Below are 48,648 nucleotides of genomic sequence, written 5' to 3'. Positions count from 1 at the left end.
CGGGATTACTACCAGAAAAAGTATCGTGAAGTACCGAAACATCAACACAAAAGAGCCCTCGTTTTAACGGCAAGAAAACTTGTGCGTTTGATCGATGCGCTGCTACGCAACGATCAAATCTACACGCCTGGAAGGAAGGTGAATCGATAGAGGAAAAGCCCCTCTATTGAATCCTTCATTATATTTCCAGTTTTTAACTATGAAACTGGGTTTTTTAAGTGCTGCCTTTTTTCGATAAATGAGGCATCTTAATTTCCAATTTCGTAGTTTGAGGAACTTGACATATTACCGCAGGACTTTTTATAAAATTTTCAGAATCTAAAATTTCTAAAAAATTAGTTTTAAAATATTGTAACTTAGGTGCACTTTCTTTACTACCTTTTCCGAATTATCTGTAGTAAACCATACATGAACAGTAGAAAATTTGTCATCATCTGTAGTTAGCTACAAGTTTTGTATGCATTTTTAATTGAGATATTTTTAAAATATAGAAAATTAGTTTACCAAACAAGGAAAATAATGTATCATTTATACTTGTATGATAGCATCTATATACCTACTTATACTGGGTCTTTATAACTAAAATAAAATAAAAACCTACTATGCGCTGTAGCGTACGAGGAGGAAGAGAGAGTGAGAAGTCTAAAAAGCAAGTTGCTGCTATTAAATTCCCTTTTGCTTGTTATAAGTCTTGTGGTTGTATCGTTTGCGAGCTATTGGAAATCATCGGCTATGTTAAGCAAACAACTAGAAAATGCAGCAGAAATCCAAGCTGCCAATTTAGCCGGGAAACTGGATCGCTTCTTTGAAGAAAAAAAGGCAGTTCTTGTATCATTAGCAAAATTAACTTCTGAAAATAATCAAACCGATTTGGCATTCATTCAAAAAGCAAATAAAAAGTTCCCTGATTTTGAAACACTGTTTTTTACATACGATCTGAGTTCCAGACATGTCATTAATCATAAAGGGGATATAACAGACGTTTCCGACCGCGCCCATTTTAGGGAAGCCGGAAAAGGAGAAGGAAAGATTGTTGTGTCAGAGCCTGTTGTTTCAAAGAGAACAGGAAACAACATTGTCACCATCATTGTCCCAATTATGAAGGGGGGGAAGCAAATCGGATATTTCGGAGGCACAATTTCTATTAAGAAGGTACAGGAATATGTTGCTAATGAAAAGTTTGGAAAGACAGGATATGCATTTTTAGTTAGTGCTAAAGGTACAACGGTTTGGCATCCTGATAAAAATAAAATTTTTAAAGATAATATTTCAGCGTCCCCTATTCCTGAAATGCAGAAAGTTTTTGCGGATATCAAAAGCGGAAAGCACGGCATTGTGAGCTATATGTTTAATGGGCAGGAAAAGTTTGGAGCGTATGCGGCCACGAAGGATAGATGGGGAGTGGTTATTGGAGCCCCGACGAAAGAACTGTATGCGCCGGTAAGACAGCTTGCATTTATCCTGCTTCAACTAGGATTTCTTGCAATTCTAGTTGGTATCGTCATTACTTATTTTATTGCGCGCAATGTAGTGAGCCCCATTTCGCAGCTGAATGAGGCCGTAAGGATCGTTGCGACAGGTGATTTAACCCGTCACGTGAATATTAGCGGCCGGGATGAAATTGCGCGCCTAGCGGACGATTTCAATCGGACGGTAGCCAACTTAAAAGAGTTAACACAAGGCGTTTCTGCTACATCGCAACGCGTGCTTTCATTTACGGAAGAATTGGCCGCCAGCGTCACGCAAACAACAAAAGCGGCAAATATGATCGGGGCTTCGATTCAGACGGTAGCTGCAGGAGCGCAAACACAAGTGAACAGTTCGCAGGAGACAGCAAAAGCAATGGAGGAGATGGCGTCCGGTATTCAGCAAATTGCCAGTATGACATCCATGGTTGCTTCCTCTTCGCTTGAGGCTGCAAAAGAAGCGGAACAGGGGAATAGCATGATTGAGAAAGCTGTACAACAAATGAACAAAATTAGCGCAGGAACGGTAAGAGTCTCTTCTTCCGTTCAGCGTCTGGAAGGACGCTCTCAGGAAATTGGTCAGATTCTGGATACCATTTCAACTCTTGCCTCACAAATTAATCTGCTGGCGCTAAACGCAGCTATTGAAGCGGCACGTGCCGGGGAACATGGAAAAGGATTTGCCGTAGTCGCTGACGAAGTTAGAAAGCTGGCGGAGCAATCGGATGAGTCGGCAAGACAAATTGCGGTATTGATTGAAGAAATTCAACAGGATATTGCCCATGCTGTCGGCGAGATGGGAGCTAGCGAGAAAAATGTTCAGGAAGGAATTGCGCTGATTGAAGAAGTGAAAAACGGCTTTCAGCATATTTACCAATCGTCTCAGGGGATGGCGGGGTATATCGAGGAGATTTCTGCGGCATCAGAGCAAATGTCTGCAAGTTCAGAAGAAATAAATGCTTCCATTCAGGAAATGGCCAATATCGCGCAAAACTCTGCTTCTCATTCGAGTAGTGTTGCATCCGCTACCGAAGAGCAAATCGCTTCTATGGAGAAAATTTCTGACTCGCTTAAGTCGCTTGAGAGTGTGGTGCGGGATCTTCGAGGAGCGATACATAAATTTAAACTATAAATAAACGTAGCTGTTGATGATTTCCTTCACATGGTAAATGATAGGGAGCATCAACAGCTATCAAAATAAATTTATTTTTATGTAAGAAAAGGATGTGCATCTTATGAAAAAACTGTACAGTATGATAGGAAAGGGATTGTTGGCTGCTACTTTGCTTGTTGGGGGCGGTTTTATTGCGCTTCCTCAGGCACAGGCATACAATGAGGAAAGTGTAATCATAGACGGGAAAAAAGTAAATAGCCAGCTGGTTAACGGCAATGTTTTTGTATCGGCGCAGGACGTTGCCAAAGCGCTTGGACGTAATGTTACGATTGATGAAAAAGACAAAACGGTTTCGATCGAATCCCGGCTTGATACGATTTTAAAAAGAGGGTATATTCGCGTAGGAACGACGGGAGATTATAAGCCTTTTACATATTTTAATCCTAAAACACAACAGTTTGAAGGATATGATATTGATGCCGCGAAAATGCTCGCTAAAGATTTAGGAGTTGAAGTACAGTTCGTAAAAACTTCTTGGCCGACGCTAATGGATGACTTGTTAGCGGATAAGTTCGACATCGCGGTTGGGGGCATCACCCGTAATGTTGAACGCCAAAAGAAAGCCCATTTATCTCAAGGCTATATTCAATTTGGAAAAGCGCCTTTGATTCGTAAGGAAGATAAGGAGAAGTTCAAGAGCATTGAGGATATTAACAAACCTGAAGTGAGAATCGGCGTTAATCCGGGGGGCACAAATGAAAAGTTTGTCAGAGCATACCTTCCGAAAGCAAATGTGACTGTTGTAGAAAATAATCTCGATATTCCTCATCTTGTTGCGGAAGGAAAATTTGATGTTATGATTACTGATAATATTGAAGCGATGCTGTATGCTAAACAAGATCCGCGTTTATACGCGGCGTTAAGTGATAAGCCGTTCACAATTGATGAGAAAGGTTTTATGATGCACCGCGGGGATACGGTTTTCAGCAATTGGATTGAGTTATGGATGGAAGAAATGGAGTTAAAAGGAGAATTTGAGAAACTAAAGAAAAAATGGATTGAGTAAATGGAAAGCCCGTTCACAAGAACGGGTTTTTACGATGTTAAAATCCGAGCCGCATTTTTAAATCTTTGACAAGAGAACGGCTAACAGGCAGTACGGTTTCATTCTTGTCCCCGACTTTTATCTGAACGGTGCCTTTAAACCAGGGAATAAATTCGACAATGCAGCTTAGGTTCACAAGATAGGTGCGATGAATGCGATAGAAGCGGTCTTCAGGCAGCTTTTTTTCTAGTTCCTGAAGGGAGAATGAGGTTATATAATCTTCATTTTTTGTAAAAATTCGGCAATTCCTGCCTTCCGCTGCCGCGTACACAATGTCATGAATATCGACAAACGCTACGCTTGTTGCTTTTTCTACGGGAATCCGAGAAAAAGAAGAGAACGATTTTGCCATGGGTTGAATCGTCTCAATAATTTGGCGAAGCGTATGTTCGATGGCAGGGAAAGAAGCAGGCTGGGCCTTTTTTTCCTGTATTCTTTTGCGTAGGCGGGTCATCGTTTTTTTCAGCCGTTCTTCATTAAACGGTTTCAAAATATAGTCCGCCGCTTCGGTCTCGAAGGCTTGCAGCGCATACGAGTCATAGGCAGTGGCGTATACGATATGTGGCCTGTGTTCTTCCCCCTCTATCATTTCCGGAATTTTAATGCCTTCGATATCATGAAGATAAATATCGAGAAATACAACATCAGGCTTCTGGCGCTGAATCAGTTCAATTGCTTCTTCACCGCTTGCCGCCTCCTCGATGACTTCAATGTCATCGTATTGTTCCAACAAATAACGTAGCTCGGAGCGGGCTGGCGCCTCATCATCCACAATGATTACCCGTATCATAAATTTAAGATACATTCCTTTCTTTCCAAGGGATTGTAATGGTACAAACAGTGCCGCCTCCAGGATTGGCTTCGATGGTCAGATCATAAGGATTGCCGTATAGAGATTGCAGGCGGCCGCGTACATTTTGCAGACCGATGCCGGAGAATGGTCGGGACTCGGTCGACGCGGCAAAGCCGACACCATCGTCGATAACCTGAATGACCAGCGCGTTGTTTTCTTTTCCGATGCGTATAAGGATGGTACCGCCTGCCTTTTTCGGCAGCAGGCCATGCTTAACGGCATTTTCCACAATCGGTTGTAAGATAAGACCCGGAATGCGTTGCTTCCAGGCTTCGGGTTGAATCTCGGTTACAATCTGGAGTTTGTCTCCGAAGCGGGCTTTTTCGATTTCCAAATAGGCTTCTACATGTTTTATCTCTTCTTCTACGGTAATTATCCGGTCGCCTTGGTGCAGATTGCGCCGGAAAAATTCCGCCAGGTTTACGATTAGACGGCGGGCAGTTTCCGGTTTTGTACGGATAAACGATGAGATTGTGTTTAAGGCATTGAATAGAAAATGCGGATTAATCTGGGCGTGCAAGGCGCGGATTTCCGCATCGGCCAGCAGCGCCGCCTGCTTTTCCAAATCGGCGATTTCAAGCTGAGTGGAGAATAATTGCGCAAGTCCGCGCGCCAATTCCCAGTCGACGACGGATACTTCGTGCTGTTTTTTAAAATATAGCTTGAGCGTGCCCACCACCGTGTCCTTTTTCCGAAGCGGAACAATAATCGCGGAATGGAGCGGACAATCGATGCTGCTGCAACCGATTTCTGTTTTGTTTTTGGCCCAAAGCAACTGCTGCGTATGGATCGCTTTCAGCGTTGCTTCGGTTTGCAAAGGGGTGCCGCGCTGGTGATGCTTATCTCCGGCGCCGATATGAGCGAGAATTTTTTCTCTATCGGTAATGGCGACTGCCGCAGCTTCTGTCATATTGTAAATCACGCGAGCCGTTTTTTCGGCGGACGTTTCATTGAGTCCCTGGCGTAGAATCGGCAGCGTAATGTCAGCGATTTGCAACGCCCGCTGTGCCTGCATAGAGCCGATTTTTTCTTCTTCCGCTTTTGCAGTTTGAACAATCATAACGAACAGCGCGATACCTGAGGCATTGACTAGCATCATTGGTAATGCAATAATTTCGACAAGGTGGAGCGCATCCGCGAACGGACGGGCAATCCCAAGAATTAAGAGCATTTGAATCCCTTCCGCGATAAAGCCGACGACCCAGGCCATCTTCCAATGTATGGAGCGGTGATGATAACGCATGTACACCAGCCCTGCCAGCGCCCCTTCGACGGTGGTGGAGACGGCGCAGGCCAAATCGGTAAAACCTCCGAGAAAGTAGCGGTGTAAGCCTGCGAGAAAACCGGCAGCGGTACCGACGATCGGCCCGCCCAGGAGCCCGGCCATAACCGGGCCGATCACGCGTGAATTTGCCAGCGCCCCTTCGATGGGAATTGCGGCATACGTTCCGTAAATACCAATGAGTGTACATATTATAGTTGTAATTATTTTGTCACGTGGTCCGTCCGTGCGCCGAAGCACCCGGCGGAAGAAACGAAACCGGGAGAGAAAAAACGCGAGTACAATAAGCGTCGCGGTGCGCTCGGCCAAATCGATAAGCAGTGGATGGATGGACGACATGGAGAAGCCTCCTTGCGTATCGGTTGTTATTTCAAAGTATATCATCCGCAGAAGTTCCGTCAATTCTGGGAAAAAGAGGATGCGAGGAGATGAACAAATGAACAACCTGACGATGAGCACTGATCTATATCAGATTAATATGATGTATGCTTATCATAAGAAAAACTTGGATGGCCGGCGGGCGGTGTTTGACGTATTTTTCCGCAAGCCGCCGGGTGGAAATGGGTATGCGATTTTCGCCGGTTTGGAACAGGTGCTTGACTATATTGAAAATATTCGGTTTACGGAAGAAGATATCGCGTATTTGCGAAGCGTCTATTCGTATGAGGATACGTTTTTAGAGAAGTTGAGAAACTTTCGCTTTACCGGAAACATCGCCGCTATGAAAGAAGGAACTGTAGTGTTTCCAGGAGAGCCGCTCTTACGGGTCGAGGCCCCGATTGGCGAAGCACAGTTAATCGAAACGACAATGTTAACAATTATTAACCATCAGACGCTTATCGCTACCAAAGCTGCCCGCATTGTTGAAGCGGCAAAAGGCGACACCGTACTGGAATTTGGCCTGCGTCGGGCGCAGGGTGCGGAGGCAGGGTATTATGGGGCGCGAGCTGCCTATATCGGCGGAGTGCACGCAACATCGAACATAATTGCTGGCCGGGATTTCGGCATCCCGGTACGCGGCACGCACGCGCACAGCTTTGTGCAGTTGTTTGAACACGAATTGGACGCGTTTACGGCTTACAGTGAAGCGTTTCCAGATGAGACAGTACTGTTGGTGGACACGTATGACACGCTGGAAATGGGGATTCCGCATGCTATCAAGATCGGCCTAGCTATGAGAGAAAAGGGCAAAAAATTGTTGGGGATTCGCCTAGATTCCGGAGATTTAGCTTATCTTTCAAAAGAGGCCCGCCGCATGCTGGATGAAGCGGGGCTTACAGATGTGGCGATCGTCGCCTCAAGTGATTTGGATGAACGGTTGATTCAAGACTTAAAAAGTCAGGAGGCCAAAATCAATATTTGGGGTGTAGGCACTAATCTTATTACTTCGTATGATTGTCCGGCGCTCGGTGGCGTCTATAAGCTGGCCGCGGTGGAAAAAAACGGAGAGTGGGAACCGAGACTGAAGATTTCCGAGAATCCCACGAAGATTACGAATCCGGGTTATAAAAAGGTAATTCGTTTTTATGATCGGGCGACGGACAAGCCGCTGGCTGACTTAATCGCGCTTGCGAAAGAAGAGATTCCGCAGGATGAAATTACAATTTTCCATCCTTTGTTCCCGCACAAACGAAAAACACTGCGCAATTATCGAACGGAGTCACTGTTATATCCGGTCATTGAGAGAGGGCGAAGGCTATATGATCCGCCCGCACTGGAAGAAATTCGTGCCTATGTTCGTAAGCAGCTAGCCCGGTTTTCGCCGGAAATCAGGCGGCTTGTCAATCCGCATGAATACCATGTAGATTTGAGCCAGAGACTGTGGGATTTAAAGCAAACGTTAATTCATCAGGAACGCGGATAAAATGTTGAAACTTTTTCCAACTTTTTTTCGTATGTAAAGGTGTAAGAACAATTTCGAGGAGGAATTGGAATGAAGAAGCGTAATATAGCAGTGACCGGGTTATTAAGTCTGACGATGCTTACAGGCGTGCCTGCCGTAAATGTGTTAGCAGCTGAACCGGTAACCACAATGCAAGCACAGACGGAGCAAATGACACGCGGTGAGTTCTTTGTAATGCTTGCGCGGGCGATTGATTTGCCGGAAGCAGAGGCGCAGTATTCATACAAGGATGTAGAGCGTGACAGCGAACTTGCTCGTATTGTAAGCAAGCTTCAGGCGAACGGTGTTTTGAGCGGATATGATGATGGTATGGTTTATCCGAAACAAGTATTAAAAGAGGGAGAGGCAATCGCGATGCTCAGTCGTGCGCTCGGCATTCCGGAGCAGGAGGTGCCAGGCGTAAAGTCGCCGCTGCCTTCTTCACACTGGGCGCATAACACGGCATCATGGCTCGCGGCGGTCAACTTTGATTATAAGTGGGACAATCTGGAACGCCCGTTGACGAAGCAGGTAGCAGAAGCGCTAATTCAGCAAATGCTTTCCACTTCAGACAGCACAAAGAAGTTGCTGGAAGAAAGTCAGAAAGCGCAGCGTGATGTTCGTTCATTCCGCATGGAAGGAACAGTGGCGTTTAGTATGGAAGGAAATGAGAAGACGCTTGCTTCCTTGCCTGAAGAAACACGTAAAGAGATGCTGCAAGGCGTATCGATGAATATAAAAAGCACGTTTGAAGTGCCGGATAAAATGTACATCCAAACGAGCATGAAAGCACCGGCAGCGCTTGAAAAGGAAGGCATGGACCACATGGCGTTCGAACAGTATATTCTCGGTAAGGATATGTATATGAAAATGCCGGATAATCTGTCCGGAGGCATGGAACATTCGTCCGGTTGGGTCAAGATGAAAAACGGCTTCCCCATAGATATGAAAGCAATGGTGGAGCAGATGTCTGGTATTCCGCCGCAACTGGAAAAGAAATTATTTTACCGCGATCTGGGAGAGGGAAAGATCGCGTTCCAGGGACGCATCGACAAATTGTCAGATTTGACTTCCATGATGAACGGAATGCAGGGAATGACCGATACGCTTAAGGAAGCGGAAGGCGTGATCGGATCGATTTACATGCAGGGCGTAATGGAACTCGATCCTGCGACCAAACTGGTCAAGCGTATACAAACCCAAACAGCTGTCACATACAAAGATAACATTGAAGATATGCCGTTCAAGCGAATGATCATGACGCAGGATATGAAATACAGTGATTATAACGATAATCTAAAAGTTCAACTTCCAGAAGAGGCTAAAAAGGCGAAAGAATTGCCAGCCGCTTTAGAAGGGATTTCGGCTTCCCAAGCAGATAAAAAATAAGAATGAGAAACGCTCTCTTCCAAGAGGGCGTTTTTAACATGATACGCGAGAAGTCCCCTTCCTCCACGCCCCTGGCGTAGGTAGAGGATGAATCGCGCTTCTTTTTCCTTTAAGCAAAAGAAGGATTTCAACACAAATGCTCGCCTGTTCTGCTGAGGAGGATCGTTCAGAAACTCCCACTTCAATCGACAGGAAGTGGGGGGAGTTCATATTGTATAAGAGTATATGTTGCTTTATAGTGATAAAGTAACATATGCTTTTTCTTATTTTATGCCTTGCGTGACAGAATGAGGATAGATATGGTATAGTAAATGCCGGATTTATACAAACACTATTCTTAAATTTAGATACTTTTATTATGGATAAAAAGTATGGAGTGGTTGCATGCTCTACCCATTATTATTGCCGGATCTGCATGTGGAATCCGTGTATGACATTGATTTGAATGAATTAAAAAAACGCGGCATCAAGGGAATTATTACAGATTTGGACAATACGCTGATTGAGTGGAATCGTCCTGATGCAACCCCCGAACTTGTGAAATGGATGAAAGAGCTAAAAGAGCAGGGATTTTCAGTTGTCATCGTATCGAACAACAAAAAAACCCGGGTATCTAAAGTAGCAGAGCCGCTCGGGGTTCCGTTTATTCATCAGGCGAAGAAGCCAACATCCGCCGCCTTCCGCAGGGCGACACGTGAGATGGGATTGTCCGTAAATGAGACTGTGGTCATCGGCGATCAGCTGTTTACTGATGTGTTGGGCGGAAAGCGGATGGGTTTTTACACGATTCTTGTCGTGCCGGTCGCACAGACCGACGGTTTTATGACTCGCTTTAATCGGAAGCTGGAAAAGATCGCCCTCAATTGGATGCGGAAACGTGGCAAAATTCCTTGGGAGGATTCAAATGGATAAGCAAGAGAAGATATATTGCGCTGGTTGTGGTGTAGCCATTCAGACGGAAGATAAAAACAAAGTGGGGTATGCCCCGCCACAGGCGCTGGAAAAAGAGACAGTAATCTGCCAGCGCTGCTTCCGGATTAAGCATTATAACGAAGCGTCCACCGTCACGCTGGGCGACGATGATTTCGTGCGTATTCTTAACAGCATTGGCGACACGGAATCGCTTGTGGTACAGGTAGTGGATATTTTTGATTTTAATGGCAGCTGGCTTAGGGGCCTGCCGCGTTTTGTGGGAGGCAATCCGATTCTTCTAGTTGGTAACAAGATTGACCTTCTTCCCAAAAATGTGAATCGCAACCGCCTTGTGAATTGGATGCGCAAATCGGCTGCTGATCTCGGTCTGAAACCGGTAGATGTCGTGCTAGTGAGCGCGCGCAAAGGTGAAGGAATTGACCGTCTAGTTGCGGCGATGAATGAACATCGTCAAGGGCGTGATATTTATGTTGTCGGTGTGACTAACGTTGGCAAATCTTCATTGATTAACTACCTGCTTAAGCAATTCGGCGAGTCGGAAATGGACATCACAACCTCCCAATTTCCGGGCACGACGCTCGATGTAATTGAAATCCCGCTTGACGAGCAATCGTCTTTGTACGATACGCCGGGAATTGTAAATCGGGAGCAGCTGGTACATAAAGTAGCGCCGCAAGAATTGAAACTGGTGATGCCGGACAAGCCAATTAAGCCGAAAGTGTACCAGCTAAACGCGGAGCAGTCGTTATTTATTGGCGGGCTCGCCCGTATCGATTTCGTCAAAGGTGAGCATCAACCGTTTGTGGTTTATGTATCTAACCATCTGAACATTCACCGAACAAAACTGTCCAACGCCGATGAATTGTATGAAAAGCATAAAGGCGAATTGCTGTCGCCGCCAGGAAAAGAAGCGGCCGGAGAAATGGTGTGGGAAAAATTCATGTTTAAAGTTCCGCCTGGTAAGTATGATGTCGTTGTTTCAGGTTTAGGATGGGTGGCTTTGCACGGTAAAGGTGCGAACGTTGTGGTGCATGTGCCGAAAGGCGTCGCGGCCAGCCTGCGTCCGTCTTTAATATAAGCGCTTTGATTACCCCTGTTCTTCAGGGGGTTTTTTGTACGTGAACCGTGAGATAAGATGAGAAATAGGAAAAGATAGTTAAGGAGAGAAGCAAACATATGGATAGCCAAACGATATTAACAGGGCTGTTCGGTCATCCGGTGGGGCATTCGTTGTCGCCGCTTATGCATAATCGCGCGTTTGAAGCGTGTGGCTTAAATTACCGGTACGCCGCGTTCGACATTGATCCAAGTCGGGTGCAGGAGGCCGTTCAGGCCGTTCGAGCGCTTGGCATGCGCGGTGTGAATGTAACCATTCCGTATAAGGTAACTGTTATGGATTACTTGGATGAAGTAGACGAAGAAGCGAAGATAATCGGTGCGGTCAATACGATTGTCAATGAAGGAGGCAAACTTGTCGGTTATAATACGGATGGACGGGGCTATGTCCGATCGCTTACAGAAGAGACGGGCATTGATTTAGCATCGCAATCTGCCGTGCTGCTGGGAGCAGGAGGAGCAGCGCGTGGCGTAGCCATAGCTCTGCTGAAGGCCGGGCTTCCCTCACTTGTAATTGCGAACCGTACGGTGGAGAAAGCTGAACAGCTCGCCGCTCATATGAAGCAGGCTGTGCCACAGGCGACCGTTTGTGCCCTGCCGCTGAATAAGGTTGCAGAGGCGCTTGCAACTAGCACGTTGCTCATCCAAACAACGTCAATCGGCATGCATCCAAAAACGGAAGCGAGCCCTCTCCCGGCGGAAACGCTGCACGGCGGGCTTACGGTTAGCGATTTGATTTATAATCCAATGGAAACGCGCTTGTTGCGTGATGCGAAAGCGAAGGGTGCGCGCGTTCATTGCGGGGTAGGGATGTTCATCTACCAGGGCGCTTTAAGCTTTGAATATTGGACGGGACGGCCGGCTCCCGTAAACGTGATGCGCGAAGTGGTTATGGATGCGTTGCGTGGACAGTAGGAGAAAAGGAGGAACGTTATGTTAACAGGAAAGCAAAAACGGTATTTGCGTTCGTTGGCTCATCATTTAGACCCGATTTTTCAGGTAGGGAAGGGCGGTGTCAATGAAAACTTAATCAAGCAGGTCGAAGATACGCTGGAAGTGCGCGAATTGCTGAAGATTTCCGTGCTGAACAATTGCGGTGAGGACAAGCATGAGGTGGCTGAGGAGATTGCTGCCGGTAGCGGCGCGGAAATTGTGCAGATTATCGGAAATACAATTGTATTATATAAAGAGTCAAAGGAACGAAAAACCATTGAACTTCCGAAATAAGCGGAAGAAAGTTGCCATTTACGGCGGAACCTTCGACCCGATTCATGCTGTTCATCTAATTGTAGCGGAACAGGCACGGGATGCGCTCGGATTGGATGAAGTATGGTTTATGCCAGCCCGCCTTCCGCCGCATAAGTTGGGGAACCCGATTACCGAAGACAAACACCGTGTAGCGATGGTCGAACTCGCCATTGCGGACAATCCGTACTTTTCACTAAGCACGGTGGAACTGGAGATGGAATGTTCACAGCCTTCATATACTTATCATACAGTACGTCTGCTGAAAGAACGACACCCGGACACAGAATTTTACTTTATCATTGGTGGAGATATGGCTAAACATTTGCCAAAATGGTACAAAATAGAAGAGCTCATTACGATGGTGAAATTTGTGGTGCTTGCTAGACCCGGCTATATAATGGACAACAAATATATGCAAGATGTTATTCAGGTGAGAATGCCGCAGCTGGATGTTTCATCAACTATGATCCGCCAAAAAGCGGCGGATGGAAAGTCAATCCGGTATCTTGTGCCGGAGGCGGTAAGATTGTATATAGAGGAGAAACGATTATATGAAGCGTGAACAATTGCTGGAAGCTGTGCGGGGACAAATGACAAAACATCGCTATGAACATACGCTGGGTGTCATGGAAACTGCGGTGCGTCTCGCTGAGAAGTATGGCGCGGATAAGACAAAGGCGGAGACGGCTGCTATTCTTCATGATTATTGCAAGTTTTGGTCAGAAGAAAACATGCGGAAAATTATCGAGACAACGCCGCATATTCCGAAAGATTTGCTGGAACATGATAAGGAATTATGGCACGCGCATGTCGGAGCGGAAGCGGTGCGTCGTGACCTTGGTATCGAAGATGAAGAAATACTAAACGCAATCCGTTATCATACTTCCGGCCGCGAGAATATGACGTTGCTCGAAAAAGTCGTTTGTCTGGCCGATTATATAGAACCGGGTCGTCAATTCCCCGGCGTGGAGGAATTGCGCCAAGTGGCGGAAGAGGACTTGGATCGGGCGCTTGCCAAAGCTTTGGGCGGCACCATCGCATTCCTCGTAAACCGTGAAAAAAGAATATATCCTCTCACCGTTCTGGCCCGCAACTCCTTAATAAAGTCGAAAAAGAACAATAAACAGGAGGAATAAAAGCGACTATGACAGAATTGGAAATCGCTCAATTAGCCGCCAAAGCCGCGGAGGACAAAAAGGCACACAATGTGGTTATTCTTGATTTGAAGGGACTGTCCATTATTGCTGATTATTTTGTTGTTTGTCACGGCAACTCAGAGACACAGGTGCAGGCGATTGTTGATCATATAAAAGATAGTGCCGAAAAAGCTGGAATTGTCGTGCGCGGCCGTGAAGGCTACGATGACGCGCGCTGGGTGCTTGTAGACTTAGGCGATGTTGTTGTCCATGTGTTCCATCGTGATGAGCGCGAATTTTATAATATTGAACGCTTATGGAAGGATGCTCCCGTTGTCGCTGTCCAGTAGTTATCGGCGATTGGCTGACGTATATGATCATTTGATGGCCGATGCGCCATACGATCAATGGATGGGGTTTGCGGTGGAAGCGTGGCGCCTGACGCGGACGAGACCGCGCCGCGTCGCGGAGCTTGGTTGTGGCACAGGCTCTTTGACCCGTTACCTGCTGGAGCGAGAGCTGGAAGTGTGGGGTGTCGATCTGTCAGCCGACATGCTTGCGGTAGCACGGGAGAAGGTGCAGCGTAGCCATCCGCGCGCTGCCGTTCACTGGCTTAGGCAGGATATCCGTGAACTTGCGCTGCCTGAGCTGGTGGACAGCGTGATTAGCTTTTGCGATACACTGAATTACATTCCGGATGCTGAAGGGATAAAACAGGTATTCGCAAGGGTTTTCGCTACGCTTACGCCCGGCGGCACATTTTTATTCGACGTGCATACTCCGTATAAAATCGCCGAAGTATTTGGGAATGAATCGTTCTCTTATCAGGACGAACATGTGGCGTATATTTGGCAGAGCATTTACTATGAAGATGAAGAAGCAGTGGAACACGATTTAACTTTGTTTGTACGGGAAAAAGACGATTTGTACCGCCGGTTTCATGAACGGCATCGCCAGAAGGCGTATTCGCTTGAAGCTTTGCGGCAGTGGCTTGCGGATACCGGATTTGATGTTCTGTCCATTACCGCGGATTTTACATCGCAGCCGGTAGCAACAGACAGCGAACGCGCATTTTTTATTGCCCGTAAGCCTCATTAGATAAAAAGTTGACACCTGATAGGAAGATTGCATATAATTTTAGACAAATTGTAAATGATGGCATGGATAAGGAGTAGTAGTTGCCTAAGGAGCGTACCAGAGAGTTAACGGTTGGTGCGAGTTAACCGCTTCCGGCAATGAACTCGCCTTGGAGCCGATAGCGGGATATAAAGGTACCGTTATCCGTCTCATCCACGTTACGGATGCTAAAGTGAGCGCAAGGCTTGCACATAGCTCTGCGTTAACTAGGGTGGTACCGCGGGAGTAAGCCTCTCGTCCCTGGATTATAGGGACGGGAGGCTTTTTATCATATCAGCCGAGAAGCCCCCCTACTTCTAAGCGTGAAGATGCTTTTGTTACCAGTGAAAGTGGGGAATGAATCGGCTTCGGACGAGGGCAGGCTTTTACCTTCTCACAAGTCCGACTGTTCTTTCCTCCCTCAATTTTGTAAAATATAAGCAACCAAGCCGAATGGTACGGACGTACAATCAGCATTGTGTGCAAAATATTCCCATCGAGTCAGTTGTGTTCCTGTTGCGGGTATCAGGATAAGGACGTAAAAGGCTTAAGCCTGCGTGAATGGGAGTGTTCAAGTGGATAAGAAAGTATATGTTATCTTAAAATCATAACGTACCAAAATACTTTCTTTCCGAATTGTAGGCAGAAAAAACTTGCGGGCAATGCCTGCGAGTTTGTCTTAATGAAGATCAGGAGGTCATTCGTTGATGAGGACGTACAATCCGCATGAAATCGAAAAAAAATGGCAGCAATACTGGAATGAAACAAACGCGCATCGCACGAACGAAGACGATGCCAAAGAAAAATTCTATTGTCTTGAACAGTTTCCATATCCGTCCGGGCGTCTTCATATGGGCCATATGCGCGTGTATTCCATTGGCGATGTGGTCGCACGCTATAAAAGAATGAGCGGCTACCGAGTTCTTCATCCGATGGGCTGGGATGCTTTTGGCATGCCGGCGGAGAATGCCGCGATTAAGCTGGGGGCCCAGCCGGCAAAATGGACATACGAAAATATCGATTTTATGAGAAACCAACAGAAACAGCTTGGGGTAAGCTATGACTGGGAGCGAGAAGTAACAACCTGCTCGCCGGAATACTATAAAATGACGCAGCAACTCTTTCTTTTGTTCTATGAAAGAGGTTTGGCTTACCGGAAAAAAGGATTGGTAAACTGGTGCCCGCACGATCAAACCGTGCTCGCTAACGAACAGGTGGAAGACGGTTGCTGCTGGCGCTGTGGCACGGAAGTCACAAAAATCGATCTTGAACAATGGTATTTCAAAATTACTGATTACGCCGATCGTTTGCTTGAAGATTTGGATCAGCTTGACGGCTGGCCCGAAAAGGTCAAAACGATGCAACGCAACTGGATTGGCCGAAGCACGGGGGCGGAAGTTACATTTGAAGTGCCGGAGTTGAACGAGAAGCTGACCGTATTCACAACGCGTCCGGATACGCTGTACGGCGTAACCTTCATGGTATTGGCGCCAGAGCATCCGATTGTACGCAAGCTTGTCAAAGGAAAAGAAAACGAAGCAGAAGTGCTAGAGTTCATTGAAAAAATTAAGAAAGAATCGGACATTACTCGTACATCGACCGATGCACCGAAAGAAGGAATGTTTACCGGGGCGTATGCTCGCCATCCGCTGACCGGTGAGGACATTCCGATCTGGATTGCGAACTATGTGTTGCTCGACTATGGCACAGGGGCTGTGATGGCAGTTCCGGCGCATGATACGCGCGACTTCGCGTTTGCCAAACAATACAACTTGCCGATTAGGCGTGTAATTGCACCAGAAGGCGAGGAAGTTGACACGAATGAGGAAATGGCAGAAGCGTACACGGAAGACGGCGTACTTGTGCAATCAGATTCATTTGACGGAATGCCGAACCGCAAGGCGCTTGCTGTCATCAGTGAGCATTTGAAGGAGAAGGGGGTAGGTGGCCCGGCGGTATCGTATCGCCTGCGCGACTGGCTCGTCTCTCGCCAGCGCTACTGGGGTGCGCCGATCCCGATTATCTACTGTGACGATTGCGGCATCGTTCCGGTACCGAAAGAAGATTTGCCCGTCATGCTGCCGGATCATGTCGTCATTGACGGAATGAGTAATCCTTTAGCTAAATCCGAAGAGTTCGTGCATACGACCTGCCCATCCTGCGGTGGGCCAGCGCGTAGGGAAACGGACACGATGGATACGTTTATCGATTCGTCATGGTACTATCTGCGCTATACAGACCCGAAAAACGACGACATTCCTTTCGATTCGAAAAAGGTGAATAAGTGGCTTCCTGTAGATGAGTACATTGGCGGTATTGAACACGCGATTTTGCACTTGCTCTACTCCCGCTTTTTCACCAAAGTATTGTATGATGCTGGCATGGTTAACTTTACCGAGCCGTTCAAGAGCTTACTTACACAGGGCATGGTGCTGAAAGACGGAGCAAAAATGTCCAAATCAAAAGGAAATGTTGTCAGTCCGGATGAAATCATTGCCAAGTACGGAGCGGATACTGGACGCTTGTTCATTTTATTCGCGGCGCCGCCGGATCGTGATCTTGAGTGGAGCGACAGCGGGGTAGAAGGAAGCTATCGCTTCTTAAATCGCGTATGGCGTATGGTGGATAGCCATGCAGAGCTTGTGGCAAGACACCCGCAGGTGAACTTGTCCGACAGCGCGGCCAAAGATTTGAACCGCACGTTACACGCGACCATTAAGAAAGTAAGTGAAGACATCGGTGAGCGTCGTCAGTTCAACACAGCAATCAGTGCCATCATGGAACTTGTAAACAAAATTTATGCGTATCCGGAAACTGCGGATCGTGGCATGCTAGCTCACGCCATTGAAACAACGGTTGTGCTGCTCGCGCCGTTCGCGCCGCACATTACGGAAGAAATGTGGCGTATGATCGGTCATGAAGATAGCGTGCACCAGCAGTCCTGGCCGAAGTATGACGCCGCCGCGCTCGTGCTTGATGAAGTGGAAATTGTCGTCCAAATCAACGGCAAAGTACGCGATAAAATGGTTATTCCAGCCAATTTGACGAAGCAGGAGATGGAGACTCTTGCTACCGAAAATGAAAAAATCAAAGAGCTGGTTGAAGGCAAGACGGTGCGTAAAGTTATCGCCGTTCCGGGCAAACTGGTAAATATCGTTGTAGGCTAGACGATACTATAGCAGCCCGGGGGTTAAAGGGCGAGAAGCTGGATTCTATTCCTGTTGAAGCTTTGAAAGATGTTCAATTAGTAGTAAATGAGAAAGCTGCTGCGGGTTTTAGCCTTAAAATTTCTGACAAATTAAAAGCAGGCGCTCAGGTCGTTAAGTAATCTTCCGAGTGCGCAAAAAACTCCTTCCTTGTTCAATGGAAGGAGTTTTTTTGGTTGGTGAACATTTCCTGAACTTCCCGTACATCTATGTTGAACTTATTGTGCGTTGCTTCAATTAAATGTTTAAACACATCCTGTGTTTCTTCATCAAGCACGTGCAAGCCGATGCCGGTTACTCCACCTGGCACGCAAACTTTGGCCTGAAGTGTCGGCAGCGAAAAACGTCCGTCTTCAAGCAGGCGGCCAAGCCCGATAATCATCTCGGTCATTAATCTTGTAGCCTGCTCCTCCGTAATGGATGCATGATCGACCGCGCTGTCAATAAAGCGTTGCATTAGAAAGCTAAAAAAAGCTGGGCCGCAGCTTACAATATCCGAGGAAATTCGTGTTTGCGATTCTTCAATCTCTATAGGCGTACTGATGGCAGAAAGAAGTGTGAGCAGCAAGGTACGATCAGTCTGGGTTAAACGGGCACCGAACGTAATGAGTGAAGCACCGCTGAGCGCTGTATTCGTAATACTGGGAATGACACGGGCCACTTTGCAAGGAATATATGCTTCTAATTGTTGCACACCGACGGAACTTGTGATAGATAGAACAAGTTTATCGGGCGTCAAATGTTCGCCAATTTCGTCGAGTACCGTCCGATATTCCAGGGGCTTGGTGCACAGAAATAGAATGTCTGCTTTTTGGGCCACATTTATGTTAGTGCTAGCCTTGATGTCCGGGTGTTTTGCCGTGAGCGCATGTAGTTTTTCCGGTGTCCGATTGGCAACAGAGATTTGGGCGGGCAGAACAGCACCAGATTCGATAAAGGCTTCAATGAGGATTGTTCCCATACTTCCCGTTCCGATAAAGCCGATATGCATCTAAATCCCCCCGGCGATTATAATTATTTAATAAGTATGAGGGGAAAGAAAGATTTAGTACACATATTTTTCTAATTATGCTAAGATAGAGATGTGGTAATTATTTACAAATATTTTGTACCATTTCTTCCGTCACAAGTTTGCGCGGCGGAAGATGGTAACGTTGCGCAAGTTGATTAATTTGTTGTGTGATGTTATTAATCTCTTCCACGCTGATTTTTTCTCCGTTCTTGCATTGCTCTACCGCTTTTTCAATCCACATTTCCCGCACCGCATCCAGTTTGCGGTAGAGCGTAATATACTCAGCTTGCCTTGCGGAGTGGGCTGAAATTGCGTGATGAACACCCATTGTTTGCAATCCTCCTTTTTTAAGTGGCGATTTTCTGAATGTTTATATAAAAAGTATAGGCAAAAAGTTAGAAAACTACAAGTAAGGGAGAGAGATGCGGTGAAAAGCTGGTTTGTAGAAAAGAAAAAATGGATCAGTATTAGTATATGTCTTTTTATTTTGGGCAGTAGTATTTATTTTTATAATTACACTCAGGAGGAAACAGAAGCAAAAACGCTTCCGTTTTCTGAGCAACAAGCGGTTACGGGCTCCTCCGTTTTCACTGCCGGGGAGAACGATCAAACGGGAGATCCCATAGAAAAAGAGGAAAGCGCGCGCTCTCCTGCGCCATCCGTTCAGGCGACTGTCGTCGTTGATGTGAAGGGCGCGGTAGCGAAGCCAGGGGTATATACGTTACCGGCTGAGGCACGTGTGTATCAGGCCATCGGGATGGCGGGCGGATTGCTTCCGGAAGCGGATGCAAAGCAAGTCAACGGAGCGCAGCGGCTTGTTGACGGCATGCTCTTATATATTCCGATAAAAGGAGAAGAGGCTCTAATCGGTACAACGGGTCTGGCATCAGCAGGAACAGCTTCTGCGCCGGGCGCACCCGGGCAGGAGGAGAAAATTAATATTAATACAGCTACATTAGAGCAACTACAAACCATTCCTGGTATTGGGCCTGGAAAAGCAGCAGCTATTATTCAATACAGGGAAGAAAATGGCCTGTTCAGAACGGTAGAGGATTTAACAAAGGTAGCAGGAATTGGTCCGAAAACATTGGAGAAAATGCGCGCCAAAATTTCTGTACAATAAAAATCTTCAAATTAAGTTGACAGGTAGGAATAGTAAGGCTATAATAAAACCAGAATCAGCTCAAGCGAGAAAATTTTATATAAGACATCTCTTATCAAGAGCGGCGGAGGGACTGGCCCGATGAAGCCCGGCAACCGGCACGTATGTGCAAGGTGCTAATTCCAGCAAAGCAGCATGCTTTGGAAGATGAGAGCGATGATACATACCTGCGTAGAATCCTCTTCTTCCAAAGAAGAGGATTTTTCTTTTGGTTGGCATCGCCGAAAACAAAGAATGATGACAGGGAGGAAAAAGAGAATGGCAGAAGAACGCAAATTCAATTTCGAGACGGTATGCTTGCACGGAGGACAGGAAGTGGACCCGACGACGCTTTCGCGCGCGGTGCCAATTTATCAAACAACTTCTTATGTATTTAAAGACACGGAGCATGCAGCCAATTTGTTCGCATTGAAAGAATTCGGTAACATTTATACGCGCATTATGAACCCGACGCAGGATACGTTTGAGAAGCGGATTGCGGAACTTGAAGGCGGTGTGGGTGCGCTTGCGGTCGCTTCCGGTCAGGCGGCAATTACGTTCTCTATTTTAAACATCGCGCATGCGGGGGATGAAATTATCGCTTCCAGCAATCTATATGGCGGAACATACAACCTGTTCGCGCATACGTTTCCGAAGTTCGGCATAACGGTGAAATTCTTTGATCCGGAAGATAAGGATGCTATTCGTGCCGCGATCACGCACAAGACAAAAGCGCTTTATGCGGAAACGATCGGAAATCCACGCGCAGATATAGTTGATTTGGAAACATTAGCGGGCATCGCGCATGAGAACGGAATTCCATTTATTGTAGATAACACGTTTGCCACTCCGTATCTTTGCCGTCCGATTGAATTTGGCGCTGACATTGTTGTTCATTCTGCTACAAAGTTTATCGGTGGTCATGGTACCTCAATTGGAGGCGTGATTGTCGACTCCGGTAACTTTGACTGGAACAATGGCAAGTTCCCAGGGTTAACTGAGCCAGATCCGAGCTATCACGGTGTAGTATACACGGAAGCAGTCGGCAATCTTGCCTACATTATCAAAGCGCGCGTACAATTGCTGCGCGACTTTGGGGCAGCGATATCTCCGTTCAACTCTTGGTTATTCCTGCAAGGGTTGGAGACGCTTCATTTACGCATGGAGCGTCATGTGGAAAATACAAAAAAAGTAGCGGAATATTTGCAAGAAAACGAACTTGTTTCCTGGGTGAATTATGCAGGGCTTGAGAGCAGTCCTTATTATGAGCGCGCAAAGAAGTATTTGCCAAAAGGACCGGGTTCCATTTTCACGTTCGGCATTAAAGGTGGGCTGGAAGAAGGCAAACGCTTTATTAACAGCCTGAAGCTTCTTTCCCACTTGGCGAATGTTGGCGATGCCAAAACGCTTGTTATCCACCCTGCAAGTACGACGCATCAGCAGCTAACGGAAGAACAACAGCGCAGTGCGGGTGTTACGCCGGATATGATTCGTCTCTCTATCGGTATTGAAGCGGTAGATGATATTATTGCCGACATTGAGCAGGCGCTTAAAGCCAGCCAACTGGTGAATGCATAATCGTAGTTTGACGGAAGCAGAATAGTAATAAGTTTTAGAAGGGGTGAGGAAGAAGACTTTCTCTCCCTTTTTTCTTTCCGGTATTCTTTTTCGCAGGTTAGAATAGTAAAGAGAAAGAAACAGAAGAGAGGGAAAGATATGAGCCCACGGAAGACATGGGATGAATATTTTATGGATTTAGCGTATATGGCCGCGACCCGGGCCACATGTCCGCGCCGTCACGTTGGGGCGGTACTAACCAAAAATAAAAAAGTGCTGGGAACGGCCTACAACGGAAGCCCAAGCGGCGTTGAGTCTTGTCTTGATGTTGGATGTATGTTGCATACCTACTATGAGGTAGACGAACAAGGGAACAGCGTTGAGAAGCAAAAATGCATTCGCACCATTCATGCAGAGCAGAATTTGCTTTTGTTTACCGACCAGGAGGAACGGCAGGGAGCCACCATCTATGTCACGGATCAGCCGTGCTGGATGTGCGCTAATTTAATCGCCAACAGCGGCATCATCGAGGTGGTCTATCATCGGATATATTTGAAAGACTATGAGAAGGTAGCACATCTTTTTGAACAGAAGCAAATTATGTTTCGTCAGTTGCTTGAGTATACGCCTCCGGCCGGGGTTCAGATAGAAATTGTAGATTAGAATATTTTTTTATAAAAAGTGTAAAAATGTGGTATGGATGATAACTAAGGGGGTAAAGATGTAGCAAGAGGATATTTTTTTGAACTATAAACGAGGTGATTTTAATGCAACCGAATGTCGCAACGATCCGTGGCGTATGTGATAATTTCCAAGCTCCTCAGGAAAGAACAGATGATGTGTATCGCATTGTGGAAGAAGCGAAATCCCGTTCCGAAATAACGGTAGAAGAAAAGAAAACGATGCAGGGCACATTGTTGCTCGGCTTTTATACGGAACACGGCGTCTTTCGTTTGGTTGTACAAGCAGGTCTGCCGATTAAAGGCCGTCTTTATATCAATGGTATTACGGAAGAGGAAATGATGAGCAATCCTCTTATTCGTCTGTTTTATGGTTCTATTTACCTGATGGGAGCGAGCGGCATGCTTCGTCTGTATGAGGAAGGAGTAAGCAGAGATATTCACTTCCGCGAGGGACGTATCTATGAAAGCAACGGATTGGGCGAGGAGAAAGAGTTGTCGAACATACTGGTGGATCAGTATATCGATCGGCAAATTTTAGAAGGTCGCATTAATTACCTGCTGGAGAAGTTGAATGATTGTATGATACATAACAAAGAACCTCACGTGCATATCATCAAGCAAGAGTTGTGTCTGCTCACTGATCAATGGAATGAGCTACAGAATTATTAGAAGGAAAGAGGAAAAAAACTTTTTCCTTTTTTTTACATTTATCTTGATTTTTATGATACAATAGAAAGAAAAAACGTATAGGGGAGAAAGGGGAAAGTAAAATGGAGATCGTACTTCCCAGGCTAAATCGACTCGTTCCTTCGCTGGAGTCGACTTTTCGCAAGCTGGTGGAAGAACAGGGAGAGCTCAGTGAAGCCATCCTTTGCTGGATGGATGAACAGGGAACACCACGGGCGCGAGAAGCGTTGCAAAACGTAGCCGGTGAATTGCTCGATGTCGCTCAAACTTGTATTTCTATGACATTTGTTCTGGAAGATTTAGCGCCTGAGGTGCGCTTGGAAGATATGATTGATGACCATCTGGCCAAACTGTTGCGCAAAGGGTATTTGGAAAGCGTAGCTGGTGATGTATATATTAAAGTGAATGAAGAAGGATTTCGGGCAATGAGTTTGCCGCGTCTTACCATTCCTGGTGTTACGCTTGACAGTACAGTATTAAATATTTCTGTCGCTATCGGGCGGTTTGCCCAATGGATCGGTAAGTTTCGCGGTGCTAGCGGAGAGAAGCGGGTTCATACAGATGAACAAATTTTAAAAGGGTGCGGTTTAAATCTTCTGCATATTGCCCAGTGTTGCTTTACAATGTTATACATATTGGAAGAGACTTTTTTGATGGATATTGATGCGCTGATGCGTGCGCATGTGGAAAAGTTGAAGAAGCGCGGGTATGTGAAATAAGAATGAGGCAACGGGCGCTTTTTTTCTGCGGTTTGTACATGCTGAGCGGGTTGGTGTGTGCTTCTCAGTTTGTCAACAGCGCCCGTTTAGGTTGCGGTTTGCTGTTAGGGTTTATAATCGTGGGGATATTGCCTGTTTTCAAGAATAAGGCATACTATAAACTTGTTGTGACGGGACTTTTGTTCTTTATCACAGGATTTTCTTGGTATTTGTGGATCGAAAAACATAATGTGAGCATTTTACCAGATGAAACGAACGCAGCATTTGCGGGAGAGATTCAGAGCGCAGTGATGTTTGATGGAGATCGCTGCAAATTTATTTTGCGCATTCATGTACTTAATGGGAAAGCCTTAGAAGTTCCAGAGCTGGTGCAGACAACGATTTATTTTCGGAATGAGGCGAGCCGAAGGCAGGCGGAGAAAGTTCTCAGCTATGGAGCAACCTTGAGCGGAAAAATAGAAATCGAACGTCCGGCCCCTCCTACAAACCCGGGCGCTTTTGACTACCCAACGTATCTCCATAGAAAGCATATTCATCGGATTGGAAAGATATGGGATGTTGAAAGTTTATCCTACGGACATGCACCAATCGGATTTACAGGATTGATGATGTCCTGGCAGAAAAAGCTGGCGAATCGGGCTTTCGAATTATATCATCCGACATCAGCGGGCTTGCTTTCAGGAATGTTACTCGGAGCGGTGGATCGTGTAGACCCCGAATTGTACACTACATTTTCTTCGCTTGGGCTTACCCATGTGATTGCGATTTCTGGGCAGCACATTACGCTTCTTGTTGTCGCACTTGTTTACGTTTTACGTTTATTCGGCTTTACCCGGGAGCGTTCTTATTTGCTTACCGCGTGTTTGTTGCCGGTATACGTAGTAATGACCGGTTCCAGCGCTTCGGCAGTACGTGCGCTTATCATGGGTGAACTGGCCTTGTTTGCGCTTCTTATGCGCCGGGCAAAAGATGGCTGGAACCTTTTGGGTGCTTCCTTTTTATGTATGGCGCTTGCCAACCCCTATTATATTCATGATGTAGGGTTTCAACTGTCTTATCTTGTTACTTTTGGATTGCTTTCCTTTGTACCGCCGTTGATGCGTAAGCTTCCCTTTAAACGGGACGGAGTACGGGGTCTTGCTGCGGTGACATTAGCAGCTACACTTGTTTCTTTTCCGCTGACGATTTATTACTTTCACGTTTATTCTTTTCTTTCACCTCTGGTCAATTTTTTGTTTGTTCCCTTTATAAGTATCATGATCGCGCCGATGGCCGCTATTTCATTTATGCTGGGGATGATCCATCCAGCTTTCGGGTTCTTGCCGGCAAAAGTGGTGGACACGCTCCTGCTTCCAGTTTTACAGCTGTTGGATAAGGCTGAAGAATGGCGGAGTTTTCGTTTTGTTTTTCGTTCGCCATCTTTGTTTTGGATAGGTGGATATACGTTCTGGCTTCTCTTTCTCCTTGGATGGTTGTATGATAAAATAGCCCTTAATTGGAAAAATGTGATGATTTTTGCATCTTTTTCTTTCCTTTTGTTCGGAACTCTTTTTATTTCTTGGGAAAGAAAAGGGGTGACCATTACATTTTTGGACATCGGACAAGGAGACGCTATCGTCGTCGAAACTCCGCGCAATGTTGTGCTTATTGATGGAGGAGGACCGCTGCCGGAGGGGAATAAAAAGCCATGGCAGCGGCGAAGAGACCCGTTCAATCCAGTCAAATCCGTCGTTATGCCGTTTCTTTATTCGCGGGGGATTTCTACCATTGACTTGCTGGTGCTTACGCACGGAGATAGCGACCATGTTGGGGGGATGCCGTATTTGCTAAATCATATTCGCGTTAAACAGGCCATGGTAAATGGTTTGCCTGCAAAGACAGAAATCGAAGCAGAAATAAACCGATTGTTTAAAGAAAAACGCATTTCTGTCAGGAAAGCCGAACAGGGGCAGGTGTGGAGGGAGGAACCAGAGATCGTATGGCGCGTTCTTAATCCTGCTTCCGCGCCTTCATCCACTGGAGAAGACAATGCAAATTCGGTTGTGTTGTTACTTCAAGCCTACGGTGTGCGCATGTTGTTTACGGGCGATCTGGAAAAGGATGGGGAACAACGTCTATTAAGCGAAGCGAACATTGGCCGGGTGGATGTGCTTAAAGTTGGGCATCATGGCAGCAAAAGTTCGACTTCGGAAAATTGGGTGAACTATCTTAAGCCGAAGCTGTCTGTGATTTCCGTAGGGAAGAAGAACCGTTACGGCCACCCACACCGTGAAGTGATAGCAAGACTTGCTGCGCTGGATAGCATTATTTTACGGACGGACATATGCGGGGCGATCACTGTTTATGTGCGGGATGGCATAGTTATATATAGAACTTTTGGGAAATCTACGGCGTGCAGATAGATAAAATTTATGATTTGCGCAACATTTAGCATATACCTTACGTCTTAAAAGTATGAGAGGGGAGGCACGGGCGTGGTTGATGCAGAGTTAATACGCTCCGCCCAGAACGGGGATCGGAAGGCTCTTGTGCAATTACTGGAGTCCATAGAGCATTCTGTGTATCGTACCGCGTTTTATATACTGGGAAACGAGCATGATGCACTGGACGCTTCCCAAGAAGCGCTGATTCGAATTTATACGAAAATCGATACATACCAGGAGAAGGCAAAGTTTTCCACTTGGGTACAGCGTATCGTTACCAATATATGCATCGATAAATTTCGTAAAAAGAAAGAAACTGTCTCAATTGATCAGCATGAGCTTACGCTTTACGATTCGCATGATGTAGAGCGTGAAATAGAGCGGGCAGGAGTTGCTGAAGAAGTAAGGGAAGCTATCAAGCGGCTACCCGAGCATCAACGCACTGTTGTTACATTGCGCTATCTTCAGGATTTATCATATGGTGAGATTGCGGAAGTTATGGATATGCCTTTGAATACCGTTAAGTCATACCTTTATCGGGCCCGGCAGCATCTTCAGGAATTGCTGCATGAATATCAGAAAGGTGGTGTGTAGAGTGAGTTGCGAAGAAGCTTATGAGTGGATGCAGCGCGATTTGGATGGCGAGCTTGATGATGCCGAGAAAGAAGAATTATTGCGGCACTATACGTCTTGTCCAGCATGTGCTTTGTTGTACGAGCGTTTACACTCTCTATCTACCTATCTTGAACAATTACCGATAGTAGAGCCACCGTTTAGCATTGTCCAATCTATTTTGCCACAGCTTGATGAAATCGACCGAACGCGCCAGCTCTCTCCTTCCGACCGTGAGCAAGTTGCTTCCGTGGAGGTTTTGCCGAAAAAGAAGAAAAGGGCGATTTGGTACCGCTATATCGGCACGGCGACGGTAGCAGGCTTGCTGATTTCGGCTATCATTTTTACGCTTGATCAGACGACGATGAAACAATCGCTTTTGGAGACCAATGTGCAGAGTTTGACGAAGGAAAATCCGGGAATATCAACTGCTATGAAAGCAAAAGAAGAAAGAACGGAACCACAGCAGGAGAAAGATATCCAGCAAGGAGGGCAAAAAATTGCTTTGCGCTCTCCCGCTTCTGATAAAGCAGAAGTAAATACAGCCGCTTTTGGAGAATCTTCAGCCCCGGGACATTCTTTAGCGGAGAAGCGCCAAAATTCCGGGAATTTATCCGATAGTCTTTCTTCTGCCAAGCAAACAAAGGCACATGAGGCGACGCCACAGGCTGGACCGAAACGCGATTCCACACCGCAAGTGTCGTTAGCTCAGCCGAACTCTGAAGCGCAAGCGGAGGTTGCTAAGGCAGATGAACCAAGAGAGGATGCGGAACCCAGACAAGAAGTCGCCATAGCCAAAGCGACGGAGCCTCAGGAAGATAATAAAACGTTTGCTGCTAAATCTAGTGAGGCTTCCTCGCTAAAGAAAGATGCTACGACTGAACATCCGCCGATGCTTATGGGTGAGAAAAAGGTTGCTATCGCAGAGGGACAGGCGCAAGAAAAAGAAGGAACGGGAGCAAACAATGCATATAAGCCGCCCGGAAAACCGTCTCCTAGCCGAGAGTTTTTTGTGAGCAAGAACGGCAATCGGTTGCTTGTGCGTGATGGAACAGGGCATATTGAGTTTGTGACGCATACATGGCCTGATGTGTATAACGTCTCCTATTATTGGATTAACGACAAGCAAATTTTGTATAAACTTGAGTATATTTCTCGTCCAGGTACGGAAGACGCGCCGGTACCTGAACCGCAGGAATGGTTAATTGACCTCGAAAAAAATATTGAACATCCAATTTTTAATAAATAAGCACGCTTTTTTGTTTATTGCGTATGATGTAGTAAAAGCGACAGTGCTTATCGCTCGGGGGTCAGGAAAAGGGCCCGCTTGGTTCTCGAGCGTTTACATATACGCATAGCCTTCTATAGGCCATGGCACGTGGTTTTGCCATGGTTTTTTTATTTGTCCGCATTCAACCTGATATAATACGATAGATGAGAGGAGAGTGGGGTGACAAGAGATGCAGATTCGGCAGGTGATACGGGAAATTAAGCAAGGAAAGGTGGCGCCAGTGTATGTATTGTACGGAAGCGAGCAATATATGATGGACGAGCTGGTGAGGCTGATTGAAGAACGGATGCTGGATGATGCGAGCCGCGATTTTAATTATAGCGTGTACGACTTGCGAGAAATTCCGGTGCAGGTTGCGCTCCAAGATGCGGAAACGTTTCCTTTTATGGGTGAAAAAAGGGTTGTGCGGGCTTCGCACGCGCTGTTTTTAACCGGGGTGAAGTTGCCGTCCGGTGCGCCAGAACATGATTTGGAGGCGCTTGTACAATACGCGAATCATCCGCCTGAACATTCTGTTCTGATTCTTGAAGTAGCACAGGATAAGCTAGATGAGCGAAAAAAAGCGGTAAAAGCATTGAAGCATAACGGCATCGTTCTTGAATGTGCGCCGTTAAAAGAAGCAGAACTGGCGGATTGGGTTGTGCGGCAGGCCAAGCGGTATCATGTCCACATGGAAGTGGCTGCGGCGGAGCTTTTGATCGCGATGAGCGGCACGCAATTGCGCCAACTGGATAAAGAGGTCGAGAAAATGGCAATGTATGTCGGCGAAGGTGAAGAAATCACCAAGCAGACGGTTGAAATGCTGGCGACTCGGGAATTAGAACATGATATTTTCCGTTTAATTGATAAAGTTGCACGCCTCGAAATTGAGGATGCCGTTCAAATATATTATGATTTGCAGCGGATAAATGTTGGAAGCAGCGAAACGAAAGGAGAAGGGGAACCATTGAAAATCCTGGCTTTGCTGGCGCGGCAGTTCAGGATTTTGTTGCAGATAAAGACGCTTAAGTCGCGCGGCTATTCTCCACAACAAATGGCCGCTATGCTTGGGATTCATCCGTATGTCGCCAAACTTGCCGTTGAGCAGGCGCGGGCATTCAGTGAACAAGCGCTTAGAAAAATTTTGCACAGACTGGCTGAAGAAGATATCCGGATTAAAACCGGGCAAATTGATAAAGTGCTTGCGCTGGAGCTTTTTATTCTTGGATTGAAAGATATCATGCATGCTTCCTGAGCGCAGCAACAGAAAAAGCGACCTTATATACAGGTCGCTTTTTCTTGATATGAATGCATTCATATATGCATATATGGTTATGCGGACAAACCGTTAACCTTCTTCGCCAGACGAGATTTCTTGCGGGCAGCCGCGTTTTTATGGATGAGACCTTTAGTTACAGCCTTATCCAAACGTTTGCTTGCGATTTGCAACGCGGTTTTAGCTGCTTCCACATCGCCTGCTGCTATAGCAACCTCCACGCCTTTGATCGCGGTGCGAAGAGCGGATTTTTGAGCGGCACGGTGTGCACGGCGCTTTTCAATCTGTTTTGTACGCTTAATTGCAGATTTAATGTTTGGCATTAGATTCACCTCCTTGGTGCATCCGATACGTCATTATAAAGTCAACAAATGAAATTGTATCATGTACGCCAAACGTTTGCAAGAAAGTTTTTGTTTTCCTTTTGCCGCTTACGTAGCAAAAATGCCTGCTTTGTATCGCCTTGGACGGCTTCGCAAAACATCTGGGCCGCTCGGGCGCATTTGTCTTGTACAGGTTTTCGATAGAACTTTAGTATAAAGGAGAAGGGAACGGGAAAGCATGGAAACGAGGTGATATGCATGGATAAACATCTTGATTTAAGCATATATAGTGTACGAACTGACCTGGCGTTGGAAGCACGGGAGATGGCGGAACAAGAACAAGCAGGTGAGTTGAATGGCATCCGATTCCACAGCGAAGAAGAAGGCGGAATTACCGTTTCGAAAATGGTAGTAGAAACGATGGAAGGCGCGAAGCGTATCGGAAAGATGCCGGGCCGGTACGTTACCCTTGAAGTTCCCGGTTTACGAAGCCAAGACTCCGAACTTCAGGATAGAGTGGCAACACGGTTTGCGCAAGAGTTTCATACGTTTCTGAGCGAGACGGGGATTAAGGAGAACGACAGTGCTTTGATCGTAGGACTTGGCAACTGGAACGTGACGCCGGACGCAGTCGGGCCGCTTGTGGTAGAAAATGTTCTTGTCACTCGTCATTTGTTTGAATTGATGCCGGAACAGGTGGAAGAAGGGTATCGGCCGGTCAGCGCCATTTCGCCTGGCGTTCTGGGGATTACCGGTATTGAAACGAGCGAGATTGTATATGGGGTCGTAGAAAAGACAAAGCCTGATTTTGTGATTGCAATTGATGCGCTTGCGTCACGCGCACTTGAAAGAGTAAACACCACGATTCAGATTTCAGATACAGGTATCAGCCCGGGCTCAGGCGTTGGTAATAAGCGAAAACCGCTAACCAAAGAAACGCTCGGCATTCCAGTTATCGCTGTTGGTGTACCTACGGTCGTTGACGCTGTGACCATCGTTCATGATACGATTTCGTATATTTTGGGTCATCTGGGGCGTCAGCTGAAAGAAGCGAAAAACCCGAAACCGTCCAGCCGTCTGCTGCCGCGCGGCTTTCAGTTTCCTGGCAAAGTGAAGCGATACACAGAAGAGGACATGCCGGACGCGGAGGAGAAACAAGCCATTCTTGGCATGATCGGCGGACTGGAAGAAAATGAAAAGCGGCAGCTTATTCATGAAGTACTCGCCCCGCTCGGCCACAATTTAATCGTGACCCCGAAAGAAATAGATGATTATGTAGAAGATATCGCTAACGTTGTTGCGAACGGGCTTAATGCTGCTTTGCACGGTTCCATTGATATGGACAATGTGTCGGCATACACGCATTAAGGTGTATTGACTTGATACATCAACCCTATTTCATGGCGCGTAGCAGGAATGGCGAAATACGAAAATGGATAGACCATAGACAAAGAAGTGAGAAACTGGGAGAAATATCCTTTTTCTCACTTCTTTATTTTTTATGTCTTTCTTTGTTCTATAAAAGACTCACGATTCATAGATTTAGTAGAGAAATCGATGAAGACAATGGACAACCTTTGAACAGCGGGAAAGGAGAGTATGGCATGTACAGAAGATATCGCGGTTTTGTCGTGAATTTGTACGGGGCAGGCATGCAGAGAAGTTTTGTTATCCTTTCGCTGGGAACGGCGGTTATTTTTATATTCATGGGTATTTTGTTCGTCTCGCAGGCGGATAGACGGCTTTCTTCGCAACATATCGGAAAAATGACGGTAGCGATGTCGAACAGTGTGCTTCTTCATACGATGGGCTACGAAATTCCTTATTTCAAGACGATGGCGAAACATGGAGAAAATATTGATGTATCTTCCCTTGCATTTCGGCTTGTAACAAGTATTAATTTGAAAGATCCGCGCAGCTTTCTCGGAAACGAGTTGCCGGGCTTTAGCTTATATGATACGGAAGTACTGGTCTCGGGAAAGGAATTAGCATTGAGCGAGTTGCCGTTTGAATCTTCGCCGCCGCCAGAAGCGCTGAAGGATGCACCGGGTGAGGTGAGAGAAGCGACTTCGGAAAAAGAAGCACCGCCAAATGGGGAGCCGCTGTCTACCAACGGCCAAAAAGTTTTTTTCATTTATAACACGCATAACAGGGAATCATGGGTACACGCGGTGCCGAAAGCGCGCAAGCAAAACGATCCGAATTTGGCGATGGATTCAAAAGTGAATGTTACCCTCATAAGCAAGCGCTTGGCACAGTCGCTTGAAAAAAACGGGATCGGCTCTTCTGTAGGGAAGACGGATTTTACAGGTCGTTTGATTGATCGTCATGCTTCGTACGCGCTTTCTTATGCGGAATCGTTAAAAACGGTCAAGGAGGTGATGACCGAAAACAGAAGCTTGAATTATTTTATCGACATTCACAGGGATTCGCTGCGCCGTGATTCAACAACGGTAAAAATTAATGGAAAAACGTATGCACAACTTCATTTTGTCATCGGTATGCGTAACAAAAACTGGGAGAAAAATCAGCAATTCGCCCTTAAGATACACAATGCGGTCGAAAAGAAATATCCTGGTCTCTCTAAAGGTATATTTGGCAAAAAAGGTGGGAATGGTGAATATAACCAGTCCGTTTCTCCCAATGCTATCCTGATCGAAGTAGGTGGTGTGGACAATACCTTAGAGGAATGTTACCGCACGGCTGACGCGTTAGGGGATGCGATTGCTGAAATATATTGGGAAGCGGAGAAAGTCAATGCGAAAAAGAAGCCGAAACAGTCCTGACAGGAGGGAGCACGGTGAAGCTGGCCGCCAAATTCTTTTTGCTTGTCGGTGTTTTGTTCGCAGGGGTTCTATGCGGCATCAATCTGGCGGAGAAAGGTATCCAGCGTATTGAAGGCGCCTCTGACCAACCGTTGAAAGGATTTTATGTTAAAAAAGTGGAGGACGGGCGTTTTGAAGTTGAAGTTTTGGGGAAGCAGATAATTTCCGAGCAATCGTTTTCAGATGTCAAAGCGACAGGCGAGAACTGGGTAAGCCAGTTGGGAAACAAAATGCGTAATTGGGTGGTTGCAATAACGCGCAATATGATGGAGTGGATTATGGATAAGCTGTAAAGGAAGCAATCGCTGGAGCGGTTGCTTTTTTACATTGTAGTGCGTATAAAACAGCAAGTTTTTCTTACCTGGATTGGAAGGGAGGAAGAGGAAGCGTACGGAATATGATAAGATTGCATGGAGGAGGAACTTTACTTAAGGCAGGGGGAAGGCCAATGGACGTGTACGGAACAAGAATCGATAGATTGCGTAAGGAGTTGGAAGGTCGGGGCGCGGATGCGGCATTGCTTACATCGCCTTTGTCCGTAGCGTATCTAACCGGCTTTGTTTGTGATCCACACGAACGTTTTATGGCTCTTTTGTTGCAGGAAGATAAAGCAGTATTATTCGTGCCTTTACTTGAACTTGAAAAAGCCGAAAACGCGTTGAGCGCAACAGGTGCAATCGAGGGAGAAATTATCGGCGTACGGGATACGGATGAGCCATTCGCTTTGGTAAAACAAAATATGAAGGGAGCCGTTCGGCGGATGGCGGTTGAAAAGAAATATATGAGGCTGAGTCAAGCTGAACGTTTGATGGCTGTGTCTCCTGGTTTGCAGATGCTTGATGCGGGCCATATCATTGCAAAGATGCGGAACAAAAAAACGCAGGAAGAAGTTGAGCGCATCCGCGCAGCAGTACAGCTTGTTGAAGATGTGCTTGCGGAGGGATTAACACGCGTCAAAGCAGGCATAACGGAACTTGAGCTTGTTGCTGAACTGGAATACATTATGAAACAGAAAGGCGCGGATGCGCCTGCATTTGACACGATGGTGTTGGCAGGGGCGAATTCAGCGTTACCGCATGGTGTTCCGGGAAAGACGATCGTGCAGGAAGGCGGATTTTTGCTGTTTGACCTTGGCGTATTGAAAGACGGATACTGTTCCGATATTACCCGCACATTTGTTATAGGGGAGCCGAGTGCGGAAATGGAGAAGATATATGATACGGTTCTGCGTGCCGAAGAAGCGGCGCTTCGTGCGGTACGGGTCGGACGGCCTCTGGCTGAAGTCGATAAAGCCGCTCGTAATATAATCAATGCGGCCGGTTACGGGCCGTATTTTACGCATCGGGTCGGTCATGGGCTCGGCATGGAAGTGCATGAATACCCGTCTGTACATGGAACAAATGAAGAATTGATAGAACAAGGCATGGTCTTTACTATTGAACCCGGTATATATGTCCCAGGTGTGGGCGGCGTGCGAATTGAAGACGATGTGTATGTGGCGGCGGATGGTGCCCAAACGCTTACTGCTTTTCCGAAAGCGCTGACCAAGCTTGAGATTTGAATTGCTGTTCTATTCAGCACCTGATATAATAGTACTTAGTGCATTTTTTCCTCGTGGGAGGTATCGTATGGATCGCAGACAAAGACAGCAAAAAATCCGGAATTTTTCCATTATCGCCCACATTGACCACGGTAAATCAACCTTGGCTGACCGTATTCTTGAATTTACCGGGGCGCTAAGCGAGCGGGAGCGAGAAGATCAGTTCCTGGATCAAATGGAATTGGAAAAGGAGCGCGGCATTACGATTAAACTGAATGCCGTACAATTGAAATATAAAGCGAAAAATGGAGAAGAATATATTCTTCACCTGATTGATACGCCGGGGCACGTCGATTTCACGTACGAAGTATCACGTAGTCTGGCAGCCTGCGAAGGCGCGCTGCTCGTCGTGGACGCCGCCCAGGGCATTGAGGCGCAGACGCTGGCGAACGTGTACCTTGCACTTGACAATGATCTAGAAATCCTTCCGGTTATTAACAAGATTGATTTGCCCAGCGCGGAACCGGATCGGGTGAAGCAGGAGATTGAAGATGTCATTGGTCTTGATGCGAGTGAAGCGGTGCTCGCGTCGGCAAAAGCAGGCATTGGAATCGAAGAAATTTTGGAACAAATCGTGGCGAAAGTGCCTGCGCCGAGCGGCGATCCGGACGCCCCTTTAAAAGCGCTCATTTTCGACTCGGTGTACGATCCGTACCGCGGGGTTATCGCTTTCGTGCGGGTTGTGGATGGTACGGTGAAAAAAGGTTCCAAAATCAAAATGATGGCGACTGGCAAAGTGTTCGAAGTGACGGAAGTCGGCACGCATGCGCCGTTCCCGAAACAGGTTGACGAACTGACCGTAGGCGATGTAGGGTTTATTGCGGCGAGTATCAAGAGCGTACGCGACACGCGTGTCGGGGATACGATTACGCTGGCGGACACCCCGGCGGATGAGCCGCTGCCGGGTTACCGTAAAGTAAACCCAATGGTGTTCAGCGGCATATATCCTGTGGATAGTGCCGATTATAATGACTTGCGCGAAGCGCTCGAAAAACTGCAACTAAACGATGCATCGTTGCAGTTTGAGCCGGAAACGTCACAGGCGCTCGGATTCGGCTTCCGCTGCGGTTTTCTTGGCATGCTGCATATGGAAATCATTCAGGAGAGAATCGAGCGCGAGTTCGATATCCCGATTATTACGACCGCGCCCAGCGTTGTTTATCATGTGACGAAAACGGATGGACAGAAGATTGCGATTGAAAATCCGTCCCATATGCCGGAGCAGCAGAAAATCGATTTCATTGAAGAGCCGTATGTAAAAGCAACGGTTATGGTGCCGAAAGATTATGTGGGTGCCATCATGGATTTGTGCCAGCGCAAACGCGGCGAATTCGTTGATATGCAATATATTGATGAGACGCGCGTGCAACTCGTGTATGAGATGCCGCTCGCTGAAATTGTATTTGAGTTTTTTGATCAGCTAAAGTCCAGCACAAAAGGATACGCTTCATTTGACTATGAATTGTCTGGCTATAAGAAGTCAAAGCTTGTCAAAATGGACATCCTGCTTAACGGTGAAGTGGTGGACGCCCTGTCTGTTATCGTGCACCGCGACAGTGCGTACCAGCGTGGCCGCGTGTTGTGCGAGAAGCTGAAAGAGCTGATTCCGCGTCAGATGTTCGAGGTACCGGTTCAGGCGGCTATCGGGCACAAAATTATTGCGCGCGAAACGATCAAGGCGATGCGCAAAAATGTGCTTGCAAAATGTTACGGCGGGGACGTTTCCCGAAAACGCAAACTGCTGGAAAAGCAAAAAGAGGGCAAGAAGCGCATGAAAGCCATCGGAAGCGTGGAAGTACCGCAGGAAGCGTTCATGGCGGTGCTTAAGATGGACGGTAATTAATCAGAAACAGGCCATATACAAGGAGCGGAGGGTAAAAAGGAAAAGAGCCTTTTTGCTCCCCGCTCCTTTGCTATAGTTAATTATGATAGAAAGGTAGTGCGGCAGAATGCAAACGAAGGCCGTTTATATTCATATTCCGTTTTGTACAAATAAGTGCTACTATTGTGATTTTAATTCGTATGTAACTAAGAACCCGCAATTAATTTGGGAGTATTTATATGCGCTTGAAAAAGAGATGAAAGAAACTGTGCGTCAGTTTCCGCCGGGCGAAATCAAAACGATTTTTGTCGGCGGGGGAACTCCTACGTTTCTTGACACGAAGCAGATGGAATATTTTCTTGAAATAGTGGCGCGTTATTTCCCAAAGCGGAGCGCTGATCTTGAATTCACGATGGAAGCGAACCCTGGAACGACGGATATGGAAAAGCTAATCGTCATGAGGCATGGCGGTGTAAACCGCATTAGCTTTGGTGTTCAATCGTTTGATGACGAATTGCTCAAGCGTATTGGCAGGATTCATGATAGTGAACAGGTGTTGCGGAGTATTGCAAATGCAAAAGCAGCCGGGTTTCAAAACCTTTCCATTGACCTGATTTTCGGTCTGCCTGATCAGACTGTGGAACAGTTTCGAGATACGCTGGATCAAGCATTTGCCCTTGATCTGCCCCATTTCTCCTCTTATAGCTTAAAGGTGGAAGAGAACACGCTTTTTCATACGCTGTATGAAAAAGATCAATTGCCGCTTCCGACCGAGGAAGAGGAAGTAGCAATGTATGAATTGCTCATGGAAGAGATGGCGAGGCACGGCTTGCTTCAGTATGAAATCAGCAATTTTGCTCGTCCAGGCTGGGAGAGTCGCCATAATATGACATACTGGCACAATGAATATTATTATGGCATAGGAGCTGGAGCACACGGCTACATAAACGGTGAACGGCATGTCAACGCCGGACCGTTGAAACAGTATATACAGCTTGCAGGTGAAAAAGGATTGCCGCGCGTAGAGCAATTTGCGGTAAGCCGGACGGAAGCGATGGAAGATCATATGATTATGGGGTTGCGTATGATGCGGGGAGTATCGGCGTCCGAGTTTCAAAAACGGTACGGTACGACGCTGGAGGAACAGTTTGGCTCTGTAATTAAAGAATTGATCGAACTTGGACTGGTGGAATGGAACGGTGAGATGCTGCGGCTGACAAAGCGCGGCATTCCGCTTGGAAACGAGGTGTTTGCCAGATTCCTGGGGCTGGTTGACAAAGTTTGATATCCTTTGGTATGTTTGAAGTAAGCTTTTTAGCACTCGAACTATCTGAGTGCTAACAAGGGAGGAAACGATATGCTCACGGAACGGCAGCAGTTAATTTTGCGAGCAATTATCGATAACTATATACGTTCCGCGGAACCGGTTGGTTCACGCACGATTTCGAAACGGGAAGATATTGGATACAGTTCTGCTACGATTCGCAATGAAATGGCAGATTTGGAAGAGATGGGATATTTGGAGCAGCCACATACGTCAGCCGGGCGTATCCCTTCCAATAAAGGATACCGTTTCTATGTGGATCAGCTTGTTCATATGCCGTTTATGCGAGCAGAAGACGCCCAGCACATTCGCCGTGTGTTCGCGGAGAAGTTTTATGAGTTCGAGCAGGTGATGAACCAGGCGGCGTCCATTCTCTCCGGTCTTACGAACTATACGTCTATCGTGCTTGGACATGAGATAAAATCATCCCGGCTTAAGACGATTCAAATGATTCCGCTGTCTTCGCATTCTGCGGTGGTCATCCTGGTAACGGATACCGGAAAAGTGGAAAACAAAACGATCTCACTTCCAAAAGAAATAGAAATCGGAGAAGTGGAACGTGTCGTCAATTTGCTGAACGCAAAGCTTATGGGTGTGCCGATGGCGGAGCTACGGAACAGACTTCATACGGAAGTCGCCAAGGAATTGGGGCGCTATATCCAACAGTGTGAATATTTTATATCGCTTCTTGAAGAGGCGCTGAAACATGAGCCCGATGATCATATCGTGTTGAAAGGCACGACGAATATCATGATGCAGCCTGAGTTTCGCGATGTAGATAAAGTAAGGGATATTTTGACACTTTTTGAGCAGAATGAAATGGTAGTACGCTTGTTTGACTCTCAGGAAAGGGGCTTGCAGGTGCGCATCGGCTCTGAGAACAAAGAACAGGCTGTTAGCGGGTGCAGCATTATTACGGCCACATATCATCTTGATGGCCAGCCGGTAGGCACTGTCGGCATTCTCGGCCCGACCCGCATGGAATATGGCCGGGTCATGGCCATTTTGAACGAACTGGCCGATAATTTAACAAACGCGTTTGAACGCTTTTACAAATCCGGGGCGTAAGGTGCGTCCCGGAAAAATTTGCGAATAAAAGGGGATGCTTATGGCTTCACATCCGACTGAGCGGGATGGCTCAGGAGATGAACGATTATCCACCTTGCTTCATAATATGAATGCAGTACAGGCGATTGCGAGCGCCGTCGAAGGGACGATCGGCCCTAAAGGCTTGGATACGATGCTTGTTGATGAAGAAGGCGGCGTCATTATTACGAATGACGGTGTCACTATTCTTGAAGAGATGGAAGTCAGACATCCGGCCGCACGTCTGATGATTGGGCTTGCCCGCTCCCAGCAAAGGGAGGTGGGCGATGGGACGACAACCGCTACCCTGCTTGCTGCGGCACTGGTGACGGAAGGTGCAGCTCAGGTTCAACGGGGGGTTCCGGTTGCCAAAGTTATTGCCGGCATTGAATTGGGGATTAACGAAGCGGTGGCGAAGCTGAAAGAAGCAGCACTGCCCATTGAAGCTTTTGAGGATGAGCGCCTGTTTCATATTGCGTATATCGCGGGAAGGGAACAGGAAGACATTGCTCGGCTTGTTATTGAAGGGGCTAAGTTAATCGGACGCGATAAGATGCTGGAGCCGGACTTTGCGTTCAGCGAATTGGTCACGGCGGGGGAAGGCGCGGAAAACGAAGTGCTGAATGGTGTTATTATTCATCAGCGCCCGTTGTCGCGCGAGATGCCGAAACGGTTGGACAATGTTTGTTTGTTCGTGCTGAACGACGCGCTCGCACCGGAAGAAATGGACGATGAAGCGCTCGGCACTGAGATTGGCTTTCAGCGGTATTTACAGTTAAAAGAAGAGTACCGGCGTAACCTGAAAAAACTTCTTGAACTGGGGGTAAACGCGGTAGTGCTTGATCGTAGCTGTGACAGCATGGCGGAAGAATTTTGCCTCGATCACGGTATTGTTGTCCTGCACCGCGTTTTTCGTTCAGAGCGAGAGCGCGTCGCCCGTTATACAGGAGCGCGTTCACTAAAGCGTATCGCCCTTAATAAAAGTGTAGAGGAGCTATCGCACTCACTTGGTTACGCGGAACATTTGGAATATGATGAAACGCTTGGTCAGGTGCGTGTTATAGGGGGCCGGGGCATCCCGACGGCAACTATGGTCATCGGCGCTTCCACAGGTGAAGTTGTCGGCGAAAGGGAACGGATTGCCAAAGATGCGGCGGCCGCCGTACAGGCGGCGCTCAGGGGAGGATATCTTCCCGGTGGCGGCAGCCTGGAGTTATTTTTGTCGCGCCATCTTGAGGAATGGCGCACGTCCGTTCAAGGAATGGAAGGGTTCGGAGTGGAAGCGGTGGCCGCTGCCCTTCGCAAACCGTTTGCCCAGATGATTCGCAATGCTGGCTTTAATCCGCTGGAGAAAATTGAGCAGGTAAAAGCGGCACAGGCTAAGGCAGATTCGTCGAGCATCGGGCTTGATTTCGATACTGGGCATTGTGCGGATATGCTGGAATCCGGGGTGGTCGATCCTGCGCTGGTTAAGCTGCATGCGCTAAAAACTGCAGGGGAGGTCAGCCGCGCGATTCTGCGCATACATACTGTAATCAGAAAAAAGTCTCCAGCTATACCATCAAATGAATAGGGGGAAGTGCTGTGACTGAAGAAAACAAAAATCCAGATGAGTTTATGGAAGAGACGGTAAAACAGGAAGAGCAAGGGGCCGAGCCGACAGAATTCTCTCAGTCTGAAGAAGCCGCAAACGTAGAAGAAGCGGCTGTAGAGCAAGCGGAAGCCGTTGAAGTGCCGCGCGAACAGGAGCTACAGGCGCAAATCCAACAGCTTCAAGCGGAAAAAGATGAGCTATATAACAAATATTTACGTGCTCAGGCGGATTTACAGAACTTCCGCATACGCGTCAATCGGGAAAAAGAGCAAATGATGAAATATCAGTCCCAGCGCGTTATTGAAGCCCTTTTGCCTGTGGTAGATAACTTTGAGCGTGCGATTGCGGCGAGCAAAGATGCGAAAGACGCGAGCGCTCTTGCTGAGGGCATTGAAATGGTGTTTCGCCAGCTTCAGCAGGTCTTAGAACAGGAGGGCGTGACGACAGTGCCGGGCGTCGGCGAACCGTTCGACCCGAATATGCACCAAGCGGTCATGCAGGAAGAAAGTGATGAGTATGAATCTGGCATTATCATCGAAGAGTTTCAGAAAGGCTACAAGTTGAAAGATCGTGTGATTCGTCCATCCATGGTTAAGGTGAGTTCTTAAGCGCACTTTGTGAAGCCTTTTATGTGACTTAGTAAGATATATGCAAGGTAGGTTGTTAATTTTTTGTTTTCATTGATTGTATGAATGCAAATATACTAGGAAAGGTTGGTAGGACTTTCATGGCTAAAGTAATCGGGATTGATTTAGGTACGACAAACTCTTGCGTAGCGGTAATGGAAGGTGGCGAGCCGGTTGTTATTCCGAACCCGGAAGGAAACCGCACCACTCCTTCCGTGGTAGCGTTCAAAAACGGCGAGCGCATCGTGGGTGAAGCTGCGAAGCGTCAAGCGATTACGAACCCGGACAACACCGTTATTTCCATCAAGCGCCACATGGGCACAAATTATAAGGTAAATCTTGAGGGGAAAGAGTACACGCCGCAAGAAATTTCCGCGATGATTCTACAAAAGCTGAAAGCGGACGCGGAAAGCTATCTTGGCGAACCGGTAACACAGGCCGTTATTACCGTTCCGGCCTACTTTAACGATAGTCAGCGCCAGGCGACAAAAGACGCTGGTAAAATTGCGGGTCTAGAAGTTCTGCGTATTGTCAACGAGCCAACTGCGGCTGCTCTCGCCTACGGTCTTGAGAAGGAAGAAGACCAAACCATTCTCGTATATGACCTTGGCGGTGGTACGTTCGATGTTTCTATCCTTGAGTTGGGCGACGGTTTCTTTGAAGTAAAAGCGACGAGCGGGGACAATCAGCTCGGCGGTGACGACTTCGACCAAGTGATCATCGATTACCTTGTGAGTGAATTTAAGAAAGAACATGGCATTGACTTGTCCAATGACCGCATGGCGATGCAGCGTCTGAAAGATGCCGCTGAAAAAGCGAAGAAGGATCTTTCCGGCGTATTAACAACTACGATTTCGCTTCCGTTCATTACGGCGGACGCAACCGGTCCGAAGCATCTGGAAGTAAACTTAACGCGCGCGAAATTTGAAGAACTGAGCGCTCACCTTGTGGAACGTACAATGAAACCGACCCGTCAGGCATTGTCTGATGCGGGCTTGAACCCGTCCGACATTGATAAAGTAATCCTGGTTGGCGGTTCTACGCGCATTCCGGCCGTTCAGGAAGCGATTAAAAAATTCATCGGTAAAGAACCGCACAAAGGCGTAAATCCGGATGAAGTCGTAGCGCTTGGTGCGGCCGTTCAAGCAGGTGTACTGACAGGCGATGTAAAAGACGTCGTTCTGCTGGACGTAACGCCGTTGTCCCTTGGTATCGAAACGTTGGGTGGCGTAATGACGAAACTAATCGAGCGCAATACGACGATCCCGACAAGCAAGTCGCAAGTATTCTCCACTGCGGCTGACAACCAGACAGCTGTAGATATTCATGTGTTACAGGGTGAGCGTCCGATGGCGGCTGACAACAAAACATTGGGTCGCTTCCAGCTCACGGATATTCCGCCGGCTCCGCGCGGCGTGCCGCAAATCGAGGTTACGTTTGACATCGACGCGAACGGTATCGTCAATGTGTCGGCGAAAGACCTAGGCACGGGCAAACAACAAAAAATCACGATTACGTCTTCCTCTGGTCTGAGTGAAGAAGAAATTGAGCGCATGGTACGAGAGGCGGAAGAGAACGCCGAATCCGACAAGAAGCGCAAAGAGCAGGTTGAACTGCGCAATGAAGCGGATCAAATGATTTTTGCGACCGAGAAAACATTAAAAGAGCTTGGAGACAAGGTAGATCAAGCTGAAATCGACAAAGCGAACGCGGCAAAAGACAAGCTGAAAACTGCGCTTGAAGGTTCCGATATTGAAGCGATCCGCACCGCGAAAAATGAACTGCAAGAAGTGGTACAGCAACTGTCCGTAAAACTGTATCAGCAAGCGGCGCAACAGGCGCAGGCAGCTCAGGGCGCGGAAGACACTGCACAGAAAAAGGACGATAATGTAGTGGATGCCGACTATACAATCGTTGACGAGGATGAAAAAAAATAATCAAGTGATCGAAAAGTCAAAGTCAGGGGCACCTTGACTTTGACTTTTTTTCGCAACCTGATATGATGGACTTTATGAGTAAAGTAGTGCGGGAGTGAAGAGCAATGAAACGCGATTATTATGAGGTGTTAGGCATCTCCAAGTCCGCTTCGGAAGACGAGATCAAAAAAGCGTACCGCAAGCTGGCTCGCAAGTACCACCCGGACGTTAACAAAGAGCCGGATGCGGCAGAGAAATTTAAAGAGGTAAAAGAAGCGTACGATGTGCTAAGCGACCCGCAGAAGCGCGCTAACTATGATCGCTTCGGCCATGCCGGCGCCCAACAGGGCGGTTTTGGTGGCGGAGGCTTTGACTTTGGCGGAGATTTTGGGGGTTTTGGCGACATTTTTGACATGTTTTTCGGCGGCGGGCGCCGCAACCCGAACGCGCCGCGTCAGGGCGATGATCTGCAATACACGATGCGGATCGATTTTAAGGATGCAGTGTTTGGAAAAGAAGTCGATATTGAAATTCCGAAAGAAGCGACGTGTTCCAAATGTAACGGTTCCGGGGCTGAGCCGGGCAGCAAGATCGAAACGTGCCAGACATGCGGTGGCACCGGACAGCAGGAGATCGTACAGAATACACCGTTTGGCCGTGTCGTAAACCGCAGGGTATGTCCGAACTGTAAGGGAAGCGGCAAGTTTATCAAGGTAAAATGCAGCAAATGTCACGGGAGCGGACGTGAAAAGGTACGTCGCAAAATTCATATCAAAATCCCGGCCGGCGTGGACGATGGCGCAAGAATGCGCATCGCCGGCGAAGGTGAGTTAGGAATAAACGGTGGCCCCCCGGGAGATTTGTATGTTGTCTTCCAGGTAAAACCCCATGAGTTCTTTGAACGCGATGGAAACGATATTTACTGTCAGGTTCCGATTACATTTGCCCAAGCGGCGCTTGGTGATGAGATTGAGGTTCCGACGCTTGACGGCAAAGTGAAGCTGAAAATTCCGGCCGGTACCCAGACTGGAACAAGATTCCGCCTGCGCGGTCACGGTGTTCCTTATTTGAACCGCTCAGGCAAAGGGGATCAGCACGTGAAAGTTGTCATTGTTACTCCTACCAAACTTAGCGAAAGACAGAAAGAATTGCTGCGCGAATTCGCTGAGATCAGCGGAGAAGAAATGCATGGTAGCGGAGAAACTTCTTTCTTTGACAAAATGAAAAAAGTGTTGCGGGGAGAACTTTAAAACACAAGATAGCGTAACGGGAGGATGGGACGAAAGCGATGAAATGGTCTGAAATTAGCATTCATACGGCGCAGGAAGCGGTCGAGGCGGTTGCGAATATTTTGCACGAGGCAGGTGCCACGGGCGTAGTTATTGAAGATCCGGAAGTTCTTGGGCGTGATTGGGATGATAAGTATGGCGAAATCTACGAACTTTCGGAGAAGGATTATCCGACTGAAGGTGTCATTGTAAAAGCCTATCTTCTCGTCAACAGCTATCTTGCAGAAACGGTGGAAGAAATCAAAGAAGCGGTCAACAACCTGTCTTCGTACGGCATTGATGCCGGCCCGGGCACGGTGACGCTTGCGGAAGTGCAGGAAGAGGAATGGGCCACCGCCTGGAAGAAGTACTATAAACCAGTCGAAGTATCCGAGCGGATTACAATCACTCCTACCTGGGAAAACTATTTGCCGAAGAAAGCGGACGAATTAGTGATTGAGCTGGACCCAGGCATGGCATTTGGCACCGGAACACATCCAACAACTGTGCTGTGCATTCGCGCCTTGGATGAACTCATTCAGGGCGGGGAAAGCGTGATTGACGTAGGCTGCGGTACTGGTGTGCTCAGTATCGCGGCCGCAAAACTTGGTGCTGCTTCCGTGCGCTCGCTTGATCTTGATGAAGTAGCTGTCCATTCTGCCATTCAGAATGTGAAACTGAATCGTGTGGAAGACAAAGTAACAATAGCGCAGAACAATTTGCTCGACGGTATAAAGGGACCGGTTGATATTGTCGTTGCCAATATTCTTGCGGAAGTGATCCTGCGGTTTGTTGACGACGCGGCGGCTGTGCTGAAGCCGGGCGGATTGTTTATTGCTTCTGGCATTATTACCCAGAAAGAAGCAGAAGTAAAAGCTGCAATGGAGAAAGCGGGCTTCCGGGTAAAAGAATCGCACTATATGCACGATATGTATGACAATGAAGACGGTGCGAACGATTCATTCGCGGATACGGTTGCCCCGCCGACCATTTACGATCGAAACGCCCTAATCTCAGGTTGGGTGTGCATAATTGCGGAACGAAAAGCAGAGTGAGGGATATGAATGCAGCGCTATTTTGTGAATCCTTCGCAAATGAATGAACAATACGTAACGATTGTCGGGGATGACGTAAACCATATCGCAAAAGTGATGCGCTTTAGGAGCGGCGATGAGATTATTTGTTGCAACGGACAAGGACGCGACGTGCGCGGTGTAATTGAGGAAATCCAACCCAATGCCGTGCGTGTGCGCATCTTGAGAGAAGAGGGGCCGAATCGCGAACTTCCGGTGCAAGTTACCATTGCACAGGGGCTTGTGAAAGGTGATAAAATGGAGGTAGTCATTCAGAAAGGCACTGAGCTCGGTGCTTTTTCTTTTTGCGCGTTCACTTCTATGCGCACGGTTGTTAAGCTCGACGAAAAAAAGGAGAGAAGACGGCTGGAACGGTGGCAAAAAATTGCCAAAGAAGCTGCTGAGCAGTCGCATAGAAGTCATGTTCCCATTATAGAAAATGTGTTAACTTGGCGCGAGCTTCTTGCATCCGCGTCCCGTTTTCATTATGCTTTATTTGCATACGAGAAAGAAGAAACGGTCACGCTGCACCGCGTTCTTGCTGAAGCGGCACCCGGCTCGAAAATTTTGATTGTTATCGGCCCGGAAGGCGGTTTCGACGAGAAAGAGGTGGCAGAGGCGGAAGCGGCCGGGTTTTTGTGCGTATCGTTGGGAAGGCGGATTTTGCGCGCAGAAACTGCACCGTTATACGCCTTGTCTTGCGTTTCTTATCAGTTTGAACAGCAGTAGTCAGATGAGAGTGGAGAGTCTATACATTTGGCTTGATATACCGGCATACTATGATACGGATGTCAGGATATCAAAGTATTACACGAATAAGGAGTTGGATGAGAGATGCCAACTGTAGCATTTCACACGCTTGGTTGTAAAGTGAATCACTATGAGACTGAAGCGATTTGGCAGTTGTTTAAGCAGGCCGGCTACGAAAAGATAGATTTTGAACAAAAAGCGGATGTCTATGTTATTAACACATGTACGGTCACAAATACGGGAGATAAGAAAAGCCGCCAGGTTATTCGTCGTGCCATCCGTCGTAACCCGGATGCGGTTGTTGCTGTTACGGGTTGCTATGCGCAAACGACGCCGCACGAGATTATGGCGATTCCGGGTGTAGATATCGTTGTGGGCACGTCCGGCCGTGACCAGCTGATTGACTATGTCAACCAGTATTTGCGTGAGCGTCAGCCGATTAATGCGGTGACGAACATCATGAAGGCTCGTGAATACGAAGAGCTTGATGTGCCGGAATTTACGGATCGTACGCGCGCGTCGCTAAAAATTCAGGAAGGCTGCAATAACTTCTGTACGTTTTGCATTATTCCGTGGGCGCGCGGCTTAATGCGCAGCCGCAAGCCGGAAAGTGTGATCGAACAGGCAAACAAGCTGGTGGCCGCAGGGTATAAAGAAATCGTGCTGACTGGCATCCACACCGGCGGTTATGGTGAAGACTTGGAAGATTATAATCTGGCGCGCCTGCTACGCGACCTTGACAGCAAAGTGCCGGGATTGAAACGTATCCGCATCAGCTCGATTGAAGCGAGTCAGATTACGGATGAAGTCATCGAAGTGCTCAATTCTTCCGACAAGATGTGCCGTCATTTGCATGTGCCGTTGCAGGCGGGTGACGATTATGTCTTGAAGCGTATGCGCCGCAAGTACACGACGGATGAATACCGCCGCAAAATTGAGCAATTGCATGAAGCGTTGCCGGACGTGGCGATTACGACGGACGTTATCGTCGGTTTCCCAGGTGAAACGGAAGAAATGTTTATGAACGGGTATCGTTTCATTGAGGAAATGAAATTTGCCGAACTGCACGTCTTTCCGTATTCTAAGCGCAGCGGTACACCGGCGGCTCGCATGGAAGACCAGGTGGACGAAGAAGTAAAAAACCGTCGTGTGCATGAGTTGATTCAGCTATCTAATAAGCTGGCGCTGGATTATTCCAGCAAGTTTGTAGGCGAAGTGTTGGAAGTGATTCCGGAAGAGCCGTACAAAGAAGCGACGGACAGCGGCCTGTATGTGGGCCATTCCGACAATTATCTGAAGCTTGTTTTCCCGGCTAACGAAACGTTGGTAGGAAAAATTTGTAAAGTTCGTCTGGACGCTCCGGGCTCTGAATATTGCAAAGGAACGTTCGTCCGCGTGCTCAGTGAAGAAGCGCTCAAAGCGTAATGAGACGCTGAACGAAACAGGGCGTAAGCGAAACTGTTTTCCGCAGTTTCGCTTTTTTTTCATGGTGATTCTTTTTATAATTTTTTAAGGAAAGCGTCAAGTTGAGATGTTTCTACCATGAAAAGGAGTCCTGTATGTTTCATTTGAATAACTGGCCTATCCGTTGGAAAATTACACTGCTCGCATTTGGCATTGTGCTATTTTCTCTGCTGATGGCCGCTACGATTCTTTTGGGTAAAATTTCTAGTATGAAAGTGGAAGAGGTTGGCCAACGCTCGCTCTTGATCGCTAAAGTCACAGCGCAAATGCCGGAAGTCAAACGCGCGGTAGGGTTGCTGAACGGCGAGTTGCGTGTCCAGCCGCTTATTGAACAGGTGCGTGCTATCTACGGGGCTGATTACATTGTCGTAGTTGACATGAACGGGAAGCGGTTCTCGCATCCTATCGAAAGTCGTGTCGGCACACATTTTAATGTAAATGAAGCGAAGCCGGCGTTTGCTGAACATATCTATGTCGAACGGGTCGAAGGCCGTCTTGGCGAAGGAGTGCGGGCGTACGCTCCGGTTATGAATGAAGAACATCAGCAGATCGGCGTTGTGATGGTAGGGAATACAGTTCCTCACATTCTCACAATTCTTGAGGATATGAGTAAAGAAATCGTTCTTATTCTTTCGCTTACGCTTTGTTTTGGTATCTGGGGTTCTTATTTGCTGGCGAGCCATATTAAGAAGCAAACATTCCAATTGGAGCCGCAGGAGCTGGCCCGGATATTGGACGAACGTACATCCGCTTTTCATGCCATCCATGAGGGCATTATTGCTATTGATGACAAAGAACGCATTACCGTGATTAACGATGCGGCGCGGCGCATGCTGAAAGTGAAAGGAAAGGCGATCGGTGAAAACATCCGCGATGTTATTCCCGACACGCGCCTGCCAGAAATTCTTGAATTGGGCCGCCCGATTTATAACCAGCAGTTTTATGTGGGCGATACGCTGATTTTAAGCAATCGAATTCCGATTCGTGTCAAAGAGAAGATTGCAGGAGCTATCGCTATTTTCCAGGATAAGACGGAAGTGACCCGCCTTGCGGAAGAACTGACCGGAGTTAAGGCATTTGTGGATGCGCTGCGCGCAAAAAATCATGAGCACAGTAACAAACTGCATACGATTGCTGGGTTGATCCAGCTGGGCAAGGAACAGGAAGCGCTTCGTTACATTTTCCAGCTTGACGAAGAGCAGGAAAATGTGGCCCATTATATCAGCGGGCGCATTCAGGACATAAACTTGACAGGACTTTTGATCGGGAAGATTAGCCGAGCCAAAGAGCTGGATATTGCGCTTTGTATCGATCCGTATAGCGAATTTCGCATGTTTCCGGAAGGGGTTACCTACCATGACCTTGTGATTATTATCGGGAACTTGATCGAAAACGCGTTTGACGGGTTATCTGAGATGAACGACCGTGAAAGACGGGTGGATGTGTCGATCGTGCAGGACGAGAGCTATTTAACGATTGAAGTGGAGGACAACGGGATTGGAATCCCGGAAGAAATACGGCATCAGATTTTTGCCAAAGGCTTCTCCACGAAGCAAAAAGACGAGCGTGGTATTGGCTTATATCTTGTCTCTTCCATTGTGGAACGGAGCGGAGGCGAGATTGAAGTGGACAGTATGGTCGGATATGGCACATGGGTGCGCGTAAAGCTTCCGATGGAGCGAAAGGAGGAAACAACATGAGCAAACCGATTACGGTCTTATTAGTCGAAGATGATCCGATGGTACAAGAGA

At 47.3% G+C, this 48,648-nt stretch carries 44 protein-coding genes, 2 pseudogenes, 1 riboswitch and 1 other annotated feature (1 of these 48 only partly in view); of the genes and pseudogenes, 40 read left to right on the top strand and 6 right to left on the bottom strand.

Annotation, left to right across the window (positions count from 1 at the left end):
* The 3 genes and pseudogenes from BLR88_RS18965 to BLR88_RS07085 all read left to right on the top strand — a co-directional run.
* Positions 1 to 150: pseudogene (locus tag BLR88_RS18965) on the top strand (IS110 family transposase); the annotation flags it as partial.
* Between the two features lie 483 nt (positions 151 to 633).
* A complete protein-coding gene (locus tag BLR88_RS07090) occupies positions 634 to 2,598 on the top strand; it encodes a methyl-accepting chemotaxis protein (protein ID WP_057898032.1) in 1,965 nt (654 codons plus the stop codon).
* A gap of 103 nt (positions 2,599 to 2,701) precedes the next feature.
* Positions 2,702 to 3,646 (top strand): transporter substrate-binding domain-containing protein, encoded by a 945-nt coding sequence (locus BLR88_RS07085; RefSeq protein ID WP_246615640.1) that lies wholly within the window; start codon positions 2,702 to 2,704, stop codon positions 3,644 to 3,646.
* 37 nt (positions 3,647 to 3,683) lie between these two features.
* Here the strand turns inward: BLR88_RS07085 and BLR88_RS07080 are convergent, their stop codons facing one another.
* Together BLR88_RS07080 and BLR88_RS07075 are read right to left on the bottom strand one after the other, a co-directional pair.
* Positions 3,684 to 4,475 (bottom strand): LytR/AlgR family response regulator transcription factor, encoded by a 792-nt coding sequence (locus tag BLR88_RS07080; protein WP_082706155.1) that lies wholly within the window; start codon positions 4,473 to 4,475, stop codon positions 3,684 to 3,686.
* Between the two features lie 4 nt (positions 4,476 to 4,479).
* Complete coding sequence (locus BLR88_RS07075; RefSeq protein WP_057898034.1) at positions 4,480 to 6,159, bottom strand: sensor histidine kinase; 1,680 nt, start codon at positions 6,157 to 6,159, stop codon at positions 4,480 to 4,482.
* A 97-nt stretch (positions 6,160 to 6,256) separates the two neighbouring features.
* Between BLR88_RS07075 and BLR88_RS07070 the strand changes: the two genes are divergently transcribed.
* From BLR88_RS07070 to BLR88_RS07025, 10 genes are all read left to right on the top strand, one after another.
* Positions 6,257 to 7,684, top strand: coding sequence for a nicotinate phosphoribosyltransferase (locus BLR88_RS07070; protein ID WP_057898035.1), 1,428 nt, complete (start codon positions 6,257 to 6,259; stop codon positions 7,682 to 7,684).
* A 69-nt stretch (positions 7,685 to 7,753) separates the two neighbouring features.
* The gene (locus tag BLR88_RS07065; RefSeq protein WP_057898036.1) at positions 7,754 to 9,091 is read left to right on the top strand and encodes an S-layer homology domain-containing protein; all 1,338 of its coding nucleotides are present in this window, start codon (positions 7,754 to 7,756) and stop codon (positions 9,089 to 9,091) included.
* Between the two features lie 384 nt (positions 9,092 to 9,475).
* A complete protein-coding gene (locus tag BLR88_RS07060; protein ID WP_057898037.1) occupies positions 9,476 to 10,003 on the top strand; it encodes a YqeG family HAD IIIA-type phosphatase in 528 nt (175 codons plus the stop codon).
* Positions 9,996 to 11,102: a ribosome biogenesis GTPase YqeH gene (gene yqeH, locus BLR88_RS07055; protein ID WP_057898038.1), complete on the top strand. Its 1,107-nt coding sequence runs from the start codon at positions 9,996 to 9,998 to the stop codon at positions 11,100 to 11,102. Before BLR88_RS07060 ends, yqeH begins: the two co-directional genes overlap by 8 nt.
* A gap of 98 nt (positions 11,103 to 11,200) precedes the next feature.
* Positions 11,201 to 12,055 carry a shikimate dehydrogenase gene (aroE, locus tag BLR88_RS07050; RefSeq protein ID WP_057898039.1) on the top strand — a complete coding sequence of 285 codons (855 nt, stop codon included), beginning with the start codon at positions 11,201 to 11,203 and terminating at the stop codon, positions 12,053 to 12,055.
* Positions 12,056 to 12,073: 18 nt separating this feature from the next.
* Entirely contained in the window at positions 12,074 to 12,367 is a 294-nt protein-coding gene (gene yhbY, locus BLR88_RS07045) for a ribosome assembly RNA-binding protein YhbY (RefSeq protein ID WP_057898040.1), read from the top strand.
* Entirely contained in the window at positions 12,351 to 12,950 is a 600-nt protein-coding gene (locus tag BLR88_RS07040; RefSeq protein WP_057898041.1) for a nicotinate-nucleotide adenylyltransferase, read from the top strand. Before yhbY ends, BLR88_RS07040 begins: the two co-directional genes overlap by 17 nt.
* Positions 12,940 to 13,524, top strand: coding sequence for a bis(5'-nucleosyl)-tetraphosphatase (symmetrical) YqeK (gene yqeK, locus BLR88_RS07035; protein ID WP_057898042.1), 585 nt, complete (start codon positions 12,940 to 12,942; stop codon positions 13,522 to 13,524). The genes BLR88_RS07040 and yqeK overlap by 11 nt, the downstream gene beginning before the upstream one ends.
* Before the next feature lie 8 nt (positions 13,525 to 13,532).
* Positions 13,533 to 13,874, top strand: a complete 342-nt coding sequence (gene rsfS / locus BLR88_RS07030) for a ribosome silencing factor (protein WP_057898043.1) — start codon at positions 13,533 to 13,535, stop codon at positions 13,872 to 13,874.
* On the top strand, positions 13,858 to 14,622 hold the full coding sequence (locus BLR88_RS07025) for a class I SAM-dependent DNA methyltransferase (protein WP_236781972.1): 765 nt from the start codon (positions 13,858 to 13,860) through the stop codon (positions 14,620 to 14,622). The genes rsfS and BLR88_RS07025 overlap by 17 nt, the downstream gene beginning before the upstream one ends.
* Before the next feature lie 54 nt (positions 14,623 to 14,676).
* Positions 14,677 to 14,906: a binding site (T-box leader), on the top strand.
* 28 nt (positions 14,907 to 14,934) lie between these two features.
* Here BLR88_RS07025 and BLR88_RS19935 read toward each other — a convergent pair.
* Positions 14,935 to 15,117, bottom strand: a complete 183-nt coding sequence (locus tag BLR88_RS19935; protein ID WP_139184934.1) for a hypothetical protein — start codon at positions 15,115 to 15,117, stop codon at positions 14,935 to 14,937.
* Between BLR88_RS19935 and BLR88_RS07020 the strand changes: the two are divergent.
* Together BLR88_RS07020 and leuS are read left to right on the top strand one after the other, a co-directional pair.
* A pseudogene (locus BLR88_RS07020) lies at positions 15,086 to 15,217 on the top strand (zinc ribbon domain-containing protein); the annotation flags it as partial. The gene BLR88_RS19935 and the pseudogene BLR88_RS07020 overlap by 32 nt on opposite strands.
* 130 nt (positions 15,218 to 15,347) lie before the next feature.
* Positions 15,348 to 17,807, top strand: a complete 2,460-nt coding sequence (gene leuS / locus BLR88_RS07015; RefSeq protein ID WP_057898045.1) for a leucine--tRNA ligase — start codon at positions 15,348 to 15,350, stop codon at positions 17,805 to 17,807.
* A gap of 193 nt (positions 17,808 to 18,000) precedes the next feature.
* Here the strand turns inward: leuS and comER are convergent, their stop codons facing one another.
* Both comER and BLR88_RS07005 read right to left on the bottom strand, forming a co-directional pair.
* The gene (gene comER, locus BLR88_RS07010; protein WP_057898046.1) at positions 18,001 to 18,837 is read right to left on the bottom strand and encodes a late competence protein ComER; all 837 of its coding nucleotides are present in this window, start codon (positions 18,835 to 18,837) and stop codon (positions 18,001 to 18,003) included.
* Between the two features lie 100 nt (positions 18,838 to 18,937).
* The gene (locus BLR88_RS07005) at positions 18,938 to 19,186 is read right to left on the bottom strand and encodes a DUF2533 family protein (protein ID WP_057898047.1); all 249 of its coding nucleotides are present in this window, start codon (positions 19,184 to 19,186) and stop codon (positions 18,938 to 18,940) included.
* Positions 19,187 to 19,285: 99 nt separating this feature from the next.
* Here BLR88_RS07005 and BLR88_RS07000 point away from each other — a divergent pair, with 99 nt between their 5' ends.
* From BLR88_RS07000 to holA, 9 genes are all read left to right on the top strand, one after another.
* On the top strand, positions 19,286 to 19,981 hold the full coding sequence (locus BLR88_RS07000; RefSeq protein WP_057898048.1) for a helix-hairpin-helix domain-containing protein: 696 nt from the start codon (positions 19,286 to 19,288) through the stop codon (positions 19,979 to 19,981).
* Positions 19,982 to 20,069: 88 nt separating this feature from the next.
* Positions 20,070 to 20,174, top strand: a riboswitch (SAM riboswitch).
* Between the two features lie 104 nt (positions 20,175 to 20,278).
* Complete coding sequence (locus BLR88_RS06995; protein WP_057898049.1) at positions 20,279 to 21,577, top strand: homocysteine synthase; 1,299 nt, start codon at positions 20,279 to 20,281, stop codon at positions 21,575 to 21,577.
* 138 nt (positions 21,578 to 21,715) lie between these two features.
* On the top strand, positions 21,716 to 22,219 hold the full coding sequence (locus tag BLR88_RS06990; protein WP_057898050.1) for a deoxycytidylate deaminase: 504 nt from the start codon (positions 21,716 to 21,718) through the stop codon (positions 22,217 to 22,219).
* Positions 22,220 to 22,323: 104 nt separating this feature from the next.
* Positions 22,324 to 22,908, top strand: a complete 585-nt coding sequence (locus BLR88_RS06985) for a hypothetical protein (protein WP_057898051.1) — start codon at positions 22,324 to 22,326, stop codon at positions 22,906 to 22,908.
* A 101-nt stretch (positions 22,909 to 23,009) separates the two neighbouring features.
* Complete coding sequence (locus BLR88_RS19465) at positions 23,010 to 23,645, top strand: MazG-like family protein (RefSeq protein WP_057898052.1); 636 nt, start codon at positions 23,010 to 23,012, stop codon at positions 23,643 to 23,645.
* A 2-nt stretch (positions 23,646 to 23,647) separates the two neighbouring features.
* A complete protein-coding gene (locus BLR88_RS06975; RefSeq protein ID WP_057898053.1) occupies positions 23,648 to 26,047 on the top strand; it encodes a DNA internalization-related competence protein ComEC/Rec2 in 2,400 nt (799 codons plus the stop codon).
* A gap of 72 nt (positions 26,048 to 26,119) precedes the next feature.
* The gene (locus BLR88_RS06970) at positions 26,120 to 26,662 is read left to right on the top strand and encodes an RNA polymerase sigma factor (protein ID WP_057898054.1); all 543 of its coding nucleotides are present in this window, start codon (positions 26,120 to 26,122) and stop codon (positions 26,660 to 26,662) included.
* 1 nt (position 26,663) lies between these two features.
* Positions 26,664 to 27,929: an anti-sigma factor gene (locus tag BLR88_RS06965; protein WP_175493571.1), complete on the top strand. Its 1,266-nt coding sequence runs from the start codon at positions 26,664 to 26,666 to the stop codon at positions 27,927 to 27,929.
* A gap of 211 nt (positions 27,930 to 28,140) precedes the next feature.
* Positions 28,141 to 29,205, top strand: coding sequence for a DNA polymerase III subunit delta (gene holA, locus BLR88_RS06960; protein ID WP_057898056.1), 1,065 nt, complete (start codon positions 28,141 to 28,143; stop codon positions 29,203 to 29,205).
* A gap of 77 nt (positions 29,206 to 29,282) precedes the next feature.
* Here the strand turns inward: holA and rpsT are convergent, their stop codons facing one another.
* Positions 29,283 to 29,549, bottom strand: a complete 267-nt coding sequence (gene rpsT / locus BLR88_RS06955; protein ID WP_057898057.1) for a 30S ribosomal protein S20 — start codon at positions 29,547 to 29,549, stop codon at positions 29,283 to 29,285.
* A 258-nt stretch (positions 29,550 to 29,807) separates the two neighbouring features.
* Between rpsT and gpr the strand changes: the two genes are divergently transcribed.
* From gpr to BLR88_RS06870, 16 genes are all read left to right on the top strand, one after another.
* The gene (gene gpr / locus BLR88_RS06945; protein ID WP_091260283.1) at positions 29,808 to 30,917 is read left to right on the top strand and encodes a GPR endopeptidase; all 1,110 of its coding nucleotides are present in this window, start codon (positions 29,808 to 29,810) and stop codon (positions 30,915 to 30,917) included.
* A 236-nt stretch (positions 30,918 to 31,153) separates the two neighbouring features.
* Complete coding sequence (gene spoIIP, locus BLR88_RS06940) at positions 31,154 to 32,335, top strand: stage II sporulation protein P (RefSeq protein WP_057898060.1); 1,182 nt, start codon at positions 31,154 to 31,156, stop codon at positions 32,333 to 32,335.
* A gap of 14 nt (positions 32,336 to 32,349) precedes the next feature.
* Entirely contained in the window at positions 32,350 to 32,667 is a 318-nt protein-coding gene (locus tag BLR88_RS06935; protein WP_057898061.1) for a DUF3679 domain-containing protein, read from the top strand.
* Between the two features lie 155 nt (positions 32,668 to 32,822).
* Entirely contained in the window at positions 32,823 to 33,935 is a 1,113-nt protein-coding gene (locus tag BLR88_RS06930) for a M24 family metallopeptidase (protein ID WP_057898062.1), read from the top strand.
* A 67-nt stretch (positions 33,936 to 34,002) separates the two neighbouring features.
* Positions 34,003 to 35,817, top strand: a complete 1,815-nt coding sequence (lepA, locus tag BLR88_RS06925) for a translation elongation factor 4 (RefSeq protein ID WP_057898063.1) — start codon at positions 34,003 to 34,005, stop codon at positions 35,815 to 35,817.
* Between the two features lie 106 nt (positions 35,818 to 35,923).
* Positions 35,924 to 37,081 (top strand): radical SAM family heme chaperone HemW, encoded by a 1,158-nt coding sequence (hemW, locus tag BLR88_RS06920; RefSeq protein ID WP_091260281.1) that lies wholly within the window; start codon positions 35,924 to 35,926, stop codon positions 37,079 to 37,081.
* Positions 37,082 to 37,153: 72 nt separating this feature from the next.
* Positions 37,154 to 38,188 (top strand): heat-inducible transcriptional repressor HrcA, encoded by a 1,035-nt coding sequence (gene hrcA, locus BLR88_RS06915; RefSeq protein WP_057898065.1) that lies wholly within the window; start codon positions 37,154 to 37,156, stop codon positions 38,186 to 38,188.
* Positions 38,189 to 38,228: 40 nt separating this feature from the next.
* On the top strand, positions 38,229 to 39,779 hold the full coding sequence (locus tag BLR88_RS06910; protein WP_057898066.1) for a TCP-1/cpn60 chaperonin family protein: 1,551 nt from the start codon (positions 38,229 to 38,231) through the stop codon (positions 39,777 to 39,779).
* Positions 39,780 to 39,790: 11 nt separating this feature from the next.
* Complete coding sequence (gene grpE / locus BLR88_RS06905) at positions 39,791 to 40,408, top strand: nucleotide exchange factor GrpE (RefSeq protein WP_091260279.1); 618 nt, start codon at positions 39,791 to 39,793, stop codon at positions 40,406 to 40,408.
* Positions 40,409 to 40,527: 119 nt separating this feature from the next.
* The gene (gene dnaK, locus BLR88_RS06900) at positions 40,528 to 42,363 is read left to right on the top strand and encodes a molecular chaperone DnaK (RefSeq protein WP_057898068.1); all 1,836 of its coding nucleotides are present in this window, start codon (positions 40,528 to 40,530) and stop codon (positions 42,361 to 42,363) included.
* 104 nt (positions 42,364 to 42,467) lie between these two features.
* Positions 42,468 to 43,592: a molecular chaperone DnaJ gene (gene dnaJ / locus BLR88_RS06895; protein WP_057898069.1), complete on the top strand. Its 1,125-nt coding sequence runs from the start codon at positions 42,468 to 42,470 to the stop codon at positions 43,590 to 43,592.
* Positions 43,593 to 43,630: 38 nt separating this feature from the next.
* Positions 43,631 to 44,665, top strand: coding sequence for a 50S ribosomal protein L11 methyltransferase (gene prmA, locus BLR88_RS06890; RefSeq protein WP_082705906.1), 1,035 nt, complete (start codon positions 43,631 to 43,633; stop codon positions 44,663 to 44,665).
* Between the two features lie 9 nt (positions 44,666 to 44,674).
* The gene (locus BLR88_RS06885) at positions 44,675 to 45,412 is read left to right on the top strand and encodes a 16S rRNA (uracil(1498)-N(3))-methyltransferase (RefSeq protein ID WP_057898070.1); all 738 of its coding nucleotides are present in this window, start codon (positions 44,675 to 44,677) and stop codon (positions 45,410 to 45,412) included.
* 105 nt (positions 45,413 to 45,517) lie between these two features.
* A complete protein-coding gene (gene mtaB, locus BLR88_RS06880) occupies positions 45,518 to 46,858 on the top strand; it encodes a tRNA (N(6)-L-threonylcarbamoyladenosine(37)-C(2))-methylthiotransferase MtaB (RefSeq protein ID WP_057898071.1) in 1,341 nt (446 codons plus the stop codon).
* Positions 46,859 to 46,992: 134 nt separating this feature from the next.
* Entirely contained in the window at positions 46,993 to 48,597 is a 1,605-nt protein-coding gene (locus BLR88_RS06875) for an ATP-binding protein (protein WP_082705907.1), read from the top strand.
* Positions 48,594 to 48,648, top strand: partial view of a response regulator gene (locus BLR88_RS06870; protein ID WP_057898072.1) — the 5' end (the start) only. It continues 662 nt past the right edge of the window; the window shows 55 of its 717 coding nt (coding positions 1-55); its start codon is at positions 48,594 to 48,596; its stop codon lies beyond the right edge, outside the window. Before BLR88_RS06875 ends, BLR88_RS06870 begins: the two co-directional genes overlap by 4 nt.

The sequence above is a fragment of the Aneurinibacillus thermoaerophilus genome (genome assembly GCF_900099925.1).
Lineage (GTDB): Bacteria > Bacillota > Bacilli > Aneurinibacillales > Aneurinibacillaceae > Aneurinibacillus > Aneurinibacillus thermoaerophilus.
This window is presented reverse-complemented; position numbering and strand designations above follow the sequence as displayed.

Excerpts from the sequence above, each read along its gene's own strand:
- yhbY (WP_057898040.1), top strand. The coding sequence starts at position 12,074 with ATGTTAACAGGAAAGCAAAAACGGTATTTGCGTTCGTTGGCTCATCAT.
- spoIIP (WP_057898060.1), top strand. The coding sequence starts at position 31,154 with ATGTACAGAAGATATCGCGGTTTTGTCGTGAATTTGTACGGGGCAGGC.
- BLR88_RS07085 (WP_246615640.1), top strand. The coding sequence starts at position 2,702 with ATGAAAAAACTGTACAGTATGATAGGAAAGGGATTGTTGGCTGCTACT.
- hrcA (WP_057898065.1), top strand. The coding sequence starts at position 37,154 with ATGCTCACGGAACGGCAGCAGTTAATTTTGCGAGCAATTATCGATAAC.
- holA (WP_057898056.1), top strand. The coding sequence starts at position 28,141 with ATGCAGATTCGGCAGGTGATACGGGAAATTAAGCAAGGAAAGGTGGCG.
- BLR88_RS19935 (WP_139184934.1), bottom strand. The coding sequence starts at position 15,117 with ATGCTGATTGTACGTCCGTACCATTCGGCTTGGTTGCTTATATTTTAC.
- BLR88_RS06930 (WP_057898062.1), top strand. The coding sequence starts at position 32,823 with ATGGACGTGTACGGAACAAGAATCGATAGATTGCGTAAGGAGTTGGAA.
- BLR88_RS06990 (WP_057898050.1), top strand. The coding sequence starts at position 21,716 with ATGAGCCCACGGAAGACATGGGATGAATATTTTATGGATTTAGCGTAT.
- rpsT (WP_057898057.1), bottom strand. The coding sequence starts at position 29,549 with ATGCCAAACATTAAATCTGCAATTAAGCGTACAAAACAGATTGAAAAG.
- rsfS (WP_057898043.1), top strand. The coding sequence starts at position 13,533 with ATGACAGAATTGGAAATCGCTCAATTAGCCGCCAAAGCCGCGGAGGAC.
- gpr (WP_091260283.1), top strand. The coding sequence starts at position 29,808 with ATGGATAAACATCTTGATTTAAGCATATATAGTGTACGAACTGACCTG.
- yqeH (WP_057898038.1), top strand. The coding sequence starts at position 9,996 with ATGGATAAGCAAGAGAAGATATATTGCGCTGGTTGTGGTGTAGCCATT.
- BLR88_RS07080 (WP_082706155.1), bottom strand. The coding sequence starts at position 4,475 with ATGATACGGGTAATCATTGTGGATGATGAGGCGCCAGCCCGCTCCGAG.
- BLR88_RS07075 (WP_057898034.1), bottom strand. The coding sequence starts at position 6,159 with ATGTCGTCCATCCATCCACTGCTTATCGATTTGGCCGAGCGCACCGCG.
- BLR88_RS06910 (WP_057898066.1), top strand. The coding sequence starts at position 38,229 with ATGGCTTCACATCCGACTGAGCGGGATGGCTCAGGAGATGAACGATTA.
- lepA (WP_057898063.1), top strand. The coding sequence starts at position 34,003 with ATGGATCGCAGACAAAGACAGCAAAAAATCCGGAATTTTTCCATTATC.
- BLR88_RS06885 (WP_057898070.1), top strand. The coding sequence starts at position 44,675 with ATGCAGCGCTATTTTGTGAATCCTTCGCAAATGAATGAACAATACGTA.
- leuS (WP_057898045.1), top strand. The coding sequence starts at position 15,348 with ATGAGGACGTACAATCCGCATGAAATCGAAAAAAAATGGCAGCAATAC.
- dnaK (WP_057898068.1), top strand. The coding sequence starts at position 40,528 with ATGGCTAAAGTAATCGGGATTGATTTAGGTACGACAAACTCTTGCGTA.
- BLR88_RS06875 (WP_082705907.1), top strand. The coding sequence starts at position 46,993 with ATGTTTCATTTGAATAACTGGCCTATCCGTTGGAAAATTACACTGCTC.
- BLR88_RS19465 (WP_057898052.1), top strand. The coding sequence starts at position 23,010 with ATGGAGATCGTACTTCCCAGGCTAAATCGACTCGTTCCTTCGCTGGAG.
- dnaJ (WP_057898069.1), top strand. The coding sequence starts at position 42,468 with ATGAAACGCGATTATTATGAGGTGTTAGGCATCTCCAAGTCCGCTTCG.
- mtaB (WP_057898071.1), top strand. The coding sequence starts at position 45,518 with ATGCCAACTGTAGCATTTCACACGCTTGGTTGTAAAGTGAATCACTAT.
- BLR88_RS06975 (WP_057898053.1), top strand. The coding sequence starts at position 23,648 with ATGAGGCAACGGGCGCTTTTTTTCTGCGGTTTGTACATGCTGAGCGGG.
- BLR88_RS07070 (WP_057898035.1), top strand. The coding sequence starts at position 6,257 with ATGAACAACCTGACGATGAGCACTGATCTATATCAGATTAATATGATG.
- BLR88_RS06995 (WP_057898049.1), top strand. The coding sequence starts at position 20,279 with ATGGCAGAAGAACGCAAATTCAATTTCGAGACGGTATGCTTGCACGGA.
- yqeK (WP_057898042.1), top strand. The coding sequence starts at position 12,940 with ATGAAGCGTGAACAATTGCTGGAAGCTGTGCGGGGACAAATGACAAAA.
- hemW (WP_091260281.1), top strand. The coding sequence starts at position 35,924 with ATGCAAACGAAGGCCGTTTATATTCATATTCCGTTTTGTACAAATAAG.
- BLR88_RS06985 (WP_057898051.1), top strand. The coding sequence starts at position 22,324 with ATGCAACCGAATGTCGCAACGATCCGTGGCGTATGTGATAATTTCCAA.
- BLR88_RS07065 (WP_057898036.1), top strand. The coding sequence starts at position 7,754 with ATGAAGAAGCGTAATATAGCAGTGACCGGGTTATTAAGTCTGACGATG.
- aroE (WP_057898039.1), top strand. The coding sequence starts at position 11,201 with ATGGATAGCCAAACGATATTAACAGGGCTGTTCGGTCATCCGGTGGGG.
- prmA (WP_082705906.1), top strand. The coding sequence starts at position 43,631 with ATGAAATGGTCTGAAATTAGCATTCATACGGCGCAGGAAGCGGTCGAG.
- comER (WP_057898046.1), bottom strand. The coding sequence starts at position 18,837 with ATGCATATCGGCTTTATCGGAACGGGAAGTATGGGAACAATCCTCATT.
- BLR88_RS07005 (WP_057898047.1), bottom strand. The coding sequence starts at position 19,186 with ATGGGTGTTCATCACGCAATTTCAGCCCACTCCGCAAGGCAAGCTGAG.
- BLR88_RS07060 (WP_057898037.1), top strand. The coding sequence starts at position 9,476 with ATGCTCTACCCATTATTATTGCCGGATCTGCATGTGGAATCCGTGTAT.